We start from the raw sequence: 54,555 nt of genomic DNA on the forward strand, positions 1-54,555 counted from the left end.
GGCGACCGCCGTATGCCGCCCGATCTGGCCGCGCATGTGGACCTCAAGCTGGGCGGGGACTTTTTCAGTCGGCGTTGTGAAGACGTGCGGGAGGCCCGACGCAAGGGCCACGCCGAGTACTTCGCGCGGGTGCTGGAGGCGGAGAAGCAGGCGCTGACCATCGAGGAGTGGTCGCCCACCCTCGTTCCCGGGCTGCTCCAGACAGAGGCATACGCACGCACTGTGATCGGCGTCGAGCGGTTGCGGGAGCTCCCGGAGGCGACCAACGAGAAGGTCAGAGCGCGACTGGCGCGAGCGCAGCTCTTCGAGGACAACCCCCTCACCCCCGAGTACTGGGTGATCCTGCCCGAGTCCCTGCTATGGAACGCCATCCTGCCCCCGGAACAGATGGCCGAACAGCTCGACCACATTGCCGCTCTCACCAAGCGCGGCAGGATCTTTGCACAGATCGTCCCGTGGAAAACCGGAGCGCACCCGCTCATGCAGAGCGGCATCATGGTGCTCGACTTCGCTGATGCTCCGCCGCTCGTCTACATGGAAGGCCAGCACCACGGCCAGACCATCGACGATCCGGGCCTCGTGAAGCAGTACCGGAGATCGTACGATTTCCTGAGGGTCGCCGCCTCGCCGCTGGAGGCGTCCCTGGCCATGATCGAGGCTGCGGCAGAGGAACACCGAAATGGCGCGCAACCAACACGACTTGACCGCCGCAACCTGGCGTAGAAGCAGCTACAGCAACAGCAGCGGCGGCAACTGCCTCGAAGTGGCCGACGGGCACCCCGGTCTCGTCCCCGTCCGCGACTCCAAGCGTCCCCACGGCCCCGCGCTCGTCGTCACGGCGACCGCGTGGGCGCCGTTCATCGAGAGCGTCAAGGCGCGCTGACGCGCCCGGCGCGCGGCCGGGCACGGGTGACGGCCGTGAAGACCGCGACGGCGGCCGTCGTGGCGAGGGCGGTGACGAGGGCGTTGGCCACATACGGGTTGGCGGCGGCGCGGAAGGGGTCGAGGAGGAGCGCGAAGACGGCGCTGCCGGTGAGCGCGGCGACGGTGGCGGCGCGCCAGTAGCGGTGGTGGACGAAGAACCAGCGGGCCAGCCCCATGAGGATCAGGGGCGTCATGTGCAGGGTGGGCTGGTCGAGGGCGGCGAACACGGCGTAGCCGACGGCGCTGACCGCCCAGCAGAGGGCGATGGCGGCGGCTGCCTCGCTCCGGGCGACGGGGGTTCTCATGCTCGGCGTCCTCCGCACCGGGGCCGGGCGCTCGTGTGACGGGCGGAGCGGACGATGTCGCCGCACCGGCGGGCCCGCCGTCGGGAGACGCAGGCGCCGGTAGAAGCGGCGACGAACACCGCCCCGATCACGTCCAGGGTATCCATGCCCTCTCCCCCACCTCACGCGGACCTCGGCACCCAGGGCCGTCCGGTCGTCCGGATCCCATGATCGCCGGGGCGGGGCGGGGCCGTCACCGGGCGGGGGCGGCAGTCCGATGGGGGGATTCCTGCCGGAATCCGGCAAGGAGCGCGCGAAAGGGGCGCATCCGGACGGTTCCGGGTGCGCCCCTCGCGTTCCGACAGCCGCGCGTCAGCTGTTGAACTTGTCCTTCATGTCGTTCGCCGCGTTCTCGGCCTTGTCGCGGCCCTTGTCGGCCGCGTCGCGGGCGCGGTCGGACATGTCCTTGGACCGGTCCTTGCTGTCCTTGTCGCCGTCGCCGGCCTTCTGCTTGCCCTGGTTGGCGAGGTCCTTGGCCTTGTCCTTGAACTGGTCGGCGATGCCCATGCTGGTCACTCCTCGACATGTGGGGGGTCGGCCCGGGAGGGGCCTCGACCAGACTTTCACGGCGGGCGATTCATCGCATTTCGATCATTGACGCTGGGTGTCCGAGGCTCGGCGTGCTGCCCGTTCGTGCTGGTCGGCGGCGCCTCCGGCGCCCACGAGGCCGGAGCGCATGCCGTCCAGGCGGGGGGCGAACCGCTTCATCTCGCGCTGGCCGACGACGCCGATGAGGGAGGGGAGGTAGCCGCGGACGGACTGCATGCCGCGCAGCCACCACTGTGCGTACACGTGCGGCGAGCGCCGCTCGATGCCGGCGACGATGCGGTCGACGGCCGGGCCGAGGGGATAGGTGCGGTTGGTCGGCCAGGGAAGGCGCTGGCGCAGGTCGCGCATGACGTCGTCCTCGTCGGCGCCGCGGACCATGTCGGTGTCGGTCCAGGAGAGGTAGCCGACGCCGACCTTCACGCCCCGGTAGCCGACCTCGGCGCGCAGGCTGTGGGCGAATGCCTCCACTCCGGACTTGGAGGCGCAGTAGGCGCTCATCATCGGGGCGGGGGTCATCGCGGCGAGGGAGGCGATCTGGAGGAAGTAGCCCCGGCTCTCCATGAGGACGGGCAGGAAGGCCCGTCCGGTCACGGCGCCGCCGATGAGGTTGACCTCGATGACCCGGCGCCAGGCGAGGGGGTCGGAGTCGACGAGGGGGCCGCCGGTGGCGACGCCCGCGTTGGCGACGACGACGTCGACCTTGCCGAAGCGCTCCTTGACCTCGTCGGCGACCCGGGCCATCACCTCGTGGTCGGTGACGTCGGCGTGCCAGTGGTCGCTCTCCCCGTGCAGCCGCTCGGAGACCTTCTTCAGCTCGTCCGGCTCCAGGCCGACCAGCGCCAGCGTCGCACCGCGCGCCGAGAGCTTGCGGGCCAGCAGCTCGCCCACGCCACGCGCCGCTCCGGTGACGACGACGACCTGTCCCTCAAGACTCCGCCTGCCGCTCATGCGACTTCCTCCTCCTTCTTGTCCTCGGCAACGGCGGTGCCGCGTGCCGGGAGGTACGCGGTCACCAGTTCACGGATCTTCGCCGTGACGACCTCCGGCGCTTCGACCGGAGTCATGTGGCCCATGCCCGCCAGCTCGGTCAGCCCCAGGCAGTCGGGCAGCGCCGCCGCGATGGCGCGGGCGTGGACGGGCGGCGTCAGCCGGTCCTCCGTACCCGCGATGACCGCGGTGGGCACGCGGAGTTCCCGTACGCCCTCGTCGAGATCGAGATCGGCGAGGACGTGGCCCCAGGCGACCCGGGGGCGCCGGGGGCAGTCGTGGACGATACGGGCGCAGGTGTCCACCCGGTGGGGGGACGAACCCGCCCCCATCGTCCCGTACTTGAGTATGCGACGCGAAAGCGGGGTGACTGGTCCGAGGGGTGCGCGGGCGCCGAGTATCGCGCGGGTCATGCGGGTCCGCACGGCGCCGGGGCGCAGCGGGACGACCCGGGCCTCGGCCAGCAGCCGGGAGCTTCCGGTGCTGCACAGCAGGACGGCGGCGGCGTGCTCGCGCAGCCCGGCGCGGCGGGAGGCGGACATGAGGGTCATGCCGCCCATGGAGTGCCCGGCGAGGACGGCCTTCTCGCCGGGGGCGAGCGTGGCGGCGAGGACCGCTTCGAGGTCGTCGGCCAGGGCCCCGGTGCTGTAGCCGTCGCGGCCGGGGGCCGGTGAGGTGCCGTGGCCGCGCTGGTCGTAGGCGATGATCTTGTGGTCGGCGGCGAGGTCCCTGATCTGGGCGTCCCAGAAGTGGGTGTTGCAGGTCCAGCCGTGGGACAGCACGACGGCCGGGGCGTCGTCGCGGCCGTGCACCTCGACGTGGATGCGCGAGCCGTCGGCGGAGACGACCATGAGTTCGCGTGCGGGGACCGGGCGGTGGTGCGCGGTGCGCAGGGGCCGGCTCATCGGGTGGCCTCCTCGGTGACGGAGGTCCCCACGGCCGGCCGCTTGTGGGGCTGGCGCTGCTCGGGGACCGATCCGCCCTTGGCGGCCCGGACGACCTGGTACTCGGCGAGGTCGACGTTCTTGGTCACGCGGCGGAACTCGGAGGTGGTGCCGGGCCAGACGGTGGTGTTGCGCCCGTTGGCGTCGAGGTACCAGCTGTCGCAGCCCCCGGTGTTCCAGACGGTGCGCTTCATCCGGTCCTGGACGCGGCGGTTCCAGGCGCCGACGGCGGAGCGGCGCGCGTCCAGCGCGACCCGGCCGCCGAGCACGTCCAGCTGGCGCAGGTAGTCGGCCATGTAGTTCAGCTGGGCCTCGATCATGAGGATCATCGAGGAGTTCCCCAGCCCGGTGTTGGGGCCGATGATCGTCATCCAGTTGGGGAAGCCGTCCGCGCTGGCCCCGCGCAGCGCCTGGACGCCGTCCTTCCAGGACTCCGCGAGCGTGATGCCCTCGGCGCCGATCACCCGTTCCGCGATCGGCATGTCCGTGACGTGGAAGCCGGTGCCGAAGACGATGGCGTCGACCTCGGCCTCCGTACCGTCGGAGGCGACGACCGTGGAGCCACGCACCTCGGCCAGACCGGAGGCGACCACGTCCACGTTGGGCTGGGCGAGAGCCGGGTAGTAGGTGTTGGAGAGCAGGATGCGCTTGCAGCCGATGCGGTAGGAGGGGGTCAGCTTGGCCCGCAGCGCCGGATCCTTGATGGCGCGCGCCATGTTGGACTTCGCTATTCGCTCGACCAGGCCGAGCTGGTCGGGATGCTTGGTGAAGGCGCTGACCTGCAACTCCCGGATGCCCCACAGCAGTCCGCGGCGCAGGGTGCCGGTGAAGGGCAGGGCGCGGTGGAGTCCGCGCTCGGCTCCGCTGATCTTCCGGTCCATGCGCGGCATCACCCAGGGCGGGGTGCGCTGGAAGAGGGTGAGCTTGCCGACCTTCGGCTGGATCGCGGGCACGATCTGGATGGCGGAGGCGCCGGTGCCGACCATGGCCACGCGCTTGCCGGTGAGGTCGGTGTCGTGGTCCCAGCGGGCGGAGTGGAAGACCGTGCCGGGGAAGTCCGCGAGCCCGGGGATGTCGGGGGTCTTCGGGTCGGAGAGCGGTCCCGTGGCGGAGACGACGACATCGGCGTGGAACGTGGTGCCGTTGGCGCACTCGATCGCCCAGTACAGCTCGTCCTTGTCCCAGCGCATCACGGTGACTTCGTGGTTCAGCCGCAGATGCGGCCGGATTCCGAAGGTGTCCGCGACGTGCTCCAGATACGCCCGGATGTGCTCCTGGCCGGAGAAGGTACGCGGCCAGTCGGGGTTGGGGGCGAACGAAAAGGAGTAGAGGTGGGACGGGACGTCGCAGGCGCAGCCCGGATAGCTGTTGTCGCGCCAGGTGCCGCCGACCGCGCCGGCCCGTTCCAGGACCACGAAGTCGGTGATGCCTTCGCGGCGCAGCCGGACCGCGGCGCCGAGGCCCCCGAACCCTGATCCGATCACCGCCACGCGTACGTGTTCGTGCTGGGCCATGCTGCCGCCTCCCGCGGTACGTCACACGACTCTGCCAGCAATCACTGGCATAATTGGGAGAGTAGAGCAGCCGCGTACCAATGGGTAGGGGGCCGACGAGGGAAAGTTACCGGCGGTACAACATAGGGTGGCCGGTGTGGCTGAAGGACGCGAGCACCGCGAGTACCGCATGGAGGAGCTGGCCAAGGAGGCCGGCATCCCGGTCCGGACCGTGCGCTTCTACCGGGAACGGGGCCTGATCTCGCCGCCCCGCCGCGAGGGCCGGATCGCCTGGTACGACGACCACCACCTCGCCCGGCTGCGCACGATCGCGGGGCTGCTGGAACGCGGCCACACCCTGTCCGGCATCGCCGATCTGGCCCGTACGTTCGAGAGCGGACGGGATGTCGCGGAGGTCCTGGGGCTGGGCGAACCGACCGAGGAGGTCCCGGTCCGGCTCACCCCCGAGCAGCTCGCGGACTACTTCGAGGGCGAGTCCACCCCGGAGAACCTGGCCACGGCCATGGAGCTGGGCTACCTCGGCACCGACGGCGCCGAGGTCGTCCACATCAGCCGCCGCCTGCTGGAGGTCTCGGCCGAACTCGTCCGCGAGGGCGTCCCCCTCGCCACCGTCCTGGACTCCGGCCGCCAGGTCCGCGAGCACGCGGACGCCCTGGCCGACCTCTTCGTCTCGACCCTCCGCGCCCACAGCACGGAACACGAACCACCCCAACTGCGCCCCCTGGCCCGCGCGGTGGTCGACGCGGAACTCTCGATGGCCCTGGACCGGCGGCTGCGCCGGGACGAGGAGGCACGGCCGCCGACGCCGTAGCGGGGACGAGAAGGTGCGGCCGGCTACCGCGCCGAGGGAGCGCGCCGGGCCGTGAGGACGGGCTGGTAGTACCCGCTGGACGCCGGACTGTGCCAGACGATCCCGGTGAAGCCGGCCTCCGTCACGAACTCCGTCAGCTGCGGGGGCGTCAGCGCCCAGTAGGTGGTCCGGCGGACCCGGACCTGCCAGGTGGTGTCCGCGGGGACGAGCTGGAAGTGCTCCAGGTCGTAGCGTTCGCCGTCCTCGTGCCAGTGCCACAGCTGAAAGGTGATCGCCCGGCCGTCCTGCGTGGGCGAGACCTGGGGAGGGGTCGACGTGGGTCTGGTCCGGCGCACCTCGTCATAGGACCGGACGGTGATCATCAACAGTCCGTCGTCCCGGAGCACCCGCCTCATGCCCGAGAGAGCCGTCCGGAGATCCTGCTCGGAGAGCAGGTGCGTGAGCGAGTTGTCCGCGCAGAGCACGACATCGAACGACGCTTCCTTGAAAGGGAGGTGGCGCATGTCGGCCGCGACGGCCGGAAGCCGGCTGCCACGGGCCGCCGCCTCGGCGGCGGCACGCGAGGCGGCGACCGGGCTCAGGTCGCCGCCGACGACGTGGTGCCCGGCCCGTGCCAGCCCGATGGCCTGGGTGCCGATCCCGCACGAGCAGTCCAGGACGGTGTGCGGTCCCGCACCGAGAGACCGGCGGACGAGCGCGCCCAGTACCTCGGCCTGGTGAGCCATGCTCGCGTCCCAGTCCCGGAACATCAGGTGGTAGTCGTGGGCCAGATCGTCGTAGAAATCGCGCGCGGAGGGCTCGGACATGCGCCCCACCGTAGGGCGATGACCCCGGAGTGCGCAGCTCGGTTTTCGAGCGGCGGTCGCCTGACGCCGGCCGCCCCGGCGGCTGCCCTTCTCGCCGCGGACACGGGCGCGTTCGCGGCGTCGGGCGGCCGGGACATGCGGTCCGAGCGCCGCCCGGCCGGTGACCCGCGCGGGACCGCGCTACTTCTCGTACACCACCGTCACCGGCGCGTGGTCGCTCCACCGCTCCGGATGCGTGGCGGCCCGCTCGACCCATGCCTTCACGGCGGTCGCGGCGAGGCCGGGGGTGGCGACGTGGTAGTCGATGCGCCAGCCGGTGTCGTTGTCGAAGGCGCGGCCCCGGTAGGACCACCACGAGTAGGGGCCCTCGGTGTCCGGGTGCAGGGCGCGGACGACATCGACGTACGCGGCCTCGTCGAAGACCCGGGTCAGCCAGGCGCGCTCCTCTGGCAGGAAGCCGGAGGACGTGCGGTTGGCGCGCCAGTTCTTCAGGTCGGCCTCGCGGTGGGCGATGTTCCAGTCGCCGCAGACGACGACCTCGCGGCCCCCGGCTGCGGCGCGCGCCTTCAGGCCCACGAGATAGGGCAGGAAGGCGGCCATGAAGCGCTCCTTCTCCTCCTGCTTCTCGGTGCCGACCTCACCGGAGGGCAGGTAGAGGCTGGCGACGGTGACGCCGGGCAGGTCGATCTCGACGTACCGGCCGCTCGTGTCGAACTCCTCGGCCCCCTCGACGCCGAAGCCCCCGAAGCCGATCTGCACGCGCTCGGGCGCCCGGCGCGAGTAGACGGAGACCCCGGCCCGCCCCTTGGCGGCGGCGGGCGCGTGGACGGTGTGCCAGCCCTCCGGCTCACCCACCCCGTCCGGCAGCTGCGCCAACTCGGCGCGCACCTCCTGGAGGCAGATCACATCGGCGTCCGTCTGCGCCAGCCACTCCACGAAACCCTTCTTCGCGGCGGCCCGGAGACCGTTGACGTTCACGGAGGTCACAGTGAGCAAAGCACGCTCCTCAAGTTCACAGGCGTTCGGAGACCGCGAGGCACACTGTCACAGGTCGCAGTGAGCATTCCGGCACGATACCGACCACACCGACCGCATACATGTACCATTCTCCGTATGATTATCCGGCCGACTCCTTACGACCACCCCGATGCCGTCAAACTCAACGATCTCGTGCAGCTCGAATATGCCGAGCGCTACGGGGACGAGGGCGACGTCACACCGCTGGACGCCTCGATGTTCACGCCGCCGCACGGTCTGTACCTGCTCGCGTACGACGCGTGGGACCGCCCGGTGGCCACGGGCGGCTGGCGCGCACAGGAGCGGAACGCCGAGGGGTACGCGGACGGCGACGCCGAACTCAAGCGGATGTTCGTCATAACCGAGGGGCGCGGCCAGGGCCTGGCCCGCCGCATCCTGGCCGCCCTGGAGGACGACGCCCGCGCGGCGGGCCGCACCCGCATGGTGCTGGAGACCGGCGACCGCCAGCCCGAGGCGATCGCCCTGTACGTCTCCAGCGGCTACACCCCGTGCGAGAAGTTCGGCCACTACCGCACGTACGACAGCAGCCGCTGCTTCGCGAAGCCGCTCCAGGGCTGAGGGCGGCCCGTCAGCCCACCCGGGCGACCCCCGCGTAGAACCCGCTGCGCCCGGCGGCGGGGGCGGGCCCGTCCCTGTACCAGGCGTTCGTGGGGACGAGCCCCGGCTCCACCAGGTCCAGCCCCTCGAAGAACCGCAGGACCTCCGCGTGCGTCCGGATCCCCAGCGGGATGGCCCCCTCCCGGTACGCCGACTCCACCCTCTGCCGCAGCTCCGGGTGCTCGTCCATGGTGCCGTGCGAGAGGACCAGGAAGCTTCCCGGGGCCAGCGCGCCGACCAGGGTGCGGGTGAGCCCGTACGGATCCTCGCCGTCGGTGAGGAAGTGCAGCACCGCGTTGAGCGACAGGGCGACCGGCCGGTCGAAGTCCAGCAGCTCCCGGGCCCGTTCGAGGATCACCGCCGGCGCGCGCACATCGGCGTGGACGAAGCCCGTGGCGCCCTGGGGCGTCCCGCTCAGCAGCGCCTGCGCGTGCCGCAGGACGATCGGGTCGTGGTCCACGTACACGACCCGGGCCGACGGCACGATCGTCTGCACGATCCGGTGGAGATTGGGCTCCGTGGGGATACCGGCGCCGATGTCCAGGAACTGGTCGATCCCGCACCGCGCCAGCCAGGCGGAGGACCGGTGCACGAAGGCCCGGTTGCTCGCCGCGTTCGCGCGGGTCTCCTCGGGCAGCGTCCGCGCGAAGTCGCGGTCGGCCGGGTAGTTGTCCGTACCGCCCAGGAACCAGTCGTAGACCCGGGCGGGGTGGGGCCTGCTGGTGTCGATCGGGGGCTCGGGGGACCCGGGTCCGGGTACGCCTGTCGTCACGGGCCGCTCCTCGGTACGGGGAGTCGCAGGGATCGGTCCAACCCGCATCAGCGTAAGGGAGCCCTCCGTCGTTCCGTAGCCCCAAAGCACTTGCCTTGAAGCGCACTTCAACAAGAAGACTCTCCTCCGGATCCACGCCGCCGACGGCGGCGGCCACGACCCGAGGGGGACCCATGAAGTACCGCACCATCGGCACCGGCCCCGCCACCCGCCGCGAGGTGAGCGCGCTCGCCCTGGGGGCCATGCTGTTCGGCTCGGTGACCGACGAGAAGACCTCGTTCGCGATCCTGGACCACTACGTCGAGGCGGGCGGCACGTTCATCGACACCTCCGACAACTACGCGTACTGGGTCGACGGCGGCCTCGGCGGCCAGAGCGAACGGCTGCTGGGCAGGTGGCGGCGGAGCCGGGGCGTCGGGGACGAGATCGTCATCGCCACCAAGCTCGGGGCGGAACCGCTCGCCCCGGGCACCGGCTACGTCGACAACGCGGAGGGCCTGTCCGCGAAGGCCGTCCGCGAGGCCGTCGAGCGCAGCCGGGAGCGGCTCGGTGTGGAGCGGATCGACCTCCTGTACGCGCACATCGAGGACCGGACCGTCCCGCTGGAGGAGACCGTCGGCGCGTTCGGGGAACTGGTGGCCCAGGGCACGGTCGGTCTCCTGGGCGCGAGCAACCACGCGGTCTGGCGGGTCGAGCGCGCCCGCTCCCTGGCGGCCTCGGCCGGGCTGGCGGGCTACGAGGTGCTCCAGTACCAGCACAGCCTCCTGCGCCCCCGCTTCGACGTCCCCAGCCCCCTCTTCCAGGACGGCAGCCTCGGCCACGCCGGCCCCGAACTCCTCAGCTACCTCCGCGCCGAACCCGGCCTCGCGCTCGTCGCCTACTCCCCGCTCCTGGGCGGCGCCTACACCCGCCCCGACAAGCCCCTCCCCGCCGACTACGACCACCCCGGCACCCCGGCGCGCCTCGCCGTCCTCCACGCCGTCGCCCGCGAGACCGGCGCCACCCCCGCCCAGGTCGTCCTCGCCTGGCAACTCGCCCACCCCCTCCCCGTCCTGCCCCTCGTCGGCGCCTCCTCGGTCCCCCAGCTCACCGAGAGCCTGGCCGCCCTCGACCTGGAACTGACGGACGACCAGCGGGCCAGGCTGGACGGCGCGCACTGACGGGGCACGCTGACGGGGCGCGCTGACGGGAGGGGCTACGGGGGCGGAGGCGACGGGGGCTGAGGCGCGCACCGCGCATGGGCGGGTCGCCCCGGGAATCGGCCCTGTGCCGTGCCTACGGTGCTTGCCATGTCCTCCCTCGTCCTCGCGTTCCACGTGACCACCGAGCTGACCGCCGCGACGCGCTATCTCGACCTCGCGGGCGTGCTGGGGTGCGCCGTACTCGGCGGCGTCATCGCCCGGGAGGAGGGCCTCGACCTCTTCGGCTTCCTCGTCGTCGGAATCCTCTCGGGCCTCGGCGGCGGCCTGATGCGCGACGTGCTCCTCCAGCACGGCACCCCGGTGGCCCTGACGGACTACGCGTACCTCGCGGCCTGCTTCGCCGGCATCCTGGTGTCCTTCCTGATGAACATGGGCCAGGCCGTCTGGACGCGGGCCTTCACGGTCCTCGACGCCGCCGTCATCGGATTCTGGTCCGTCGCGGGCGTCAACAAGACCCTCCAGTCCGGGCTCGGCTGGCTCCCCGCGGTCCTCCTGGGCACCATGTCCGCCGTCGGCGGAGGCGCGCTGCGCGACATCGTCCTCGGACGCCGCCCGGCCGTGTTCGGCGGCAACGGCCTCTACGCCACGGTGGCCCTCGTCGTCTCCGGCGTCACGGTCGTCTGCTGGTACTCCGGCACCCCCCAGATCGGCACCGGCCTCGGCATCGCACTCGCCCTCCTCCTCCGCCTCCTCGCCGTCCACTACGACTGGTCCCTCCCCGGCGGCCGCGACTGGCACCCGGCGGCCCGTCTCGCCGAGGTCCCCTCCCGCCTCCGCCCGGAAGGCACGGCCGAAAACGGGGAAGAGGAAGCGGAAGGAGACGCGCGGGGCGGCGGGCCGGCACGGGGCGACGAAGGGCAGGCAGGACGGAACGCGGGGAACGAGGGGCCCACCCCTCGCCCGCCCATGTGACCCGCGTCACACTGGAACCGTGATGTCGAGGTCCCGGACCCGGGACCGCCCAGAGGTGTTCGACCATGACCAGCATCGACGGAACGGCCCTCGCCACCCTGCGCGACACCTTGCGGGGGCCTGTCGTGACTCCGGCGGACGAGGGGTACGACGAAGCCCGCAGCCTCTACAACGCCATGATCGACCGACGCCCCGCGGCCATCGCCGGCTGCGTGGACGCGGCGGACGTGCGCGCCACGCTCGCCTTCGCCCAGGAGTCGGGCATCGACCTCGCGGTCCGGGGCGGCGGCCACAGCGGCCCGGGGCTGTGCCTGATCGACGGCGGGCTGACGCTCGACCTCTCGCCGATGCGCTGGGTGCGCGTCGACCCGGGGGCCGGCACGGTCCAGGCGGGCGGCGGCGCGCAGTTGGGCGACGTGGACCACGCGACCCATACGTTCGGACGCGGCGTACCGGCCGGGATCATGTCGACGACCGGCGTGGGCGGCCTCACGCTCGGCGGCGGCCACGGCCATCTGACCCGGGCCTACGGCCTGACCATCGACAGTCTGCTCGCCGCCGACGTCGTCCTGGCCGACGGCACGTTCGTCACCGCCTCGGAGAAGGAGCACCCGGACCTCTTCTGGGCGCTGCGGGGCGGCGGCGGCAACTTCGGCGTCGTCACCTCCTTCACCTACCGGCTGCACCCGGTGGACACGGTGGGCGTCGCGGTGACCGTGTGGCCGGTCGAGCGCACGGCCGAGGTGCTCCGCTGGTACCGCGAGTTCCTGCCCGCCGCACCCGACGAACTCAACGGCTTCTTCGCCCTCCTGGCGGTCCCCCCGGGCCCGCCCTTCCCGGAGGAGATCCACGGCCGGAAGATGTGCGGCGTCGTCTGGTGCTACACCGGCGACCTCGCCGACGGCCGGCTGGAGGAGGCCCTGGCACCCGTCAACGACCCGGCGCCCCCCGCGTTCCACTTCACCAGCCCCATGCCCTACCCGGCCCTCCAGTCCATGTTCGACGACCTGATCCCCAAGGGGCTCCAGTGGTACTGGCGCGGCGACTTCTTCGACTCGATCTCCGACGAGGCGATCGACGTCTACGAGAGGTACGGACGCGCCCTGCCCACCGCCCTGTCGACCATGCACCTCTACCCCGTCGACGGAGCCGCCCACCGCGTCGGCCCCGCCGAAACCCCCTGGGCCTACCGCGACGCCATGTGGTCCGGCGTCGTCGCCGGCATCGACCCCGACCCGGCCAACGCCGACCGCGTCCGCCAGTGGTGCGTCGACTTCTGGACGGAGCTCCATCCCCACTCCATGGGCGGCGCCTACGTCAACTTCCTCGGCCAGGAAGAACCGACCGACCGCATCCGCTCCACCTACCGCGGCTCCTACGACCGCCTGTCCGAGATCAAGCAGACCTACGACCCGGACAACTTCTTCCACGCCAACCAGAACATCACCCCGGCCCCGGCATGACCCGAAGCGGCCGGGGCATCACCCGCCCGACAACGACGAAGATCCCGCCCGATCATGCGATCGGACGGGATCTCGTCTCGTTCCTGAGCAAACTCAAGAACATCTGTGCGTGGACCTGTGGGGATTTGAACCCCAGACCCCCTCGATGCGAACGAGGTGCGCTACCAGACTGCGCCACAGGCCCTTGCGACGAGTGAAACTCTAGCACCCTCCACGGGGTGGTCGGAAATCCGTTCCGCGCTGGTCAGCCGTGGCGGCGTCGCGGCGGCGGGGGCGGGGGTCACTCGTTGGCGGCGCGGGGGCGGTCGCCCTCTTCGTACTGGTCGAAGAGGGGGGTGCGGCCGCGCTCGCGGGAGCGGCGGGAGGGGGTGGAGCGCTGGCGGGGGGCCGGGTCCACGGGGGCGGCGGGAGGCTGGGGGGCGGGTTCGGCGGAGGAGGAGCGGGCGGCGCTCCAGGTCTCCGGGTTGCCGACCTCGACGCCGCCGGTGGCGCGGGGGGCGACGGGGGCGGTGACGTAGGTCGGGAGGGGGACGGGGACGGGCTCCCAGCTGTCGCCCTGGACCCGGCCGCGTTCGCGCTGCTGGTCGACCCACTCCGCGTGGTCCGTCTGCTCGACCAGGGCGCGACGGCCGGCCTCCTGGGGGGAGACCGAGGGGGTGGGCTCGGGGGCGGGGTGGCGCGTCTCGGCGTCCTCGTCGGTCTCGACGGGGGCCGCGGAGGCGGGCTGGTGGCGGCGGGGGCGGTTCTCGCGCAGCCGCTGGGCGGCGACCTCGGCGCGGCGGCGGTCCATGGTGAAGGCGAACCTGCGCCGTTCCTGGGCGCGCAGATGCACGATGTACGTGCTCAGCAGCACCGCGGGGACCGCGGGCGCCCAGAGGAAGCGCAGTCCGCCGACCGCCGCGACGATCGCGCCGAGCGTGAAGGCGAGGAAGAGGACCACGGTGGTGCGCCGGCGGCGCGCGAGGACCTGGAGGCGCTGGGCGCGACGGGCGCGTTCCGCGTCGATGCCGGCGGGGCGCCCCGGGCGTTTGCGTCCCGCGAGCCCCGAGGGAGCGCGCTCCGGCGTACGAGCCGGGTCGTGCACCCGTAGCTCGGTGTGCGCCGGGGGCGCGGAAAAGGCCCGGACGTCGACGGATTCCAGGGAGTCCGTGATCTCGTCCGGGTCGGCGTCGGGCGCCGCCTCCTCGTCGGTGCGCCCCCGCAGCTCCTTGGCGTAACGGCGCTCCATCGCCGCCCGGCCGGAGAGCAGCCGGATGGCGGTGCTGAAGCGTTCGGTCGGACGCGCCTCGTTCAGCTCGTCCTGCCTGCGGAGCCACATCGGCACCAAGTAGGCGGCCCAGGCCCCGACAATGACTGCGTAGATGAGGCCGCTGCTGCTCACATCTCACACCGTAGAGGGGTTTGAGTGGAGGCATCCGCCAATTGGCGCGGTGTGTCGCACGATCCGGCTGATATCACGGACTTTTTTTGTGATTGTTCGGATCAACAGTCGGCGTTTGCCTGCACGTTAGCGGGCATCACTCGATCAAATTCGAACACATATGTTATTCCGTGGCCTGTTCCGGCCGCTGCCGCCGCGACCTGTGCCATCGCCGCAGCAGCCCGTCCGGGGCCTCCTCCGCGGTGAGCGCGTAGATCAGATGGTCCCGCCACGCGCCGTCGATGTGGAGATAGCGGGGACGCAGCCCCTCCTCACGGAATCCGAGTTTCTCCACCACCCGGCGGCTCGGCCCGTTCTCCGGGCGAATGCACACCTCGATCCGGTGCAGTCCGACCACCTGGAAACAGTGGTCGACCGCCAGTGCCACCGCCGTCGGCATCACCCCGCGCCCGGCCACCGCCTGGTCCACCCAGTAGCCCACGTGCCCCGAGCACATCGAGCCCCAGGTGATCCCCGCGACGGTCAACTGCCCGACCAGCCGCCCCTGGTACTCGATCGCGAACGGCAGCATCCGGCCCGCGTTGGCCTCGGACCGCAGATGACGGACCATCTGCCGGTACGTGGGACGCTGGGCCACCGGACCGCCCGGGGCCGGCGGCGGCACGGTCGCCTCCCAGGGCCGCAGCCAGTCCCGGTTGCGCCGGTTGACCTCGCGCCACACGCGCTGGTCGCGCACCTTTATCGGCCGGAGGGCGACGTCGCCGTCCACCAGGATCACCGGCCAGGTCGGGACGTTCAGCTCGGGCTCCCCGGTCGAGGGTGGTCGCCGCCGCGCAGCTGGTCGACGGCGTGCACCAGCAGGCGTTCCAGCACCGCGAGGCCGTCGCGCACCCCGCCCGTGGAACCGGGCAGATTGACGACGAGGGTGCGCCCGGCGATTCCCGCCACGCCCCGGGACAGCGCCGCCGCCGGGACCTTGTCGCGGCCCTCGGCGCGGATCGCCTCCGGGATGCCCGGGACCTCGTAGTCCAGGACGGAGCGGGTCGCCTCCGGGGTGCGGTCGGTCGGCGAGACGCCCGTGCCGCCGGTGGTCACGACGACGTCGTACGCCTCGGCCACCCCGGCCCGCAGCGCCTCGGCCACCGGGTCCCCGTCCGGGACCACGCGCGGCCCCTCGACCGCGAAGCCCAGGGCCGTCAGCGCCTCGGCGATCAGCGGACCGCCCCGGTCGGCGTAGACCCCGGCCGCGGCGCGGTTCGAGGCGGTCACCACGAGGGCGCGGTAGTCGGCCGGGGCCGGTTCCGGGGCGCTCACGCGTCCGCTCCGCCGGAGGCGGGCCGCCGGTAGTCGCCGGACTTGCCGCCCGACTTCGCCTCGACCCGGACATCGGTGATGACGGCCGCCTTGTCCACGGCCTTGATCATGTCGACGACGGTCAGCCCGGCCACCGACACGGCCGTCAGGGCCTCCATCTCCACCCCGGTGCGGTCCGTGGTCTTCACGGTCGCCGTGATCTCCACGGCGTCGTCGGCCACGGACAGGTCGACCGTGACACCGGAGACGGCGAGGGGGTGGCAGAGGGGGATGAGGTCCGGGGTGCGCTTGGCCCCCATGATCCCGGCGATGCGCGCGGTGGCGAGGGCGTCGCCCTTGGGGACCCCCTCGCCCCGGAGCAGTTCGATGACGCGCGGCGAGACGAGGACCCGGCCGCTGGCGCGGGCGACGCGCGCGGTGACGTCCTTCGCCGAGACGTCGACCATGCGGGCGGCGCCCGCCTCGTCGATGTGCGTCAGCCTGTTCTGCGTACTCAAAACCAAGTCCGCCTAGCGGGTAGGGCGCCGGTGGCCCCGGGGCCGCACCGGGTGCGGTCCGGGGTCCGGGGGGTGTCCCCGGACGGCACAGCGGCAGACACCGTACCGCCACCGGGCGGCGGTCAGCGGAGCAGGATCACCTCCGTGTCCGTGCCGGGCTCGGCGGAGGTGAGGTCCTCGGGCAGCACGATCAGCGCGTCCGCCTGGGCCAGCGCGGCGATCAGATGCGATCCGGAACCGCCGACCGGAGCGACCGTGCCGGCCTCCGCGTCGTACGTCCCGCGCAGGAACTGCCGCTTGCCGGACGGCGAGGACAGCGCCTTCCCGGTGTCCAGGGCGGCCCGAACGGTGGGCCGGCCGACATCGGGCAGGCCCATCAGCGTGCGGATCGCGGGGCGGACGAACAGTTCGAACGAGACATAGCTGGAGACCGGATTGCCCGGCAGCGCCAGCAGCGGGGTGTGGTCGGGGCCGATGGCGCCGAATCCCTGCGGCTTGCCGGGCTGCATGGCCAGCTTGCGGAAGTCCACGCTGCCGCCCGGCCCGTCCTCCTCGCCCACCGAGGACAGCGCCTCCTTGACCACGTCGTACGCCCCGACGCTGACCCCGCCCGTGGTGACCACGAGGTCGGCGCGGATCAGCTGGTCCTCGATGGTGGCGCGCAGCTCGTCCGCGTCGTCGGTGACGGCGCCGACCCGGTACGCGATCGCCCCGGCGTCGCGCGCGGCGGCCGTCAGGGCGAAGCTGTTGGAGTCGTAGATCCGGCCGCCGGTCAGCTCCTCGCCCGGCTGCACCAGCTCGCTGCCGGTGGAGATCACCACGACGCGCGGCCGGGGCCGCACCTTCACCGTGGAGCGGCCGATCGCGGCGAGCAGCCCGATCTGCGGCGGCCCGATCACCGAACCGGCGCGCAGCGCCAGATCGCCGGGGCGCACATCGCTGCCCCGGTCCCTGACGTGGGCCCGCGCCTCCACGGGGCGGTGCACCCGCACCTCGCCGGCCGCGCCCTCCGGCGCGTCGCTGTGGGCGCGCATGGTGGCGGCCGGACCGCCGCCCGCGCCCCCGTCGGTCCACTCGACCGGGACCACGGCCTCGGCGCCTTCCGGCAGCGGGGCGCCCGTCATGATGCGGGCGGCCTCCCCGGGACCGACCCGCCGGCCGCCGTCCAGTCCGGCGTCGCCCGCCGCGACGTCCCCGACGACCGTGAGGACGGCGGGGAACTCCTCGCTCGCGCCCGCGACATCGGCGATCCGGACCGCGTACCCGTCCATCGAGCTGTTGTCGAAGGGCGGCAGGGCGATCTCCACCACGACGTCTTCGACCAGGACGCAGCCCTGGGCCTCGGGCAGTTGGAGCTCGATGGGTTCGAGCGGCCTCACCGCGGCGAGGATGTCGTCCAGGTGCTCGTCCACCGACCAGATCGTGCTGCTCAAGGTCCTACATCTCCTCCGTGACATAACTGCGCAGCCAGGTCCGGAAGTCCGGGCCCAGGTCCTCACGTTCGCACGCGAGTCTGACAATGGCACGGAGGTAGTCGCTCCGGTCACCGGTGTCATAGCGGCGGCCCTGGAAGACGACGCCGTGCACCGGTCCGCCGACCTTGTCGTCCGCCGCGAGGAGTTGCAGCGCGTCGGTCAGCTGGATCTCGTTGCCCCGGCCCGGTTCGGTCCTGCGCAGTATCCCGAAGACGGCGGGGTCCAGGACATAGCGCCCGATGATGGCCAGGTTGCTGGGCGCGTCGGCCGGGTCGGGCTTCTCGACCAGGCCGGTGATCCGCAGGACGTCGTCCTCGGCGGTCGGCTCCACGGCCGCGCAGCCGTACTGGTGGATCAGGGCGGGCGGCACCTCCATGAGGGCGATGACGCTGCCGCCCTCGCGCTCCTGGACCTCGGCCATCCGGGTCAGCAGCGGGTCGCGCGGGTCGATCAGGTCGTCACCGAGCAGCACCGCGAACGGCTGGTCGCCGACGTGCGGTTCCGCGCACAGGACCGCGTGCCCGAGGCCGCGCGGGTCGCCCTGGCGGACGTAGTGCATGGTCGCGAGGTCGCTCGACTCCTGGACCCTGCGCAGCCGTTCACCGTCCCCCTTGCGGGTGAGGGCCGACTCCAGCTCGTAATTGCGGTCGAAGTGGTCCTCCAGGGGCCGCTTGTTGCGACCGGTGATCATCAGGACGTCGGTCAGCCCGGCGGCGACCGCCTCCTCGACGACGTACTGGATGGCAGGCTTGTCGACGACAGGCAGCATCTCCTTGGGAGTGGCCTTGGTGGCCGGCAGGAAGCGGGTCCCGAGTCCCGCCGCCGGAATGACGGCCTTGCTGATCCTGGGGTTCGACTGGGTCATGCGCAGAACCCTATCCGGGGCACATGGGCGGAAGATGAGTCTCCGGTTAACTTTGTACTCATATATGACCGTACGTACCAACCGAAGGTGCCCCGTTGAACTCCGACATGTCCGCAAAGGCGCTCTTGCGGCGTGAACTGCTCGCCGCGCGCGGCCTCCTGACCCCGCAGGAGGTGGCGGATGCCGCCGCGGCCCTCGCCCGCCGCGCCCTGGAACTCCCCGAGCTGGCCGGTGCCCGCACCGTCGCCGCGTATGTCTCGGTGGGACGCGAGCCGGGCACCCGCGCCCTGCTGGACGCGCTGCGCGCCCGGGGCGTACGCGTCCTGCTCCCGGTGCTCCTGCCGGACAACGACCTGGACTGGGCGCCCTACGAGGGCACGGAAGGGCTGGAACGGGCGGGGCGCGGACTGCTGGAGCCCTCCGGACCCCGGCTCGGCGCCGATGCCGTGCTGGCCGCCGACGCCGTGCTGCTGCCGGGTCTCGCCGTGGACGAGCGCGGAATGCGGCTGGGCCGGGGCGGAGGCAGCTACGACCGCGTGCTCGCCCGGCTCGCCGCCGCCGGGGCCGACCCGGCGCTCGTCGTCCTGCTCTACGGCAACGAGGTGGTCGCGCGGGTTCCCGAGGAACCGCACGACCACCCCGTGGACGCCGTGGTGACACCGTCGGGCGCCCGGCGCTTCGCAGAGCGCTGACATCCGACGAGAGCGGCGCTCCGCTTCGGCATCAGCGGTCATAATGTGAGCAGTGCTCCGCTTTGGGATCAGTGCTCACAAAGTGAGCAGCGCTCCGATCGGCGATCGGCGCCCCGCTTCCGGAGCAACGCTCCGACCGAGAGCGCCGCTCCGGTCCATGGCTACGGCTTCAGCGTCAGCGTGTCCTTCGTCGAGCTCGCCACCGCGTTGGTGCCGAAGGACCAGTCGAGCAGTTCGCCGTTGACCCACTTGTCGGTCTGGTCGGTGTAGTGGGCGCTGAAGGCGTGGCCGGAGGCGCCGGTCAGGTTGATCCAGCGGGACTTGTCCCAGTCCCCCACGTTGACGACCATCCGCATCGACGGGACCCAGACCACCTCGTAGCCGCCCGCCGCGTTCCAGCCGGTGGCGTTCACCGCGGCCTCGCCGCCGCCGAGGTTCCAGGGGCCCCGGTTGAGGAGCCGCTGGAGCAGTCCGGGGCCCTCCTTGCCGAGGGTCTGGTTCTTCAGGGTCAGCTGGTGCAGCCGGCCCCAGCTCCAGGTGGTGATGTCCTTGCCGAGCTTGGCGGTCAGCTCCCAGCGGGCGTCCTCCATGGCGCGGGCGAACAGCTCGTCCCGGCTGTCGGTCGCCTTGTCCTTGCGGTTCGCCGGGGTCTTCCACCACGCGCTGTCCGGCTTGTCCATGAGGTCGGCCACGACCTGGTACCAGCGGTCGCCGCCGTCCGGCTGGGCCGAGTCGGGGGCGCGCCGGCCGCACTCGCGGACCAGCTTCTTCTGCTCGTCGACCGGTCCGGAGCTCTTGGCCGGGGGCACGTTCAGGCACTCGCCCTCGACGCGCAGCTCCTTGGGCAGCTTGTCGCCGAAGGCCAGCTTGAGGATGTTGCGCCAGACCCCGTTGAAGTAGGCGGCGGCCGCCGAGTCGGACTCCTGGGTGTAGTCCCAGCCCTCCAGCAGCTTCTGCGCCTCGCGGACGTGTTTGTCCGAGATGTTGATCTTCAGCAGTTCGGGCACCAGGAGCGCGGCGATCTCGCTGGTGTTGTCCATCTGCATCTTCTGCATGTCTTCGGTCGAGATCTTGCCGCCGCCCTTGATCTTCGACTCGATGAGGTCGTTGATCCGCTGGCTGCGGCTGCCGTAGCCCCAGTCCTGGGTGAGCAAGTAGGGGTAGGTGTCCTTGTCGATGACCGCCTGGTTGGCCGTGACGATGTAGCCGCGCTCGGGGTCGTACTCGTAGGGCAGCTCGTCGAAGGGGATCGGGTCCTTCTTCCAGCCGTACGAGGAGCTCCAGCCGGGGCTCGGCATCGAGCCGTCGCCGGACTTGCGGACCGGGATCCTGCCGGGTGCCTGGTAGCCGATGTGGCCCTTGGTGTCGGCGTAGATCAGGTTCTGCGAGGGCACCTCGAAGTGCTTCGCCGCGGCCCGGAAGCTCGCGAAGTCCTTGGCGCGGTTGAGCTCGAAGACGGCGTCCATGGAGTGGCCGGGGTCGAGCGCGGTCCAGCGCAGCGCGACTCCGTAGCCGTCCGCGCGGTCGGGTGCCGCGTTGGTGACGGGCGCCTTCTGGCCTACCTTCTCCAGTTCGGAGCTGCGGTCGGAGACCAGGGGGCCGTTGTTCGTCTCGCGGACGGTGATGTGCCGGTCCTTGCCGCCGGCGACCTTGATGGTCTCCTCGCGAGTGGTGAACGGCTTGGTCTTCCCGTCGTACAGGTAGCCGTCCTCGGAGACCTTCTCCAGGAAGAGGTCGGTCACGTCGGCACCGAGGTTGGTGAAGCCCCAGGCGATGTCCTGGTTGTGGCCGATGATCACGCCGGGCATGCCGGAGAAGGTGTAGCCGGCGGTGTCGTATTTGCAGGTCTCCGAGACGGCGCGGCAGTGCAGCCCCATCTGGGACCAGAGCGAGGGCAGCTGCGGGGCCAGGTGCGGGTCATTGGCGAGAAGCGGCTTGTCGGTCGTCGTGTACTTGCCGGAGACGACCCAGGAGTTGGAGCCGATGCCCGTGCCGTTCGGGCCGAGCAGCGCGGGGATCTGGTCCAGGGTGTCGGAGAGCGAGCCGAGCTGCGAGGTCAGCCCTTCGACGGCACCCTGCGCGGTGGCCGCGCCCGTGCCGGAGGACGGCTTCGCCTCGGGGTCGAACTTCCCGGTGACCGGCGAGATCGCGCCCTGGTCGACGATCGGGCGGTGCTTCTCGTACGGGTAGGGCGGGTACAGGTCCTCGATCTGCTTGGCGTCGAGCCGGCTCGTCATCAGCGAACGGTCGATCTCGTCCTGCATGTTGCCGCGCAGGTCCCAGGCCATGGCCTTCAGCCAGGCGACCGAGTCGACCGGGGTCCACTCGGTGGGCTTGTAGTCGTTGGTGAGGCCGAGGGCGGCGTACTCCACGGAGATGTCCGCGCCGTCGCGCCCCTTGAGGTAGGCGTTCACGCCGTCCGCGTACGCCTGGAGGTTCTTCTTGGTCTCGTCGGACAGGACGGTGTCGTACTCCTCCTGCGCGACCTTGCGCCACCCCAGGGTGCGCAGGAACGAGTCCGTTTCGACCTGACCGGAGCCGAACATCTCGGAGAGGCGGCCCGCGGTCAGATGGCGGCGGACGTCCATCTCCCAGAAGCGGTCCTGCGCGTGGACGAAGCCCTGGGCGCGGAAGAGGTCGGCGTCGGAGTCCGCGTAGATCTGCGGAATGCCGTAACCGTCGCGCTTCACCTCGACGTTGGCGTCGAGGCCGGGCAGCTTCAGCGTTCCGTTGGTCTGCGGGTACGAGGCGCGCACGGTGGACACCGACCAGTACGTCCCGTAACCGAGGCCCGCGACGAGCGCCAGCACCAGCACGATCACGATCAGACGGGCGCGTCGCCCTTTCTTCTTGCCGGTCCTACCGCCGGCGGTACCGGTGGTGCCGGAAGAGGCGATTGTGTTGGCGGGCATCGCTGTCCTTCGAGGGGCAGGGTCCTGGGAGTGCAGGAGCAACCATAGGCGCAGCGTCGAGGCCGGTCCGACGCGGTATCGGGATGGTTCGAATTGCGTAGCGATCGTACGAATACTCGAACGCATCAAGAAAGCGTTAAAGATTAGGTAAGGTAACGAAGTACTGGCCGCCGGAAGTCGATCCGGCAGGCGTACGCGGGAAAGGACCGGCCACTGACTGTCCACACGCTCAACGAACTCCTGCTCGTCTGCTCGCTCGTCCTGCTCGTCGCGGTGGCCGCGGTGCGCATCTCGTCGCGCAGCGGGCTCCCCAGCCTGCTCCTGTACCTCGGCATCGGCGTCGCCATGGGCCAGGACGGGTTCTTCGACGTCAAGTTCGACAACGCGGAACTGACGCAGGTGATCGGCTACGCGGCCCTGGTCGTGATCCTCGCCGAGGGTGGTCTCGGCACGAAGTGGAAGGAGATCAGACCGGCCCTGCCCGCCGCCGCCGTGCTCTCCCTCGTCGGCGTCGGGGTGAGCGTGGGCGTGACCGCGGCCGGGGCGCACTATCTGGTGGGTCTGGAGTGGCGGCAGGCACTGATCATCGGTGCGGTCGTCTCCTCCACGGACGCCGCGGCCGTCTTCTCCGTGCTGCGCAAGGTGCCGCTGCCCTCCCGGGTGACCGGCGTCCTGGAGGCAGAGTCCGGGTTCAACGACGCCCCCGTGGTGATCCTCGTCGTGGCCTTCTCCACCCGGGGTCCGGTCGACAGCTGGTACGTACTGATCGGCGAGATAGCCCTGGAGCTGGCGATCGGCGCGGCCGTGGGCATCGCCGTCGGCTGGCTCGGCTCGTACGGACTGCGCCATGTGGCGCTGCCCGCCTCCGGCCTCTACCCGATCGCCGTGATGGCCATCGCGGTGTCGGCGTACGCGGCCGGCGCGATGCTCCACGGAAGCGGGTTCCTCGCCGTCTACCTGGCCGCGATGATCCTCGGGAACGCCAAGCTGCCGCACTGGCCGGCGACGCGCGGTTTCGCGGACGGGCTCGGCTGGCTGGCCCAGATCGGCATGTTCGTCCTGCTCGGACTGCTGGTCACCCCGCACGACCTGGTCGACGACTTCTGGCCCGCGATCATCGTGGGTCTGGTGCTGACCGTGGTGGCCCGGCCGCTGGAGGTCTTCGTCTCGCTGGCGCCGTTCCGGCTGCCGTGGCAGGAGAAGGCCCTGATGTCCTGGGCCGGGCTGCGCGGCGCGGTCCCCATCATCCTGGCGACCATCCCCATGGTGTCCGGGATCGAGGGCTCCACCCGCGTCTTCAACATCGTCTTCGTCCTCGTCGTCGTCTACACCCTCATCCAGGGGCCGACGCTGCCCTGGCTGGCCAAGTCGCTGCGGATCGCCGAGGACCCGTCGGAGGCGGCCGACCTGGGCATCGAATCGGCGCCCCTGGAGCGGCTGCGCGGCCATCTGCTGTCCGTCGCCATCCCGGCGAAGTCGAAGATGCACGGCGTCGAGGTGGGCGAGCTGCGGCTGCCCTCGGGGGCGGCGGTGACGCTGGTCGTCCGCGACGGCAAGAGCTTCGTGCCCGCGCCGGCCACCGTGCTGCGCCGCGGTGACGAGCTGCTCGTCGTGACCACCGACCCGGTCCGCGACGCCACCGAGGCGCGGCTGCGCGCGATCGGCGAGGGCGGCAAGCTGGCCGGCTGGCTGGGAACCGGAACGGGCGGGGCGGGCCCCGAAGCGCTCACCGGCCCGCAGGCGGCGGGCGCGCTCAAGGCCGTCAAGAAGCTGGGCCGGAGCGACGAGGCCAGGAAACCGGAATCCGGACGGCGCGAGTCCGGGTCCCGGAAACCGGCCCCTCGCCGCTCCGAGCCGCACGAGGAGAAGGCGCACCACTGAGGCCGGCGCACCACCGGCTCAGGGCCGCACCCCTGGGTCACGGTGCGCGCGGGCAGCGGCCGGAGGGACGCCGGATCCGCTGTCTGTGGCCGGAGGGACGCCGGATCCGCTGTCTGTGGCCGGAAGGGCGCCGGATCCGGTGCCTGTAGCATGAAGAAACGTAATCAGGTCCGCCGGAACCACCCGTTCCGTGCGGACCGCCGCATGAACCACCAACTCTGCCTGACGCAGAGCTGGCGCGACCGTATGGCGGTCGTGGCGTCCTCCGCCTCTGTTGCGAGCGCCCGGCATCTACCGCAGTTCCGCGCGAAGAGGACAGCTCTCGGCAGCTCCTGACCGGGCCCGCACCCCCGTGCCGGCCCGCCCCGCGGGAGCACGGCCACCAGGCGGCGGAAAGGCATGGACCGTGGCGTCCACGGTCTCCGAGCGCCCCGGATACGGGCAGCTGCTGCGCACCCCGGGTGCGTGGACCTTCCTCCTGCCGGGCTTCGCCGCACGGCAGCCCTTCGCGATGCTGACCATCGGCATCGTCCTGCTCGTCGAGCACACCACCGGCTCCTACGGCAGCGCGGGCGCCGTCGCCGCCGTGACCGGTATCTCCATGGCTCTGTTCGCCCCGCAGACCGGCAAGCTCGCCGACCGCTTCGGCCAGCGCGCCGTGCTGGTGCCGGGCGTGCTCGTGCACGCCGCCTCGGTCTCCGGACTGACCGCGCTGGCGCTGGCGGACGCCCCGATGTGGGCGCTGTTCGCCGCGGCCGTCCCGACCGGTGCCTCGGTCCCGCAGATCGGGCCGATGGTCCGGGCCCGCTGGGCGGCCGTGCTCGGCGCCGGGCCGGACCGGGAGACCTCGCCGCTGCTGGCGACGGCGGCGGCCTTCGAATCGGTGACGGACGAGTTCACCTTCGTCATCGGCCCCGTGCTCGCCACCGCGCTGTGCACCGGCGTGCACCCGGCGGCCGGGCTGATCGCCGAGGCCGCCCTCACCCTGGCGGGCGGGCTGCTCTTCGCTGCCCGGCGCGCCACCCAGCCGCCGGTCCGCCCCGCCCGGGACGCCGGATCGCCGCGCCACGCCTCGGCGCTCTCCGTACCGGGCGTACGGGTGCTCGCCGTCGCCTTCCTCGGGATCGGCGCGGTCTTCGGCGGGATGCAGGTCTCGCTGACCGCCTTCGCCGAGGAGATCGGCAGCCCCGGTGCGAACGGCCTGCTGTACGGGATCTTCGCGGCCGGCAACATGCTGGCCGGGATCGCCTGCGGCGCGATCGCCTGGAAGAGCGGGCCGCGACGCCGGCTGATCGCCGGGTACACGGCGCTGACGCTCACCGCGTCGGGCCTGTGGGCCGTGCACTCGGTACCGCTGCTGGCCGGGCTCGGACTGCTGGTCGGCCTCTCCATCGCCCCCGCCCTGATCAGCGGCTACACGCTGGTCGAGGCGCTGGTCCCGGGGACCGCGCGGACCGAGGCGTTCACCTGGCTGACCGGCTCGGTCGCGCTCGGCCAGGCGGCGGCCGTGACGGTGGCCGGACGGCTCGCCGACGCCCATGGCGCGAGCACCGGATTCCTGGTGCCGCTGGCGGGTACGGCCCTGGCCCTGGTGACCCTGCTGGCGCTGCGGTCCCGGCTGCTGCCGAGGGAGCGGGGCCGGACCGTGGCACGTGGGATCGGTCACCGCGGGCCGGTCACGGTGGACTGATCCCGCGGAATACGTCACTATGGAGCGTCGTTAGCACTCATCGAGTAAGAGTGCCAGGAGGAACAAGTGCCGACCTACCAGTACCAGTGCACCGAGTGTGGCGAGGGCCTCGAAGCGGTGCAGAAGTTCACCGATGACGCTCTCACGGTGTGCCCGAACTGCGACGGACGCCTGAAGAAGGTGTTCTCCGCGGTCGGCATCGTCTTCAAGGGCTCCGGTTTCTACCGGAACGACAGCCGCGGCTCCTCGTCGAGCAGCACGCCCGCCTCGACCGCCGCGAAGAGTTCCGGTTCCTCGGGCTCCGGTACGGACGCGAAGCCGTCGGCCACCGCGTCGGCCTCGTCCTCCGGATCGTCCGGCTCCTCGGCCTCGACCTCGTCGTCCTCCGCTTCGTCGAGCGGTTCGTCGGCCGCCTGAGCAGCGCGCACCCCGCTTCACCAGGGACCCCTCCGAACGATTCGGTGGGGTCCCTGGTATTCCCGGCCGGGGCGGCCGCCCGCCCGGATCACCGCCTACTGTGGCCCGCATGGCGACGACGAATGCAGAGATCGGCGTGATCGGCGGCTCGGGGCTGTACTCCTTCCTGGAGGACGTCACCGAGGTTCGCGTGGACACCCCCTACGGAGCGCCCAGCGACTCCGTCTTCCTCGGCGAGATCGGCGGCCGGCAGGTCGCGTTCCTGCCCCGGCACGGCCGCGGCCACCATGTGCCGCCCCACCGCATCAACTACCGGGCCAATCTGTGGGCGCTGCGTTCGGTCGGCGTCCGCCAGGTGCTCGGCCCGTGCGCGGTGGGCGGTCTGCGGCCGGAGTACGGCCCGGGGACGCTGCTGGTGCCGGACCAGCTGGTGGACCGTACGAAGTCGCGCGTCCAGACCTATTACGACGGCGAGCCCTGGGCGGACGGCACGGTGCCGAACGTGGTGCACCTCGGCTTCGCGGACCCGTACTGCGCCGAGGGCCGCAAGGCCGCGCTGGCGGCGGCGCGCGGCCGGGACTGGGAGGCCGTGGACGGCGGGACGCTGGTGGTCGTCGAGGGACCGCGCTTCTCGACCCGCGCCGAATCGCGCTGGCACGCCGCGATGGGCTGGTCGGTGGTCGGCATGACGGGGCACCCGGAGGCCGTGCTCGCCCGTGAACTGGGGCTGTGCTACACGACGATGACCCTGGTCACGGACCTGGACGCGGGTGCGGAGGCCGGCGAGGGCGTCTCCCACGAGGAGGTCCTGAAGGCGTTCGCCGCCAATGTCGACCGGCTGCGCGCGGTCCTCTTCGACACGGTGACCGGGCTCCCGAAGGAGCGCGTCTGCGCGTGCGCGCACGCGCTGGACGGGATCGACACGGGGATCGAGCTGCCGTAGCGCCACGCGCGACGGGTGTCCCTCCCGCAGTTGAGGGAGTTCTGGACATCGAGGGAGGAGCACCGCCCCCGACACCGTCCCTCCTGCGGGTGAGGAAGTTTTCCCCAAGCTGTGGACCGTCCACAGGGCTCGGCGGGAATCGTGCGGATGCCGGATCGTGGGAGCCGTGCGCCGGAGAACCGGTGGCCGGGCCCCACGGTCCGGTTTCCGTTGTCCGGCCCGTTCCGGGCGCCGGTCTCCGGCCGTCCGGCCTCCGGTCCCAGTCGCTCCCACTCCGGGCGGTGTTCGCCATGTCCGCGTACGAATCCCCTTCCACGCCCCGTCCTCTCTCCACGACTCGTTCCGTCTCCCTCCCCGCATCCCCCTCCGCTCCTTCACCTCCGCCTCCGCCCGCCGCCGCTCCCCCGCCGTGCGGGGTGCCGTCGTTTGCGCCGCTCCGGGTGCGCGGGGGCTTCGCGTACCGGTTGCGGCGGGCCGCGTGGCGGCAGCGGCGGACGATGGCGGCCGGGCTGGCGCTGACGGCGGCGGCGCTGGCCGCCTCCGGGGCGTTCGGGGGCGAGCGGGGGGATCCGGGCGGCGGACCGAGGGCCGTGGCGGCCGGTACGGCGCCGGAGCGCGCCGCGCCCCCGGTGGCCCTGGTGTCGGCGCCGGTCCGGATCGCCGACGCGGCTGCCGTACGGCTGCTGCGGCCGGGAGACCGGGTGGACGTCGTCGCCCCCGGTGCGGACGGGGCCGGGGGCCGGGTGCTCGCCGAGGCGGCCCGGGTGGACCGGGTGCCGTCACCGTCCGGTGAGATGTCCGAGGGCGGCGGGGCGCTGGTCGTGCTGTCCGTGCCGAGGACGACGGCCACCCGGCTCGCGGGCGCCAGAATGACGGCCGGACTGGCGGTGGTCCTGTGCTGATTCGCACTGACGAACCACCATGTCACCTGGCATCAGCCGCGAATGGGGTGGTTTCACCTCCTACTGCCGTAAGTTTCGGAACAGTTGGCTCCACTTATGGCACGGACGAAGGACGGCTCACCCGTGAGCGAGAAGAAGAAAGTCAGTGTGCTGCAGGGCTTCAAGGCCTTCCTGCTGCGCGGCAATGTGATCGACCTCGCGGTCGCGGTCGTCATCGGCGCGGCGTTCACGAACATCGTGAACGCGGTCGTCAGGGGCGTCATCAATCCGCTGGTCGGCGCTTTCGGCACCAAGGACCTGGAGAGCTACAGCTCCTGCCTCAAGGGCCCCTGTGTGACGGACCCGAAGACGGGCGAGGCGACCGAGGGAATCCGGATCCTGTGGGGTTCGGTGCTCAGCGCCACCCTGAGCTTCCTGATCACCGCCGCCGTCGTCTACTTCCTCCTGGTCCTGCCGATGGCGAAGTACCTGGCCCGCCGCGCGGACCAGGAGGCCGCGAAGGAGGGCGTGCAGGAGACCCTGGAGGTCACCGAACTGGAGGTCCTCAAGGAGATCCGCGACACGCTGGTCGCCCAGCGCGCCGGAGGCAATGGGCCGACTGGGGCCGATGGGCCGACCGGGGGCGGCACGCGGGAGTAGCGCGACGGCGGCCGGCGCGGTGCGGCGGCCACCGTTCCGGGGGATCAGATGTGGTGCGGCGGCTTCTCGTCGAGGAAGCGCGCGAGATCGGCCGCGCTGCCGGCCGAGGGGGCCCGCTCGCCCCAGCCCCGGTCCGTATCGTCCGAGGACTGCTGGTCCAGCGGATCGTCGAAGACCAGGGCCGGCCGGGGCTTCGGCCGGGGCCCGGCCGGTTCGTCCGGCTTCGCGTCGCGCGGGCCGGGGGTGGGGGCGGTACTCATACCTCCAGGGTACGACCGCCGCGCGCACGGCCGCCCGCAGCGCTCGGGGGGCACGACGGACGGCCGGGTCCGCGGACCGCCGGGGCCCCGGAACCGGGAGCCTCCCGGCCACCGGGCCACCGGGCCCCCGGGTCAGCGGTCCTTCGGGTCGAGCCACCACAGGCCGAGGACGACGAGGAACGACAGGCAGAGAAATCCGGCCCCCCACCAGGCGGTGCCGGTGTGGCCCTCCATCCATTCGTCGACGATGACCGTCAGCCCCCAGAGCTGGCCGATGACGACGGTCATCGCCAGGGCGAGCCGGGCGGTCAGCTTCGAGGACCGCTCGGGCTCCTGGTCGGTGCCCGCGCCCGGCCCGGGGCCGGTGTGGCGGACGCGGGGGTCGCCGTAGCCGCTGGTGGGGCGGATCTGCGGATAGCGCTCGTGGACCGGCCGGTTGAGTTCGGGGCGGGCGCTGCCGGGGTGGTATTCGGGATAGCCCGGGGTGCCGGGTCGCTGGGCGTCGCTCATGACGGCCTGCCCGGGGTCTCGGGCGCGGTGGCCCCGGTGCCGGCGGTGCCCGGGGCGTCGGGGGCCTCGGCGCCGTCGCGGACCCCGGGGCAGCCGATCCGGGAGGCGAGGTCGGGGCGGTCGCCGCCGAGCTGGCGGCAGAGCCCGTGCTCGATGCTCTCGCCGGAGCGGGTGGTGCCGATGGCCCAGACACTGCCGTCGGTCTGCTCGGTGAGGACGACCTTGGGCAGTCCGCGCGGCGGGGGCCCGGCGGTGACCTCGCCGGTGCGGGCGTCGAAGACGCCCTCGTGGCACGGGCAGTACAGCTCGCCCTCGGTCCCCCGGTCCTTGCGCCACAGGACGGCGCAGGCGAGGTGGGTGCAGATGGCGGAGTAGCCGACGAGCGTGCCGTCGTCGAGGCGGACGGCGACCGCGCGGTCCTCCTCCTCGGGGTAGTGGAAGGAGACGGACTCCCCGGGCAGCAGTTGGGCGGCGATCCGCTTGGGCGCGGGCGCCTTGCCGTCCTCGGGGTCGCCGTGGCGGGGCAGCATGCCGGCGGCCACGCCGAGTCCGCCGACGGCGAGGCCGCCGGAGACGGTGGCGACGATCCGCAGGTAGTCGCGGCGGGTGGTGAGCGAATCGGCGGCGATCCGGTCGTGCAGGGCCTCGCGGGGGTCCCCGGAGGGCTGCTGTTCGGTGACGCTCATCGGCGGACGTCCTTCCCGTTGATCTCCACGACGGGCAGGCCGCCCGGTACCGGCCACTGGACGCGTTCGGCGGGGACCACCATGGCCACGCCCGTGCGCACCTCGCTCTCGCCGAAGACGAAGCTGTCGGCGACCTGGACGCCGGGGCGCTCGGCCTGGAGCTCCTCGACCGTTCCGTAGAAGAGGGCGCCGGTGGGGCAGACGGTGGCGCACATGGGGGCGAGGCCGTAGGCGGTGCGGTCGTAGCAGAGGTTGCACTTCATCTGGAGCTTCGCCCGGAGGTCGATCTTGGGAACGCCGAAGGGACAGGCGTTGACGCAGTTGGCGCAGCCGATGCAGCGGGTGGTGTCGGCCTGCTGGACCACGCCGTCCGCGGTCACCAGGATCGCGTCGGCGGGGCAGACCTCGGCGCACGGGGCGACGGGGTCCTCGCAGTGCATGCAGACCGTGGGAAGGGAGGCGACGGAATGGCCCTCGTCGGTGTAGTCGAGGTGGATCATCGACTTGCCCCGGTGCGAGTCGCATTCGCGGCAGGCGGAGACGCATGCCTGGCAGCCGATGCAGCGCCCCGGGTCGATGAAGATCGTTCTGCCCATCATGGGGTCATCAGCTCCTCTCCGACGTGCCGCGGCCCTGCGGGGAGGTGGGCGGCAGCGGGTCCGTGCGGGAGACCTGGGCCGCGGCGTAGGCGACGTGGCCGGGCGGGACGGGGGGCGCGGGGACCTCGTCGATCTTCTCGGCGTGCTCGATGCGGCAGGCGCACACCTTGTACTCGGGGATCTTGGAACGGGGGTCCAGCGCGTCGATGGTCAGCGCGTTCGCCGCCGTGGGGACGGGCCAGTGGTACGGGACGAAGACGGTGTCCGGGCGGATCGCCTCGGTGACCAGGGCGGGGAAGACCTCGCTGCCGCGCCGGGTGACGACGCGGACGGGTTCGCCGTTGCGGAAGCCGTGCGAGGGGTGGACCTCGACCCAGGGGCGCGGGGTCTGCTCGACGAGGCCGCCGAGGCGGCGGGTCTGGTTGCCGGAGAGGAAGTGGGCGACGGTGCGCCCGGTGGTGAGGGACATGGGGTGTTCGTCGTCGTACGGGTCCATGGGGAGGTGCCATTCGACGACCTGCATATGGATCTTGCCGTCGGGGTGGTAGGTCCGGCCGTCCTCGAAGAGGCGGGGGGTGCCGGGGTGGTCGGTGGAGGGGCAGGGCCAGGCGATGCCGCCGGTCTCCTCCAGCCGTTCGTAGGTGATGCCGTAGTAGTCGTTGACCGTTCCGGAGGAGGCGATCCGCAGTTCGTCGAAGACGGCCCGGGAGTCGTCGAAGGCGAATTTGTCACCGGCGCCGAGGCGCCGGGCAAGTTCGCACATCACCCAGGTGTCGGTGCGCACGCCCGGCGGCGGTTCCTGGGCCTTGTTGTGCTTGACCACCCGGGCCTCGGCGTTGGCCATGACGCCGTCGTCCTCGGCCCAGGTGGTGACGGGGAAGACGACGTGGGCGTTGGCCGCGGTCTCGGAGAGGAAGAAGTCGCATTGGGCGTGGAACTCGGCGGTGTCGTACCCGTCCTTGACCACCTGGTAGTTGGGCAGCGAGACGAAGGGGTTGTTGCAGATGCCGATCAGACCGCGGATCTCGCGACGCCGCATCTGCCAGACCATCTCCATCATGGAGGTGCCGGCGGGCGGGAGTTCGGACTCCTCGATGCCCCAGATCTCGCAGATCTGGCGGCGGTGCTCGGGGTTGGTGATGGATCGGCCGCCCGGCAGCAGATCGGATTTCTGACCGTGTTCGCGTCCGCCCTGGCCGTTGCCCTGGCCGGTGAGGGTGCCGTAGCCGGCGCCGGGCTTGCCGATGTGCCCGGTGGCGGTGCAGAGGTTGATCACGGTGAGGCAGTTCTCGACGCCCTGGGAGTGGTGCTCGATGCCCCGGGCGTGCCAGGCCATGGCCTTGGGGGCGCGGGCGAAGGTGCGGGCGACCTGGACGATCTGTTCGGCGGGGATGCCGCAGATCTCGGCGGCGCGGGCCGGGGGGTACTCGGCGACCTTGGCCTTCACCTCCTCCCAGCCGGTGGCGTGGGCGGCGAGATAGTCCTCGTCGGTGAGGCCCTCCTCGACGATGACCTGGAGCACGGAGTTGAAGAACGCGGAGTCGGTGCCGGGCTTGAGGGCCACGTGGATGTCGGCGGTGCGGGCGATGGCGGTCTCGCGCGGGTCGACGACGATGAGGCTGGCGCCCCGGTCCCGGGCGCCCCAGACGTACTGGGTCATCACGGGGAAGCACTCGCCGACGTTGGACCCCGCGATCAGCAGGCAGTCGGTGAGGAGGATGTCGGAGAAGGGGTTGCCGGCCCGGTCGATGCCGAAGGCGAGCTTGTTGGCGCCCGCCGCGCTGACCATGCAGAGCCGGCCGTTGTAGTCCACGTGCCGGGTCTTCAGCGCGACGCGGGCGAACTTGCCGACCAGATACGTCTTCTCGGAGAAGAGGCTGGCGCCGCCGAGCAGTCCGAAGGCGTCGTTGCCGTGGGCCTGCTGGATGCGCTTGATCTCGGAGACGGTGAAGTCGAGGGCCTCGTCCCAGGAGACCTCGCGGAACTCCTCGTCGCGGGAGCGGCGCATGAGCGGGGCGGTGAGCCGGTCGGGGTGGTTGATCTGCTGGTAGGCGTTGATGCCCTTGGGGCAGAGCCGCATCCGGTTGATGTCGTGGTTGCGGGGTTCGACGCCGAAGACCTTGCCGGCGCGGTCGACGCGCAGATACATGCCGCACTGGACGCCGCAGAAGCAGCAGTGGGTGGGGACGAGAGTCTCCCCGTTCTGGTCGGCGTGCCACTGGTCGGCGGGGATGCCGCCGGCGTCGCGGAAGGCGCGGGTTCCGGGCGGGGCGAGGGAGGGGTCGAGGGGGACGGTCGCCGAGGCGCCGGCGTGCGGGTCCGCGGTCACTTGAAGCCCTTCTTCACCTGGGAGAGGTAGGCGCTGCCGCGCAGCACCCGCTTGCAGCGCGGGCAGTACTCGGCCCACTCGTCGAAGCCGAGGCTGAGGTCGCGCATGGTGCCGCGGAGGTTCTCGACGTAGGGGGCGGTGTCGATGGGCTCCTCGCAGCGGCGGCAGCCGAAGACCTGGTCGTCCTGCCGGCCGGTGTACTTGAACAGCTGCATGCCGACGGCGGCCGGGCGCTGGACGATGTGGAAGAACTTCCCGAAGGGGATGTAGATGAGGGTGAAGACCACCGACACCATGTGCAGGATCGCGAGGAACTCGTATCCGCCGCCGTGCAGGAAGATCGAGGAGAAGGTGAGGAGCAGTCCGGTCACCGAGATGACGATCAGAGCGATCAGCGGCACCAGGTCGTAGGCGAACCGCTGACCGGTGACGGCCCCGCGGTCCTTCATCCGGCGCCACAGGAAGTAGGAGGCGCCGGGGATGACGAGGACGGCGGCGATGTCCAGGCCGTGGAACATCAGCCAGCCGAGGAAGTCCAGCGAGTCGAATCCGATGATCTTGAAGCCCCAGATCCGCATCTCGTAGCCGGGGCCCGAGCCGGTGCCCGAGGTGAAGGTGAACCAGCCCCAGGTGAGCGGGAAGGTGATCAGCGCGGCCAGGACGCAGCCCCAGAAGATCAGCTGGTGGGCGGCCCAGCGGGCGTGCGACCGGGCCCCCAGGAACTTCTGGAAGCCGAGGTAGGTGGCGATCATCTTCGGCAGCGCGGTGGGGGCCCGGCGGAAGTTCTCGGTGGAGAAGAGGCTCCCCCAGCCCTTCTTGAACAGTCGTCGGGCGCCCGGGGCGGAGACCCAGACCGTGTAGCGGTAGGCGACGCCGAAGGCGAGGAAGACCGTGGCCACGGCGTACGGCAGGAGCGCGGAGTCGAAGTTCTCCAGGAGCCGGCTGCCGAGCACGATGGCCAGGACCAGCAGGAGGGAGACGATCACACCGGCGGCGGTGGCCCGGCCGGTGACGGACTTCGGTACGGCGCCGGCGAGGCGCGAGGGGCCGCTCGGGGGTGGCGGTGCGGTGGCCGCACCGGCGGACCCGGTGCCGGCACCGGGCGGGCGCTGCGCGGCCGCGTCGGAGGCTTCTGGTGGCTCGGTCACCCCGTCACCGTAGGTCCGTACGGGGTGATTGACCCTGTTTTGTGCAGCTACGGGGTGAGCGCGTCGCGGGGTCTCGGCGGCGGCCTGCGCACGGTCGGGCGTCTCGTGGGTACGTTCACCGTGCACCGGCACCCGCACGCCCGCCACGCACCCCGAGGAGCCCCGGATGACCGCCCCCACCACCCCGCCCGAGGCGCCCGCCCGCAGGGACGCGCTGACCGATGTCGCGGGGGTGCGCGTCGGCCACGCCCGGGTCGAGGGGGAGGGCGCGCTCAGCGGAACCACCGTGGTCCTGGCGCCCGAGGGCGGCGCGGTGGCCGCCGTGGACGTGCGCGGCGGCGGCCCGGGGACCCGTGAGACGGACGCGCTGGACCCGCGCAACCTGGTGCAGCGCATCGACGCGGTGGTCCTCACCGGCGGCAGCGCGTACGGACTGGACGCGGCGTCGGGGGTGATGGCCTGGCTGGAGGAGCGGGCGCGCGGGGTGCGCGTCGGCCCCGATCCGGCGCAGGTCGTCCCGGTCGTGCCGGCGGCGTGCGTCTTCGACCTGGGGCGCGGCGGGGACTGGCGGGCCCGGCCGGACGCCGCGACCGGGCGGGCGGCGGTGGAGGCGGCCGCGGCGTCGGAGCCGGGTGCGGCGGTCGCGCAGGGCTGCGTCGGGGCGGGGACGGGGGCGGTGGCCGGGCGGCTGAAGGGCGGGGTCGGCACGGCGAGCGTGCTGCTGCCTTCCGGGATCACGGTGGCGGCGCTGGTGGTGGTGAACGCGGCGGGTTCGGTGCTCGATCCGCACACGGGGGTGCTGTACGGGGAGTACGGCGGGGCGGAACCGGCCGTGGCGCCCGCGCCGGAGGTCCACCGGGCGGCGCGAAGGCGCCTGGAGGAGGCGCACGACGCCTCCGCGCGCCCCCCGCTCAACACCACGCTCGCCGTCGTCGCGACGGACGCCGACCTGGGCCGCGCGCAGGCCCAGAAGCTCGCGGGGACCGCGCACGACGGGCTGGCCCGCGCCATCCGGCCGGTGCACCTGCTGACCGACGGGGACACCGTCTTCGCGCTCGCCACCGGCGCCCGGCAGCTCGCCCCGGCGGACCCGGTCGCCCTCAACGGCCTGCTGGCGGCCGGTGCGGACGCCGTGACGCGCGCGATCGTGAAGGCCGTCCGGGCGGCCACGGGTGTCGAGCGCGCCGGGCGCGGCGGCGGCACCTTCCCGTCGTACGGCGATCTCTACGGCGTGCGGTCGGGGCGGAACGCGCCCCCGGCCGACGAAAGCGGACGATCCGACTCCCCGTCCGCGTAAGGAAGTTCGGCCGACCCGGGAACCTTCTGCGTGTGCCGTACGTTTTTCTCAACCCCGGTCACGATGTCGGACCCAGGGACTACGTTGAGCACGCACCACGTAACACGCGGCGACGGCCTGGAGACAGCACCTTGAGCGATCCGTACGAGACTACCGAGCAGCACCTCGACCGACTCCTGCGACGGGCTCTCAACTCGTTCGACCTGCCCGACGGCACGGTCGACCGGCTCGGCACCGCGCTCGCCCACAGCAGCGCGCTGCACTCCTCGCACCACAGCGCGGCCCTGCACCGCGAGACCTACCGGCACACGTATCTGCTCGCCGACGGCTCCGCGATGACGCTGTGGGAGCTGGTGCACCAAGGTCCGCGCGCTCCCGGTCCGCGCTGCTGCGAGGGCCCGGACGACCGCCAGTACGAACTGTACGACGAGGAGGCCGACGTCCACGTCGCCGCGTCCCGGCTGGCCGGCGGCTTCAGCGAGGCCCCGCTCTTCGGGGACGACGGGCCGCAGGCCGATCTGGAGATCCTCACCGCCCTGATGGCGGCTCCCCCGGCCCCGCTGCCCCGGATGTACGCGCCGGACAACTCCGCCGACCACGCCCGGCGGGTGCTGCGCCGCGCGGAGAACCGCGACGTGCCGGGCGAGGAGACGGCCCGGCTGCTGCGGGCGGCCTTCGCGCACCACATCACGCAGATCTTCGGCCGGCAGTGCCGGGTCGACGGCCGGGACGCCGGCTTCACCCTGTACGAGCACGCCTTCCTGCTGCTCGACGGCAGCGAGACCAGCCTCTGGGAGGTCGAGCACACGGCGACACCCGACGGCCGCCACATGTGCGAGGTGTACGGCGACGAGGAGGCGGCCCGCTGCGCGATGGAGAGCCGTACGCGCATCTGCTGACGCCGCGCCTCGGAGCCGTACGCCCGCCGTCGGACACGGCGGTGCCCGCTCCCCCTGCGGGGTGCGGGCACCGTGGTCTCTTCCGTCCCGTTCCGCGCGGGTCAGTGGGTGAGCACCGGCTCCGCGGCGGGTGTCTCGGTCTCGTCGGCGGCCCCGGCGGCGTCGTCGCCGCCCTCCACGTGCTGCTTCGGCCGGGCCGGCAGCGCGAACATCAGCAGGAAGATCACGGCGAGCACACCGGCCACCCACCCGAGCGAGTGCTCGAAGGCGTCGGCGAACGCGGGGCCGATCTGCGGCGGCGCCAGCCGGTCACCGATCGACCCGAAGAAGACCACCGAGACGAGCGCGAGCCCGAGGGCGTTGCCCATCTGCTGCACGGTGTTGAACAGCCCGGACGCCGAACCGGAGTGCTCCTTCGGCACCTCGGAGAGCACCGCGTCGGCCAGCGGGGCGACGATCAGCCCCATGCCGACGCCCATCACGACCAGGGGCAGCGCCATCTGCCAGGACGTGATGCCCATCCCGTAGCGGTCGGACTCCCAGATGTAGATCAGCAGTCCGGCGATCATGAGGAGCGCTCCGGCCTGGAGGACCTTGCGGCCGTAGCGCGGCACGAGCTTCTGGACGGAGATGCCGGCGGCGGCGGAGACGGAGATGGAGAACGGGATGCCGGTGGTGCCGGCCCGCAGTGCGCTCCAGCCCAGCCCCTGCTGCATGTACAGCGTCCAGACCAGGAAGAAGATGCCGAGGCCGACGCCGAAGGTCAGCTGCACGGCGATGCCCGCGGCGAAGCTCTTGACCCGGAACAGCGACAGCTCGATCAGCGGCGACCCGGTCCGCGCGGCCCTGGCCCGCTCGAACACCACCAGGACGAGCAGGACCAGGACGCTGCCGCCCATCGACAGATAGCCCCACATCGGCCAGCCCAGCTCCTCGCCCCGGGTCAGCGGGTAGATCAGCATGAGCATCCCGAGCGTCACCAGCACCACACCGGTCAGGTCGAGGCGGAGCGCCCGGGGCGCCTTGGACTCGGTGATGAACAGCCGGCCCAGCACCAGTCCGGCGATGCCGACGGGCAGGTTGATCAGGAAGATCGGGCGCCATTCGAGGCCGGCGATGTTCCACTCGGTGAGCAGCGCGCCCAGCAGCGGGCCGGAGACCGCGCCGAGGCCGACAATCGCGCCGAAGAGGCCGAAGACCTTGCCGCGCTCGTGCGCGGGGAAGGTGGCGTGCACGATCGACAGCACCTGCGGGACCATCAGGGCGGCGGTGCCGCCCTGGAGGATGCGGGAGGCGACGAGCATCTCGGGGTTGGCGGCGAATCCGCAGAGGGCGGAGGCGAGCGTGAAGCCGGCGATGCCGATGAGGAAGATCCGCTTGCGGCCGTAGATGTCGCCGAGCCGGCCGCCGGTGATCAGCCCCGCGGCGAAGGCCAGGGCGTATCCGGCGGTGATCCACTGGATCGAGCTGAACGTGGCGCCGGTGTCCCGCTGGATGCTCGGGATGGCGATGTTGACGATCGTGACGTCGACCAGGTCCATGAAGGCGGCGGTCATGACGATGGCCAGGGCGAACCACCGGCGGCGGTCCGACGGGGCCGGGGACACCGTTCGGGCGTCCGCCGACGGCAGGGATGCGGAAGAAGTCATATGAGAAAGGTAAACAGGCAATAGGTCAGGTCGTGTCCCAATGGACGGGCATCCTGGGTGACATGACCGACACTCCGGCACGACTGCTGAATCTGCTGTCCCTGCTCCAGACGCCGCGCGAGTGGCCGGGCAGCGAACTCGCCGAGCGCCTCGACGTCAGCCCCCGCACCATCCGGCGCGACATCGACCGCCTGCGCGATCTGGGCTATCCCGTCGAGGCCTCGCGGGGCTCGGTCGGCGGCTACCGGCTGGTGGCCGGGGCGGCGATGCCCCCGCTGCTCCTGGACGACGAGGAGGCGGTGGCGATCGCGGTGGGCCTGCGGGCCGGGGCCGGGCACGCCATCGAGGGCGTCGACGAGGCGTCCGTACGGGCCCTGGCCAAACTGGAGCAGGTGCTGCCCTCGCGGCTGCGGCACCGGGTCTCCGTCCTGCAGAACGCGACGATGCCGCTGACCCGCGGCGACGGCTCGACGATCGACACGGCGACGCTGACCGTGATCGCCTCGGCGGTGACGGGGCGGGAGCGGCTGCGGTTCGCCTACCGCGCGGGCGACGGCGCCGAGACGCGGCGCCAGGTCGAGCCGTATCGGCTGGTGAGCACCGGATGGCGCTGGTATCTGGTGGCGTACGACCTGGAGCGCGCCGACTGGCGCACCTTCCGGGTCGACCGGGTGAGCGACCCGTTCGCCACGGGGGCGCGGTTCGCTCCCCGGGAGCTGCCGACCGGTGACGCGGCGAAGTACCTCAGCGCGTCGATGGCGCGGATGCAGCCGGAGCTGGCGATCGAGGTGAGCTTCGCGGCCCCGGCGGAGTTCGTCGCCTCGCGGCTGCCGCGGTCGATGGGGACGGTGGAACCGGAGGGCGAGCACGGCTGCCGGTTGCGGGCCACCGTCACGGACTCGCTGGAGTGGGTGGCGGTGCGGCTGGCGCTGGTGGACTGCGAATTCACCGCACACGCGCCGCCACAGCTGGTGACGTACCTCGAAGACCTGGGCGCCCGGCTCAGCCGCGCGGCGATTCCGACGCCCTGACCGGAGAGCCGGGCCGGAGAGCCGAGGCGGAGAGCCGAGGCGGAGAGCCGAGGCGGAGAGCCGGGGCGGAATAGGACCGGCCGTCCGATCCGAGATCCGGCCGGACATCGGGCCGGGAAGACGCTCGGCCGGGAAAGGGATGAGCCCCGGCGCCAGGGGGGGGGTGGGCGCCGGGACTCAGCTCAGGGGGGCCACGGTGGTGAAGCGGCCCAATTCGGAGGTTACTGGACGCGAGCTCACGCCGCAGCGTCAAAGCCCGTGTCGTGAGCCATTCGCTTCAGTTCGAGCAGGGCGTGCTTCTCTATCTGGCGGATCCGCTCGCGGGTGAGGCCGTGCTGCTTGCCCACCTCGGTCAGGGTCCGCTCGCGGCCGTCCTCGATCCCGTACCGCATGCGGATGATCGACGCGGTGCGCTGGTCGAGCTTGCCGATCAGCTCCTCCAGCTCCTCGCTGCGCAGCAGCGTCATCACGGACTGCTCGGGCGAGATCGCGGAGGTGTCCTCCAGGAGGTCGCCGAACTGCGTGTCGCCGTCGTCGTCCACGGACATGTTGAGGCTTACCGGGTCGCGGGCCCAGTCCAGGACGTCACCGACGCGCTCCGGGGTGGAGCCCAGCTCGGCGGCTATCTCCGCGTGCTCCGGGTCGCGCCCGTGCTCGCGGTTGAACTCGCGCGTCACCCGGCGGATCCGGCCGAGCTCCTCCACCAGGTGGACGGGGAGCCGGATGGTGCGGGACTGGTCGGCTATGGAACGGGTGATGGCCTGGCGGATCCACCACGTCGCGTACGTGGAGAACTTGAAGCCCTTCGCGTAGTCGAACTTCTCGACCGCGCGGACCAGGCCGGCGTTGCCCTCCTGGATCAGGTCGAGCAGGGGCAGCCCGGCCCTGGGGTAGCGGCGGGCGACGGCAACGACGAGCCGGAGGTTGGAACGGATGAAGATGTCCTTGGCGCGCTCGCCCTCGGCGACCAGCGCCTCCAGCTCCTCGCGCGAGGCACCGCCCGCGTCGCTCTCCACCTCCTTGTCGAGGATCTGCCGGGCGTAGACGCCCGCCTCGACGGCCTGCGAGAGCTCGACCTCTTTCGCTGCGTCGAGCAGGGGCGTCCGCGCGATCTCGTCCAGGTACATGCCGACCAGGTCGCGATCGGCGATCTCCCCGCCTGTGGCGCGAACACTGCTTGCCCGGTCGGTCCCGCCGGTGGCGGACGAACGTCGGGCGACGGCACGGGTTGCCATGCGTGCTCCCTTGCTGAGTAGGTCGCGACACCCTTTCGGGTGCCCTGCATCCGATGGAAACAACGACTGGAATCCGGACAGAATTCCCATGACCGGCATGGAATTTCGCGATCATGCAGTACCCTGTCCCGCCGACCAGGAGGACACATGGCGATATCGGACGCGGATCCGCAGGTCAGACCGGTCGTGGAGAGCGATCTGCCGGCGCTGACGGACATCTACAACCACTACGTCAGTGAGACGGCCGTCACCTTCGACACCGTCCCCTTCACCCCCGAGCAACGGCTGTCCTGGCTGCGCTCGCGCGCCGGGGACGGACCGCACCGCCTCCTGGTCGCCCTGGAGGCCGGGGGTACGGAGGAAACGAGCGGGGCGGGCCCCCGGTTCCTGGGGTACGCCACCAGCAGCCCGTTCCGCGCCAAGCCCGCCTACTCCACCTCCGTGGAGGTGAGCGTCTACTGCGCGCCCGACGCCGTGGGCCGGGGCGTCGGCTCGCTCCTCTACACGGCGCTCTTCGAGGCCCTGGCCGGGCAGGACCTGCATCGCGCGTACGCCGGGATCGCCCTGCCCAACGCGGCCTCGGTCGGGCTGCACGAGCGCTTCGGCTTCCGCCACGTCGGCACGTACGAGGAGGTCGGCCGGAAGTTCGGCCGGTACTGGGACGTCGCCTGGTACGAGAAGCGCCTGCGACCGGGGACCTAGTCCCCCGAGCCCGCCCGGCCGGGACCACGGTCCGTTCCGGGACCCCGGTCCGGTGCCTAGCGTGGGGTGACATGAACCTCACACAGAGCAGCACGCCGACCGACGCCTCCGGAACCCTGGACGAGGCGCTGGAGCGCCTTCACTCCTTCGGCCCCGAGCGGGACGGCTGGCTGAGCAACCACGCCCCGATGGCGGTGGAGGCACTGGTGCGCCACGGCCGGGCGCCGGGGGTGCACCGCTGGATCGACCACTACCGGGACCGGCTGGAGGACATGCCCGAGCGGTTCGCCGAGGTGACCCCCGAGAACTGGGCGGAGGCGATGGGCGACCCCCGGCGCATCGCCGACTGGACGCGGTTCTTCGTCCGCGAGACGGCGGAGCGCCCCTGGCGGGCGGTCCTCGCGGAATGGTGGCCCCGGCTGCTGCCGGGCATCGCGGCCGGGGCCACCCATCCGGTGATCCGGGTCGGCCACGCCGTACGCACCCTGCTGGACACCGAGGAGAACGCGCCGCGCGTCGCCGAACTGGCCCACGGCCTCGGCTACTGGGCGGCCCGCCACCAGCCGCTGCCCGACCTGTCCGCGCAGGCTCCGGCGGCCGACGCCGCCGCCGCGCTGGACGCCGTGGAGCGGGTCCCCGACCAGAGCGGCGGCATCCGGGCCCGGCTGGGGCAGCTCACCGCGTTCCCGGTCTGGCCCGACCGGGCGGTGACCGGGCCCGACGCCGCCCGGGGGCGGCTGGAGGAGCTGGTGCGCGCCGCGACGCACCGCTACGAGACGTACGGCTACGGGGAGCCGACCATGCTGGTGCACGCCGCGACGGCACCCAACGCGGTGCTGCGCACCCTGCCCGCCCTCCCCGGCGAGCTGTGGGCGCCCAGCCTGGAGGCGGCCTGGGCGGCGAGCGCGGCGGTGACGGCCGCCTATGCGCCGCGGCGGCCCCAGGAGCCGGTCGCCGCGGGGGCGGTGCCGACGGCCGAGGAAGTGTTCGCCCGAGCGGCCGCCCACGGCGACGACCACACGATCAAGTTCACCGACACGGCGCTGGACGTCGGTGACCCGCGCGCCCTGGCCGCCGCGCTCCGCTCGGTGGAGATGAACACGCCGACCCTGTGACCTCGACGGGACGCCCGCCCCCGCTGCCCGCTCCCCGCCCCCGCGTCCGGTTCGCCCGGCCGGGGGCGGGGGCGGAGGCAGGGGCGGTTGCGCGGCGCGCGTGTCAGCCGTACTGCAGCGAGCGCTTGGCCAGGCCCATCCAGAAGCCGTCGATCATGCTGCGCCCCTGGTCCAGTTCCTGTTCGGCGGCGCCGAGGGTGACGAAGAGCGGGGCGAAATGCTCGGTACGCGGGTGGGCGAGCCGGCCCGCCGGGGACTTGTTCTCGAAGTCCAGCAGGGCATCGATGTCCTGCTCCTGGAGCGCCCGGTGGCCCCAGTCGTCGAACTCCGCCGACCAGCCGGGGGTGCCGCCGCCGGTGTGCCGCAGCGCGGCGAGGTTGTGGGTGAAGAAGCCGCTGCCGACGATCAGGACGCCTTCGTCGCGCAGGGGGGCGAGCTTGCGCCCGATGTCCATCAGCTTCTGCGGGTCCAGCGTCGGCATGGAGATCTGGAGGACCGGGATGTCGGCCTCGGGGAACATCTCGACGAGCGGGACATACGCCCCGTGGTCCAGGCCCCGGTCCGGGATGTCCTGCACCGGCGTACCGGCGCCGCGCAGCAGCTTGCGGACGCTCTCGGCGAGGGCGGGGGCGCCCGGGGCGGCGTACCGCACCCGGTAGTAGTGCTCGGGGAAGCCCCAGAAGTCGTAGACCAGCGGGACGGTCTCGGTGGCGCCCAGGGCCAGCGGGGCCTCCTCCCAGTGGGCGGAGACCATGAGGATCGCGGTGGGGCGCGGCAGTCCGGCCGACCAGGCGGCCAGCTCACCCGGCCAGACCGGGTCGTCGGCCAGCGGCGGGGCGCCGTGCGAGAGATAGAGGGCGGGCATGCGCTCCGCGGTGACTGTCATGACACTCCCCATCCGCTGCTACTCAAGGTAAGTCTTCTTCTGGGCGTCGAGGTTCAGAAGGAAGCCTTCGGAAGGAACTGTTCTTTAATCTTCAAGTTCCTACCTTCGGAGACCTTAGCTCTATCTAGTTCAACTTTCAAGAAAAGGTCGTACAGTGGAGCACATGACCACGGCAACCACGGCATCCACCGGTGAGCAGCCGCGCTGGCTCACCGATGAAGAGCAGGGCGTCTGGAGCGCGTACCTCCATGCCACCACGCTGCTGGAGGACCACCTCGACCGCCAGTTGCAGCGCGATGCCGGCATGCCGCACATCTACTACGGGCTGCTGGTCCAGCTCTCCCGGGCGCCGCGCCACCAGAAGCGGATGACCGAGCTGGCCAAGGACGCCAAGATCACCCGCTCCCGGCTCTCGCACGCCGTCGCCCGGCTGGAGAAGAGCGGCTGGGTCCGCCGCGAGAACTGTCCGTCCGACAAGCGCGGCCAGAACGCCGTCCTCACCCAGGAGGGTTACGAGATGCTGCGCCGCTCGGCCCCGGGACACGTCGGCGCCGTCCGCCAGGCCCTGTTCGACCGGCTCACCCCCGAGCAGATGCGTTCGCTCGGCGAGATCATGCGGGCCGTGGCCTCCGGACTGGAACCGGAGGGCACGGACGCCGACCTGCCCTGGCTGCGCTGACTCCGTACGGCCTGCGGAGTCCGTGCGTCTTTCTTCCGCCGTCCGCCGTCTGCGGGCAGACCTCCGCCCCGGTCCCGTGGGTACGGAACCGGGGCGGAGTCACGTCCGGGCGGGGCCGGGTCAGTGGGCGACGACCGGGACCCTGACCTCGTCCTCGGCGCCCTCGGCGCTGCCGGAACCGGCGGGGGTGACCGTCGCATCCGGGCGGCCGGCGTTGACGAAGGTCACGGCGATGGCGGCGGAGACCACCAGGATGCCGACGGCCCACCAGATGGCTCCGGTGAAGCCGTGCACCATCGACTGGAGCTTCAGCAGCTCCGGGTCGGTGGCTCCGAGGGTGGCGTGCGAGGTGGCGTACGCCGTGGCGGCGGAGGCGGCGATGGTGTTCAGCAGCGCCGTACCGATGGCGCCGCCGATCTGCTGCGAGGTGTTGATCATCGCGGAGGCCACACCGGCGTCCCGCGCCTGGACCCCGTGGGTGGCCAGCGACATGGCCGGCATGAACGCCGTACCCATGCCCAGACCCATCAGCAGCTGGCCCGGCAGGATGACCGCCGCGTACGAGGAGTCGACCTGGAGCTGGGTGAGGACCAGCATGCCGACGGCGGCGGTGAGGAAGCCGGGGCCCATCAGCAGCCGGGCCGGGACCCGGGTCATCAGCCGGGCGCCGATCTGCGTCGAACCGGTGATCATGCCGACGATCATCGGCATGAAGGCGAAGCCGGTCCTGATCGGGGAGTAGCCCTTGACGACCTGGAGGTAGTACGTGAGGAACAGGAACAGGCCGAACATCGCGATCACGGCCAGGCCGAGCGAGAGGTAGACCCCGCCCCGGTTGCGGTCCATGACCACGCGCAGCGGCAGCAGCGGCGACTTCACCCGGGACTCGGTGAGGACGAAGGCGAGCAGCAGCACGGCGGAGGCGACGAACATGCCGATCGTCACCGCGTCCGACCAGCCGCTGGACTCGGCGCGGGTGAACCCGTACACCAGCGAGACCAGACCCAGCGCCGAGAGGACGACGCCCGGGATGTCGAGCGAGGAGCGGTTGCGGCTGCCGGCCGGCTCACGGATCACGAAGTACGCGCCGAGGGCGGCGACGATCGCGAACGGGATGTTGACGAAGAACGTCCAGCGCCAGTTCAGCGCCTGGGTGAGGAAGCCGCCCAGGATGAGACCGACGGCGCCGCCGCCACCGGCGATCGCGCCGTAGATGCCGAACGCCTTGGCACGCTCCTTGGCATCGGTGAACATCACGGCCAGCAGGGAGAGCGCGGCCGGGGCCAGCAGGGCGCCGAACACGCCCTGGAGGGCGCGGGAGCCGAAGAGCATGGCCTGGTTCTGCGCGGCGCCGCCGAGCGCGGAGGCCAGCGCGAAGCCGATCAGTCCGACGACGAAGGTGCGCTTGCGGCCCCAGAGGTCGGCGATGCGGCCGCCGAAGAGCAGCAGCCCGCCGAACGCGAGGGCGTAGGCCGTGATGACCCACTGCTTGTTGGCGTCGGTGATGCCGAGGTCCGTCTGGGCGTGCGGCAGCGCGATGTTCACGATGGTGGCGTCGAGCACGACCATCAACTGGGCGAGGGCGATGAACGCCAGCGCCTTCCAGCGACTGGGGTCCGGGAGTCGGGTATCAGCTGTTTTTGACATGGGAGTAGCCACCTAAGGACGCGCGGAGGCGCGCGGGATCGTGAACCGTGGTCCGGTGCGGACGTGAGGGGCCCGGGGCATGGCCGGGTGAGGGCTCGGGGCGGACGCCCGTCGGAGAACGGGCGCGAGAACGCAATGAGGGAGGGTGTAAGGGCGGGCGGGTCGGGAAGGGAGCGCAGGTGATCGAGGCGGGGCGGGGGCGCGGCCGGGTCCCGTCGGGGGCCCGGCGCGGGCGTCAGGTCCGTCGCCTCAGGTCCTCCAAGGTCGCCGCCGTTCCGGGCAGTTCGGACCGGGCCGGAGCCTCCAGTCCGTCCAGGAACAGCTGGATGTGGCGGTGGGTGAACCGGTCGATGTTCGGGCAGGCGATGCCCGGCAGCGGCCGGGTGAGCTGGGAAAGGACGACCAGGACGTCACCGACGGCGATGTCGGCACGCAGGCGTCCCGCGGACTGGGCGCGCTCGACGAGTCCTTCGACGGCCTCTTCGAGGCGCCGGCGCTCGGCGAGCAGTTCGGGGTGGTCCTTGTCGAAGCCGCCGGACAGCATGGGGCACAGCGCCCCGATGCGTTCGTCGGCCGCTTCGTGCACGAAGCGGCTGAGCGCGGCGAAGGGGTCCCGCTCCTGACGCGCGGCCTCGTCGGCGCGGTCGGTGGTGCGTGAGGTGACCGCGAGGACGACCTCGTGCGTCAGAGCGGCCCGGTCGGGGAAGTTCCGGTAGAGCGTCGCGTTGCCGACACCCGCACGGCGGGCGACCTCGTCGAGCGGCACGTCCGGCCCGAACTCGACGAACATCTCCCGCGCGGCCGTCACGATCCGCTCCCGGTTGCGCAGCGCGTCGGCCCTCGGTCGGGGCGTACGCGGCCGCGCGCTCCCGGACGCGGTAGGTGCGACGGTCTCCACGGCGATGCTCCCTCTTCTTCCCGTTCTCCGGACCGGGCCGGAACCCCGGCCTCGGCTTCGGCTTCGGACCTCGTGGCCGGATGGACCACGGCGGTCATGTGGACGGTCCGTCCGGATAACCGGGGACCGCCTCCCCGTTTCGCGGGGACACCGATGCAAACGGGGAAAGGATCCCCGGTTATTTCACCCCGTGATGTGACCTGTGCCACACCCCATGGCCGCTTCCGCACGCCACGCCCCACCCCGCGAAAAACCCACCGAACGGCGCACCCAACGCGCGCCGCCGCACCACCCGCCCGAGGCTGATCGACAGAGCGCAGTCAGGGGTCGGCCGGCTGCCGCGGACCCGAAGGCGCCTCTATGCAGCAGCCCCGCCACCGGATACGCAGACACCGCCACCCCCTTGCTCTCGGGGCGGCAACAGCCCTGGTCATCGCCACACTGGCCTCGGCCAGCAGCACCCTTCCGCTGCCCAGTCACGCTTCGGCGGGCCCCCTGACGAGCGCCCAGGCCGCAGGGCTCGGACCGTGCCGGATATCGGCGGCGACGGGGGTCCAGATGTCGGAGGGCATGCCCACCCAGCCGGGCTACGCCCGCTCCACCGGCCGCATCCACGCCCTGAACCTGATGATCGACTTCCCGGACGCCCCGGGAGCGGAACCGGCCCTGGACCGGCTCGCCGAGTTCTTCCCCCAGACCACCGACTGGTTCCGGACCAGCTCCTACGGGCGGCTCACCTACGTACCCGAAGCGCCGGTGAAGAGCTGGCTGCGGATGCCGCTGCCGTTCGCCGACTACGGCATCGAGCGGGGTTCACCGTACGAGCCGGGCTACCGCCATCTCGTCCAGGACATCGTCGCCGCCGCCGATCCGAAGGTGGACTTCCGCGCCTACGACCTGGTCAACATCCTGGTCACCCCGAACGCCGGCCCCTCCGCGCTGGACACCGTCCTGTCGGTGACGTTCTCCGGCAACGACGACGCCCCCTACGCCGACGGCGTCCCGCTCTCCAACACGTCCTTCGTCTACAGCCGCCAGGACGACGGCTCGGGCTCCTTCCCCCAGACCGGCTTCCGCGTCCTGCCGCACGAGAACGGCCATGTCTTCGGTCTTCCCGACCTCTACACCATGGAGGGCGGCGGCTCGGTCGGGCACTGGGACATCATGTCCGAGGACTGGGGCGCCAACAACGACCTCCTGGGCTGGCACAAGTGGAAGCTGGGCTGGCTCGACAACGACCAGATCAGCTGCTCGGCCCGGCCCGGCACCAGCGAACACGTCCTGGAGCCGCTGGCCACGCGCGGCGGCACGAAGCTCGCCTTCGTCCCGCTGACCGCCGAGTCCGGGTACGCGGTCGAGGTGCGCACCCAGGCCGGGAACGACCAGGAGGTCTGCCGGCCCGGTGTGCTGATCTACAAGGTCAACTCGGACGTCGACACCGGCCAGGGCCCCGTCTCCGTCGCGGACAGCACCGAGGACAGCGGCGGCTGCACCCGGCTGCCCAACGTCCACGCCGAACTGTCCGACGCCCCGTTCCAGCCCGGCCAGACCTTCACCGACCGGGCCAACGGCATCCGGATCTCGGTGGTCGACAAGGACGGCGAGGGCGACTACCGGGTGCGGGTCACGCGGTCCTGACCGCGGAGGCGGTTCCCGGAGTCCGCCTTTCGGGGCCCCCGGGGGCCGCCCCTGAGGCCGCCCCTCGGGACCGGGCCCGGCCTGCGGGCCGGGCTTGGGGGCCGGGCCTGGGGGCCGGGTCCGGGGGCCGGGCCCGGACCTTCTCTCGAACACCGCCTCCGAGGCCGTCTCCCGGGCCCCGCCGCCCTGCCGCTACACGCGGTCTACGCCGGGCACCGCCTTCATCGTGTCGACGACGGACCGCTCGGTGATCGCCGTGCGCGCGGTGACCGTACCGGCGGCTATGCCGTTTGCCGCACGCACCTGGACGGTGCGCTCACCGAGGTAGGTGAAGGACGCGCTGTCGAAGATCCACTCCGTGCGTTCCCCACTGCTCTCGTCGACGCGCGCGATCGCCACGCCGTTCCTTCCCACCGCGTCCTTGGCCTCGTCGACCAGAACCACACCGGGGATCTTCGCGGCGGCCCGGTAGAGCGCCGAGGCCAGCTCGGGCGTCATCAACTGCTCGCGCACCAGGTCGCCTATGGTCGTGAACGCCTCCTGATACTTCCCGTTGCCCTGGCCTCGCGTCTCGGCGTAGATCTTCCTCAGCAGCGCGTCCGGGTCGGCCGGCAGGCTCTTCAGGTAGTCGTAGCTCGGCGCGGCCAGATGCGGGGGCGTATCGCTGTCGAGGTCCATGCCCGCCTCGGACGTCGTCCCGTTGCCCGGCTCGATCAGCCAGCCCCTGTGGCCGTCCGGCGAAAGCCACACCTCGCGCGGATGCAGCTTCTGCACCCAGGTGCGGGTCTTCTTCGTCCTCATATCGGTCTCCATGGAGAGCCACGAGACCTGGCTGCGGATGTAGATGAACTGGTCCGCAGCCGGCACCGGCTGCTTCTCCTTGCCGGCGGCAGCCGAGATCCGGTCCACCGCGCTGCCCAGGCCCCGGGTCGTCCCGGGCACCACCCGCACCACGGGCGCGGGCACCATCGCCCGCAGCGTGGTGTCGGCCTCCGCCGGCCCCTGGCCGAGATGCCCGAGGCCCACCACTCCGGCGATCACCGTCATCGTGGCCGCGGCGGCCACACCGACCAGCAGGGCCCTGCGGCGCGGCCGGCGCGCGGGGCGCGGCTCCCCGGCCATGTCCCCCGCCCAGTCCCGGGACTCCCGCAGCCGGTGCTGCTGGATCTCGTTCATCATGTGCTCCTCCAGGGCCGTCATACGGCCGCGAGGAAGCACGGGGTCTCCCGGACCCGGCAGCAGTCCGGACAGCTCCACATGGTCGATCGGCTCCTGCCGCCGCCAGGGGGTGCGCATCATCGGCCACTCTCCTCGTTCGACCGGACCGCGGCGATGCGGTCACCCTGTACTTGTCCGGGCACCACAGCCGGTTCCCACCTTTTTCGCGCGCTCCGCAGCTCCCCGTCCGTGAGCGCGCGCAGCCGCTTCCGCGCCCGCGACAGCCGCGAGCGCACCGTCCCCACGGGCACGCCCAGCGCCTCGGCCGCCTCCGCGTACCCCAGGCCCGACCAGACGCAGAGCGTGAACACCTCGCGCTCGGAGCGGCGCAGGGCGCCCAGCGCCTTCTTCGCGGCGGCCAGTTCCTCCGCGTCCGCCATCCGCCCGACCAACTCGTCGGCGAAATCGGGCAGCACGTCCCCGCGCGGTATCCCGGCCAGCGCCCGGTCGTGCCGCCGGGCCGCACGGCCGGTGTTGCGCAGCACGTTGACCGCGATGCCCATGAGCCACGGTCTGGGCGTCTCGCCCTCGTCCCGCAGCTTCTCCCGCAGCCGCCACGCCTCCAGGAAGGTCAGCGACACGACGTCCTCCGCCATGGCCCAGTCCCCCGAACTCCGCACGGCATGCCGGTAGACGAGCTGCGCGTAGTCACGGAAGAGCTCCCTGAAGGCTTCCGGATCCCCCGCGCGAATGCGGGCATGCATCGAGTAGTTCACATCCTGACTTGTCCGCGCGACCGGCCCGGTTCCCGTGACCCACGTCACATCACTCCGGCGGTGCGGGCCGGTCCCTCCCCCTCCGGCACCGCGCGGGCACCCTTCCGCAAGCGGTCAGGAATCGAGAAGCCCCGGTGGCCGCCGCCTCATTAGCGTGAAGCACATGACCTCCATCGCAGCTCTCGTCCTTGAGGTGGCCGACACCGCCGCCGCCCATCGCTTCTACACCGCCCTCGGTCTCGCCGACCGTGTCCGGCTCCGCGAATCCACCGAACCCACCAGCGGATTCCGCGGGTTCTCGCTCTCCCTCACGGTGCCCTCCCCGGCCGACGTCCGGCACTTCGTGGACGCAGCGGTCGACGCCGGAGCCACCACGCTGAAGCCCGCGACCAAGTCCTTCTGGGGCTACGGCGGGGTGGTCCGGGCCCCCGACGGCACCATCTGGAAGATCGCCACGTCCAACAAGAAGGACACCGTCCCCGCCACCGGAGAGATCGAGCAGATGGTGCTCCTGCTGGGCGCCTCCAACGTGACCGCGACGAAGAAGTTCTACCTCGCGCACGGTCTGACCGTCGCCAAGAGCTTCGGCAGCAAGTACGTCGAGTTCGACACCCAGGACGGCCCCGTCAAGCTCGCGCTGTACGGACGCCGCGCCCTGGCCAAGGACGTCGGCGTCCCCGTCGACGGCAGCGGTTCCCACCGCATCGCCCTCGCCTCCGACGCGGGCCCGTTCACCGACCCGGACGGATTCGGCTGGGAGGCCGCACCCGTGACGGCGGCCTCCTGAGCCCGCTGCCCGTCAGCCCCGTGAAGACCGCCTCCCCGCCACCTCCGGGCCGAGCCCGCGCGCGATCCCGAAGAGCAGCGGGATGCGGTCGCCTCCCCGGTACATCCGGCAGGACACGGTCCGCGGCCCGGGGGACAGCGGTGCCGCCCGTGTGCGGGCCCCGGACCCCCGCACGCCGAGGTCGAGCGGCCGATCACCGACGGAAGGCTCGTTTCGGCCGTCCGACCGGGCGGCCGGCTCTCGGACGGCTTCGCCGTCACACTCAAGCGCCGAGCTCCCGTCGGCGGTGAACTCGGGCCCTCCGTAGGACGGTCGGTAGCATCAGCGGCATGGCGCTGCGACCCGCTCACCTGATCATCAAGGCACGTGACCCCGCCGCGCTCGGCGAATTCTGGGCGGAGGCGCTCGGCTGGGAGGCCCACCACCCCGGCGTGACCACCTACGTCGGTCCGCCCGGCGGTCTGGTCTGGCCGCACCCGGTGGCCGTCGGCCTCGACGCCGTTCCGGTTCCGGAGGCCAAAACGGCCGTGAAGAACCGTACGCACCTCGATCTCGCCACCGAATCCGCGGCCCATCAGGCGGAACTGGTCGCACGGTTGAGGGCGCTCGGCGCGACACCCGCCGACGTGGGTCAGGGCGAGGTGCCGTGGACCGTGCTCGCGGACCCGGAGGGCAACGAGTTCTGTGTGCGCGAGCCCCGCGAGACCCACCGGGACACCGGTCCGGTCGCCTCGGTGGTGGTCGACTGCCTGGATCCCCGGGCCATGGCCCGGTTCTGGGGCGAGGCGACGAACTGGACCCCGCACGAGGTGACCGACGAGCACGCGCTGCTGCGCTCCGCACGCGGTGTCGGCCCGTACTTCACCTTCCTGCGCACGCCCGGCGCGAAGACCGTGCCGGACCGCCTCCACCTCGACGTGCTTCCGCACCCGGGGGACGACAGGGAACGGGAGGTGGCCCGGGTGCGGGCCCTCGGCGCCCGCGATCTCGATGTCGGCCAGGGAGACGTCCCGTGGACCTGCCTGACGGACCCCGAGGGCCATGAGTTCTGCGTTCTCGCCCTGCCCTGAGGCCGTTGCCGCCGTAGGAGCGGCGGACGGCCCCGACCGGGCACGGCTCGCCCCGCCCGTTCGTGCCCACGACGACCACCACGTCCGCCGCCCGGGGCACCCGTGACACCACCGAAGAACGCCGCTCCCGTCAACCTCGTCGGCCACGGCGCTCGGCACCACCTACTATCCAAGACCTGACACGGACGCCCATCCGCTACCCTGTTCCCTGGTCGGCCATTGGCGTGGCCCTTGTCGGGCAGCGATGCCGCTCATCAGGGTCCACACGGCGCCCGACCAGCGGGCTTGGCTTCCTTGCCGAAGATCCACTTGCTGGGTCGTCTCCAAGGTTCTCTCCAAGCCTCCGCCTCCGTAGCTCAGGGGATAGAGCACCGCTCTCCTAAAGCGGGTGTCGCAGGTTCGAATCCTGCCGGGGGCACAGAGAAACACCAGTTCAGAGGCCCTTTCGTCGTCGGACGGGAGGGCCTTCGTACGCGTGGTGCCCGAAGGGTGGGCCAAGACCTCACGATCCCCGACGACGACAGCGGCCCGGCGGAGCCGACGAGGATGACGGCGGAGTCGGCTCACACCGTCGCCTCCGGATCGGCCGGGGCGATTTCGGCGATCAGGGACTCCACCAGGGCCTTGATCTCGTCGCGGATCGGGCGGACCGCTTCGACGCCCTGGCCGGCCGGGTCGTCGAGCTTCCAGTCCAGGTAGCGCTTGCCGGGGAAAACGGGGCAGGTGTCGCCGCAGCCCATGGTGACGCATACGTCGGATTGCTCCACCGCGCCCACGGTGAGGATCTTCGGGACCTCGGCGGAGATGTCGATTCCGACCTCGGCCATCGCGGCGACGGCGGCCGGGTTGACCTGATCACCGGGCTCGGAGCCGGCGGAGCGAACCTCGACGCGGTCTCCGGCCAAGTGGGTCAGCCAGGCAGAGGCCATCTGGGAGCGGCCCGCGTTGTGGACGCATACGAACAGGACGGACGGCTTCGCGCCGACGCTCTCGGGCATGACGGGCTCTTTCGTCTCGCGGTGGCCGGGCGTGACCCATGACATCAGCATCCACTGGCGTCAGTGAACGATGATGTGAAAGTATCAGCAGATGCTGACTTCAGTCGATCCTGATGTGATCCGGGCGCTGGGCGATCCGCTCCGGCTGCGGATCGTGACCCTGCTGGCACGCGAGACGCTGTGCACCACGCACCTGGTGGAGGAGACCGGGGCCAAGCAGACCAACCTGTCCAACCACATGAAGGTGCTGCGCGAGGCCGGGCTGGTGGAGACCGAGCCGTGCGGCCGCTTCACCTACTACAAGCTCAAGCCCGAAGTCCTGGCCGGGCTGTCCGGGCAGTTCGCCGAGCTCGCCAAATCCGCCGGCACCGCCGCCGAGAACAAGAGGGCATGCCCGTGACCTCCACCGAGCCCACCACCGCCCGCGCCCACAGCGCCGAGGCGACCGGGGACGACTCGATCGTCAAGAAGCTCTCCACCCTCGACCGCTACCTCGCGGTGTGGATCCTGCTCGCCATGGCCGTCGGCCTCGGGCTCGGCCGACTCGTCCCAGGGCTGGATGGCGCGCTCGCGAAGGTGGAGATCGGCGGGATTTCCCTGCCGATCGCGCTCGGTCTGCTGATCATGATGTATCCCGTTCTGGCGAAGGTCCGCTATGACCGGCTCGACACCGTCACCGGCGACCGCAAGCTGATGGTCTCCTCGCTGGTCATCAACTGGTTCCTGGGACCCGCGGTGATGTTCGCGCTGGCCTGGATCTTTCTGCCGGACCTGCCCGAGTACCGCACCGGTCTGATCATCGTCGGCCTGGCCCGCTGCATCGCCATGGTCATCATCTGGAACGACCTCGCCTGCGGCGACCGCGAAGCCGCTGCCGTCCTGGTCGCCCTCAACTCCGTCTTCCAGGTCCTCGCGTTCGGCCTGCTCGGCTGGTTCTACCTCGACCTGCTGCCCGGCTGGCTCGGGCTGGGCGACGGCGAGCACCTCGACATCTCGATGGGGAAGATCGCTCTGAATGTGCTCATCTTCCTGGGCATCCCGCTTGCCGCCGGGTTCCTCACCCGCCGCCTGGGCGAGAAGAAGATGGGCCGGGCCGACTACGAGCGGCGGTTCCTGCCGAAGATCGGTCCATGGGCCCTGTACGGGCTGCTGTTCACGATCGTCATCCTCTTCGCCCTCCAGGGGAAGACCATCACGTCGCGGCCACTGGACGTCGCCCGGATCGCGCTGCCGCTGCTGGTCTACTTCGCCGTCATGTTCTTCGGCACGTTCCTGCTCGGCAAGGGCCTGGGCCTGGCCTACGACCGCACCGCGACCCTCGCCTTCACCGCGGCGGGCAACAACTTCGAGCTGGCCATCGCGGTCGCCATCGCCACCTTCGGCGTCACGTCCGGCCAGGCCCTGTCCGGCGTTGTCGGCCCGCTCATCGAAGTCCCGGTGCTGATCGGCCTGGTCTACGTCGCGCTCGCCTGGCGCAGGAAGTTCACCACCGACGCGGTGACGACGGCGTCGTGACACAGCGGACGGACGTCGTGGTGGTCGGCAGCGGCCAGGCAGGGCTCGCCGCCGGCTACCACCTTCGCCGGCGCGGCCTGGACTTCGTGATCCTGGACGCCGGTGCGGCGCCGGGCGGGTCCTGGCGTCACATGTGGAACTCCCTCCACCTGTTCTCCCCGGCCGAGCACTCCTCCCTGCCTGGCCGCTTCATGCCCGCCCAGCCCGGTGAGACGTGCCCAGGCGCCGCGCACGTGGTGGACTACCTCGCCGACTACGAGAAGCGTTACGACCTGCCCGTCCAGCACGGCACCCGCGTGGACGCCGTACACCGTGACGGCGACGGGCTCCTGGCCGAGGCGTATACCGGCACCTGGCGGGCCCGGGCAGTCATCAGCGCGACCGGCACGTGGTCGCGGCCCTTCCTCCCCGCCGTCCCGGGCCGGTCCGGCTTCACCGGGCGGCAGCTGCACACCGTGAACTACCGCTCGCCGGCCGACTTCGCCGGCCAGCGTGTCGTCGTGGTCGGCGGCGGCAACTCCGGCGCCCAGATCGCCGCCGATCTCGCCCTGGACGGCGATGTCGAGGTGACG

55 protein-coding genes and 2 tRNA genes (2 of these 57 running past the window's edge) are annotated in these 54,555 nt (G+C 71.7%); 27 read left to right on the top strand and 30 right to left on the bottom strand.

Annotation, left to right across the window (positions count from 1 at the left end):
- Nucleotides 1–723 carry the 3' portion of a Scr1 family TA system antitoxin-like transcriptional regulator gene (locus ACWCXC_RS07300; RefSeq protein WP_450887161.1) on the top strand. Its footprint begins 168 nt before the window's first position, so the window shows 723 of its 891 coding nt (coding positions 169–891); the start codon falls outside the window, past its left edge; it ends in the stop codon at nt 721–723.
- Nucleotides 680–883 carry a DUF397 domain-containing protein gene (locus tag ACWCXC_RS07305; RefSeq protein ID WP_450887163.1) on the top strand — a complete coding sequence of 68 codons (204 nt, stop codon included), beginning with the start codon at nt 680–682 and terminating at the stop codon, nt 881–883. The genes ACWCXC_RS07300 and ACWCXC_RS07305 overlap by 44 nt, the downstream gene beginning before the upstream one ends.
- Here the strand turns inward: ACWCXC_RS07305 and ACWCXC_RS07310 are convergent.
- The 5 genes from ACWCXC_RS07310 to ACWCXC_RS07330 form a co-directional block, all read right to left on the bottom strand.
- Nucleotides 870–1,229 (bottom strand): hypothetical protein, encoded by a 360-nt coding sequence (locus ACWCXC_RS07310; protein WP_450887165.1) that lies wholly within the window; start codon nt 1,227–1,229, stop codon nt 870–872. The genes ACWCXC_RS07305 and ACWCXC_RS07310 overlap by 14 nt on opposite strands.
- A gap of 351 nt (nt 1,230–1,580) precedes the next feature.
- A complete protein-coding gene (locus ACWCXC_RS07315) occupies nt 1,581–1,775 on the bottom strand; it encodes a hypothetical protein (RefSeq protein ID WP_450683230.1) in 195 nt (64 codons plus the stop codon).
- A gap of 84 nt (nt 1,776–1,859) precedes the next feature.
- Nucleotides 1,860–2,765 carry an SDR family oxidoreductase gene (locus tag ACWCXC_RS07320; protein WP_450887168.1) on the bottom strand — a complete coding sequence of 302 codons (906 nt, stop codon included), beginning with the start codon at nt 2,763–2,765 and terminating at the stop codon, nt 1,860–1,862.
- Nucleotides 2,762–3,709: an alpha/beta fold hydrolase gene (locus tag ACWCXC_RS07325; protein WP_450683228.1), complete on the bottom strand. Its 948-nt coding sequence runs from the start codon at nt 3,707–3,709 to the stop codon at nt 2,762–2,764. Before ACWCXC_RS07325 ends, ACWCXC_RS07320 begins: the two co-directional genes overlap by 4 nt.
- Nucleotides 3,706–5,262, bottom strand: coding sequence for a flavin-containing monooxygenase (locus tag ACWCXC_RS07330; RefSeq protein WP_450887170.1), 1,557 nt, complete (start codon nt 5,260–5,262; stop codon nt 3,706–3,708). The genes ACWCXC_RS07325 and ACWCXC_RS07330 overlap by 4 nt, the downstream gene beginning before the upstream one ends.
- Nucleotides 5,263–5,431: 169 nt before the next feature.
- On the opposite strand from ACWCXC_RS07330, the gene ACWCXC_RS07335 reads away from it, so the two are divergent.
- Entirely contained in the window at nt 5,432–6,073 is a 642-nt protein-coding gene (locus tag ACWCXC_RS07335; protein WP_450681717.1) for a MerR family transcriptional regulator, read from the top strand.
- 23 nt (nt 6,074–6,096) lie between these two features.
- Here the strand turns inward: ACWCXC_RS07335 and ACWCXC_RS07340 are convergent, their stop codons facing one another.
- A complete protein-coding gene (locus ACWCXC_RS07340; protein ID WP_450887172.1) occupies nt 6,097–6,879 on the bottom strand; it encodes a class I SAM-dependent methyltransferase in 783 nt (260 codons plus the stop codon).
- Between the two features lie 180 nt (nt 6,880–7,059).
- Nucleotides 7,060–7,875, bottom strand: coding sequence for an exodeoxyribonuclease III (locus tag ACWCXC_RS07345; RefSeq protein ID WP_450681710.1), 816 nt, complete (start codon nt 7,873–7,875; stop codon nt 7,060–7,062).
- A gap of 117 nt (nt 7,876–7,992) precedes the next feature.
- Here ACWCXC_RS07345 and ACWCXC_RS07350 point away from each other — a divergent pair, with 117 nt between their 5' ends.
- Nucleotides 7,993–8,475 (top strand): GNAT family N-acetyltransferase, encoded by a 483-nt coding sequence (locus ACWCXC_RS07350; protein ID WP_450681709.1) that lies wholly within the window; start codon nt 7,993–7,995, stop codon nt 8,473–8,475.
- A gap of 10 nt (nt 8,476–8,485) precedes the next feature.
- Here ACWCXC_RS07350 and ACWCXC_RS07355 read toward each other — a convergent pair whose 3' ends face one another.
- Nucleotides 8,486–9,286 carry an SAM-dependent methyltransferase gene (locus ACWCXC_RS07355; protein WP_450887175.1) on the bottom strand — a complete coding sequence of 267 codons (801 nt, stop codon included), beginning with the start codon at nt 9,284–9,286 and terminating at the stop codon, nt 8,486–8,488.
- Nucleotides 9,287–9,459: 173 nt separating this feature from the next.
- On the opposite strand from ACWCXC_RS07355, the gene ACWCXC_RS07360 reads away from it, so the two are divergent.
- The 3 genes from ACWCXC_RS07360 to ACWCXC_RS07370 all read left to right on the top strand — a co-directional run bounded on the left by ACWCXC_RS07360 (nt 9,460) and on the right by ACWCXC_RS07370 (nt 12,863).
- Entirely contained in the window at nt 9,460–10,446 is a 987-nt protein-coding gene (locus ACWCXC_RS07360; protein ID WP_450681707.1) for an aldo/keto reductase, read from the top strand.
- 129 nt (nt 10,447–10,575) lie between these two features.
- Nucleotides 10,576–11,400, top strand: a complete 825-nt coding sequence (locus ACWCXC_RS07365) for a trimeric intracellular cation channel family protein (RefSeq protein ID WP_450681706.1) — start codon at nt 10,576–10,578, stop codon at nt 11,398–11,400.
- 65 nt (nt 11,401–11,465) lie between these two features.
- Entirely contained in the window at nt 11,466–12,863 is a 1,398-nt protein-coding gene (locus tag ACWCXC_RS07370) for an FAD-binding oxidoreductase (protein ID WP_450887177.1), read from the top strand.
- A gap of 110 nt (nt 12,864–12,973) precedes the next feature.
- Here ACWCXC_RS07370 and ACWCXC_RS07375 read toward each other — a convergent pair.
- From ACWCXC_RS07375 to galU, 7 genes are all read right to left on the bottom strand, one after another.
- Nucleotides 12,974–13,047: transfer RNA gene (locus ACWCXC_RS07375), tRNA-Ala, on the bottom strand.
- A 96-nt stretch (nt 13,048–13,143) separates the two neighbouring features.
- Complete coding sequence (sepX, locus tag ACWCXC_RS07380; RefSeq protein WP_450887179.1) at nt 13,144–14,244, bottom strand: divisome protein SepX/GlpR; 1,101 nt, start codon at nt 14,242–14,244, stop codon at nt 13,144–13,146.
- A gap of 163 nt (nt 14,245–14,407) precedes the next feature.
- Nucleotides 14,408–15,022, bottom strand: coding sequence for a GNAT family N-acetyltransferase (locus tag ACWCXC_RS07385; RefSeq protein WP_450681703.1), 615 nt, complete (start codon nt 15,020–15,022; stop codon nt 14,408–14,410).
- Between the two features lie 17 nt (nt 15,023–15,039).
- Complete coding sequence (locus ACWCXC_RS07390; RefSeq protein ID WP_450887182.1) at nt 15,040–15,558, bottom strand: MogA/MoaB family molybdenum cofactor biosynthesis protein; 519 nt, start codon at nt 15,556–15,558, stop codon at nt 15,040–15,042.
- The gene (moaC, locus tag ACWCXC_RS07395; protein ID WP_450681701.1) at nt 15,555–16,055 is read right to left on the bottom strand and encodes a cyclic pyranopterin monophosphate synthase MoaC; all 501 of its coding nucleotides are present in this window, start codon (nt 16,053–16,055) and stop codon (nt 15,555–15,557) included. The genes ACWCXC_RS07390 and moaC overlap by 4 nt, the downstream gene beginning before the upstream one ends.
- 122 nt (nt 16,056–16,177) lie before the next feature.
- Nucleotides 16,178–17,488, bottom strand: a complete 1,311-nt coding sequence (gene glp, locus ACWCXC_RS07400) for a molybdotransferase-like divisome protein Glp (protein ID WP_450681700.1) — start codon at nt 17,486–17,488, stop codon at nt 16,178–16,180.
- Between the two features lie 4 nt (nt 17,489–17,492).
- Nucleotides 17,493–18,395, bottom strand: a complete 903-nt coding sequence (galU, locus tag ACWCXC_RS07405; RefSeq protein WP_450887185.1) for a UTP--glucose-1-phosphate uridylyltransferase GalU — start codon at nt 18,393–18,395, stop codon at nt 17,493–17,495.
- A gap of 107 nt (nt 18,396–18,502) precedes the next feature.
- On the opposite strand from galU, the gene ACWCXC_RS07410 reads away from it, so the two are divergent.
- Nucleotides 18,503–19,087 carry a 5-formyltetrahydrofolate cyclo-ligase gene (locus ACWCXC_RS07410; protein WP_450887187.1) on the top strand — a complete coding sequence of 195 codons (585 nt, stop codon included), beginning with the start codon at nt 18,503–18,505 and terminating at the stop codon, nt 19,085–19,087.
- A gap of 161 nt (nt 19,088–19,248) precedes the next feature.
- On the opposite strand, the gene ACWCXC_RS07415 is transcribed toward ACWCXC_RS07410, so the two are convergent.
- On the bottom strand, nt 19,249–21,999 hold the full coding sequence (locus tag ACWCXC_RS07415) for a penicillin acylase family protein (RefSeq protein ID WP_450681698.1): 2,751 nt from the start codon (nt 21,997–21,999) through the stop codon (nt 19,249–19,251).
- A 273-nt stretch (nt 22,000–22,272) separates the two neighbouring features.
- Here ACWCXC_RS07415 and ACWCXC_RS07420 point away from each other — a divergent pair, with 273 nt between their 5' ends.
- The 6 genes from ACWCXC_RS07420 (at nt 22,273) to ACWCXC_RS07445 (ending at nt 28,471) form a co-directional block, all read left to right on the top strand.
- Nucleotides 22,273–23,880 carry a potassium/proton antiporter gene (locus tag ACWCXC_RS07420; RefSeq protein WP_450681697.1) on the top strand — a complete coding sequence of 536 codons (1,608 nt, stop codon included), beginning with the start codon at nt 22,273–22,275 and terminating at the stop codon, nt 23,878–23,880.
- A 406-nt stretch (nt 23,881–24,286) separates the two neighbouring features.
- Complete coding sequence (locus ACWCXC_RS07425; protein ID WP_450887190.1) at nt 24,287–25,570, top strand: MFS transporter; 1,284 nt, start codon at nt 24,287–24,289, stop codon at nt 25,568–25,570.
- Nucleotides 25,571–25,636: 66 nt separating this feature from the next.
- Entirely contained in the window at nt 25,637–25,987 is a 351-nt protein-coding gene (locus ACWCXC_RS07430; protein WP_450887192.1) for an FmdB family zinc ribbon protein, read from the top strand.
- 109 nt (nt 25,988–26,096) lie between these two features.
- Nucleotides 26,097–26,930, top strand: coding sequence for an S-methyl-5'-thioadenosine phosphorylase (locus ACWCXC_RS07435; RefSeq protein WP_450681694.1), 834 nt, complete (start codon nt 26,097–26,099; stop codon nt 26,928–26,930).
- 416 nt (nt 26,931–27,346) lie between these two features.
- Nucleotides 27,347–27,832 carry a hypothetical protein gene (locus ACWCXC_RS07440; RefSeq protein WP_450887194.1) on the top strand — a complete coding sequence of 162 codons (486 nt, stop codon included), beginning with the start codon at nt 27,347–27,349 and terminating at the stop codon, nt 27,830–27,832.
- Between the two features lie 96 nt (nt 27,833–27,928).
- Complete coding sequence (locus ACWCXC_RS07445) at nt 27,929–28,471, top strand: MscL family protein (protein ID WP_450681692.1); 543 nt, start codon at nt 27,929–27,931, stop codon at nt 28,469–28,471.
- Nucleotides 28,472–28,515: 44 nt separating this feature from the next.
- On the opposite strand, the gene ACWCXC_RS07450 is transcribed toward ACWCXC_RS07445, so the two are convergent.
- From ACWCXC_RS07450 to ACWCXC_RS07475, 6 genes are all read right to left on the bottom strand, one after another.
- A complete protein-coding gene (locus tag ACWCXC_RS07450; protein ID WP_450887197.1) occupies nt 28,516–28,731 on the bottom strand; it encodes a hypothetical protein in 216 nt (71 codons plus the stop codon).
- Nucleotides 28,732–28,863: 132 nt separating this feature from the next.
- The gene (locus ACWCXC_RS07455) at nt 28,864–29,241 is read right to left on the bottom strand and encodes a hypothetical protein (RefSeq protein ID WP_450681690.1); all 378 of its coding nucleotides are present in this window, start codon (nt 29,239–29,241) and stop codon (nt 28,864–28,866) included.
- On the bottom strand, nt 29,238–29,927 hold the full coding sequence (locus ACWCXC_RS07460) for a QcrA and Rieske domain-containing protein (protein WP_450887199.1): 690 nt from the start codon (nt 29,925–29,927) through the stop codon (nt 29,238–29,240). The genes ACWCXC_RS07455 and ACWCXC_RS07460 overlap by 4 nt, the downstream gene beginning before the upstream one ends.
- Nucleotides 29,924–30,526: a 4Fe-4S dicluster domain-containing protein gene (locus tag ACWCXC_RS07465; protein WP_450681688.1), complete on the bottom strand. Its 603-nt coding sequence runs from the start codon at nt 30,524–30,526 to the stop codon at nt 29,924–29,926. Before ACWCXC_RS07465 ends, ACWCXC_RS07460 begins: the two co-directional genes overlap by 4 nt.
- 7 nt (nt 30,527–30,533) lie before the next feature.
- A complete protein-coding gene (locus tag ACWCXC_RS07470) occupies nt 30,534–32,855 on the bottom strand; it encodes a molybdopterin oxidoreductase family protein (protein WP_450887202.1) in 2,322 nt (773 codons plus the stop codon).
- Entirely contained in the window at nt 32,852–34,003 is a 1,152-nt protein-coding gene (locus ACWCXC_RS07475) for an MFS transporter (RefSeq protein WP_450681686.1), read from the bottom strand. Before ACWCXC_RS07475 ends, ACWCXC_RS07470 begins: the two co-directional genes overlap by 4 nt.
- 166 nt (nt 34,004–34,169) lie before the next feature.
- Here ACWCXC_RS07475 and ACWCXC_RS07480 point away from each other — a divergent pair, with 166 nt between their 5' ends.
- The gene (locus tag ACWCXC_RS07480; RefSeq protein ID WP_450887204.1) at nt 34,170–35,300 is read left to right on the top strand and encodes a P1 family peptidase; all 1,131 of its coding nucleotides are present in this window, start codon (nt 34,170–34,172) and stop codon (nt 35,298–35,300) included.
- 131 nt (nt 35,301–35,431) lie between these two features.
- Complete coding sequence (locus tag ACWCXC_RS07485; protein ID WP_450681684.1) at nt 35,432–36,199, top strand: DUF6227 family protein; 768 nt, start codon at nt 35,432–35,434, stop codon at nt 36,197–36,199.
- Between the two features lie 101 nt (nt 36,200–36,300).
- On the opposite strand, the gene ACWCXC_RS07490 is transcribed toward ACWCXC_RS07485, so the two are convergent.
- Nucleotides 36,301–37,848: an MFS transporter gene (locus tag ACWCXC_RS07490; RefSeq protein WP_450887207.1), complete on the bottom strand. Its 1,548-nt coding sequence runs from the start codon at nt 37,846–37,848 to the stop codon at nt 36,301–36,303.
- A 62-nt stretch (nt 37,849–37,910) separates the two neighbouring features.
- Between ACWCXC_RS07490 and ACWCXC_RS07495 the strand changes: the two genes are divergently transcribed.
- Nucleotides 37,911–38,879 (top strand): helix-turn-helix transcriptional regulator, encoded by a 969-nt coding sequence (locus ACWCXC_RS07495; RefSeq protein ID WP_450887209.1) that lies wholly within the window; start codon nt 37,911–37,913, stop codon nt 38,877–38,879.
- A gap of 236 nt (nt 38,880–39,115) precedes the next feature.
- Here ACWCXC_RS07495 and ACWCXC_RS07500 read toward each other — a convergent pair whose 3' ends face one another.
- Nucleotides 39,116–40,114 (bottom strand): sigma-70 family RNA polymerase sigma factor, encoded by a 999-nt coding sequence (locus tag ACWCXC_RS07500; protein WP_450681681.1) that lies wholly within the window; start codon nt 40,112–40,114, stop codon nt 39,116–39,118.
- Nucleotides 40,115–40,261: 147 nt separating this feature from the next.
- Between ACWCXC_RS07500 and ACWCXC_RS07505 the strand changes: the two genes are divergently transcribed.
- Together ACWCXC_RS07505 and ACWCXC_RS07510 are read left to right on the top strand one after the other, a co-directional pair.
- Nucleotides 40,262–40,816, top strand: a complete 555-nt coding sequence (locus tag ACWCXC_RS07505) for an N-acetyltransferase family protein (protein ID WP_450681680.1) — start codon at nt 40,262–40,264, stop codon at nt 40,814–40,816.
- Between the two features lie 71 nt (nt 40,817–40,887).
- A complete protein-coding gene (locus ACWCXC_RS07510; protein WP_450887212.1) occupies nt 40,888–41,931 on the top strand; it encodes a questin oxidase family protein in 1,044 nt (347 codons plus the stop codon).
- A 103-nt stretch (nt 41,932–42,034) separates the two neighbouring features.
- Here the strand turns inward: ACWCXC_RS07510 and ACWCXC_RS07515 are convergent, their stop codons facing one another.
- Nucleotides 42,035–42,817, bottom strand: a complete 783-nt coding sequence (locus ACWCXC_RS07515) for a dioxygenase family protein (RefSeq protein WP_450681678.1) — start codon at nt 42,815–42,817, stop codon at nt 42,035–42,037.
- Between the two features lie 154 nt (nt 42,818–42,971).
- On the opposite strand from ACWCXC_RS07515, the gene ACWCXC_RS07520 reads away from it, so the two are divergent.
- Nucleotides 42,972–43,496: a MarR family winged helix-turn-helix transcriptional regulator gene (locus ACWCXC_RS07520; RefSeq protein WP_450887214.1), complete on the top strand. Its 525-nt coding sequence runs from the start codon at nt 42,972–42,974 to the stop codon at nt 43,494–43,496.
- A gap of 120 nt (nt 43,497–43,616) precedes the next feature.
- Here the strand turns inward: ACWCXC_RS07520 and ACWCXC_RS07525 are convergent, their stop codons facing one another.
- The gene (locus tag ACWCXC_RS07525) at nt 43,617–45,143 is read right to left on the bottom strand and encodes an MFS transporter (RefSeq protein WP_450887216.1); all 1,527 of its coding nucleotides are present in this window, start codon (nt 45,141–45,143) and stop codon (nt 43,617–43,619) included.
- Between the two features lie 235 nt (nt 45,144–45,378).
- Nucleotides 45,379–46,041, bottom strand: coding sequence for a TetR/AcrR family transcriptional regulator (locus ACWCXC_RS07530; protein ID WP_450681675.1), 663 nt, complete (start codon nt 46,039–46,041; stop codon nt 45,379–45,381).
- Between the two features lie 360 nt (nt 46,042–46,401).
- On the opposite strand from ACWCXC_RS07530, the gene ACWCXC_RS07535 reads away from it, so the two are divergent.
- Entirely contained in the window at nt 46,402–47,679 is a 1,278-nt protein-coding gene (locus tag ACWCXC_RS07535; protein WP_450681674.1) for a M6 family metalloprotease domain-containing protein, read from the top strand.
- A 192-nt stretch (nt 47,680–47,871) separates the two neighbouring features.
- Here the strand turns inward: ACWCXC_RS07535 and ACWCXC_RS07540 are convergent, their stop codons facing one another.
- Nucleotides 47,872–48,978 (bottom strand): CU044_5270 family protein, encoded by a 1,107-nt coding sequence (locus ACWCXC_RS07540; RefSeq protein WP_450887219.1) that lies wholly within the window; start codon nt 48,976–48,978, stop codon nt 47,872–47,874.
- The gene (locus ACWCXC_RS07545) at nt 48,975–49,601 is read right to left on the bottom strand and encodes an RNA polymerase sigma factor (RefSeq protein ID WP_450681672.1); all 627 of its coding nucleotides are present in this window, start codon (nt 49,599–49,601) and stop codon (nt 48,975–48,977) included. Before ACWCXC_RS07545 ends, ACWCXC_RS07540 begins: the two co-directional genes overlap by 4 nt.
- A 175-nt stretch (nt 49,602–49,776) precedes the next feature.
- Here ACWCXC_RS07545 and ACWCXC_RS07550 point away from each other — a divergent pair, with 175 nt between their 5' ends.
- The 3 genes from ACWCXC_RS07550 (at nt 49,777) to ACWCXC_RS07560 (ending at nt 51,888) form a co-directional block, all read left to right on the top strand.
- Nucleotides 49,777–50,400, top strand: coding sequence for a glyoxalase (locus ACWCXC_RS07550; RefSeq protein WP_450887221.1), 624 nt, complete (start codon nt 49,777–49,779; stop codon nt 50,398–50,400).
- A 329-nt stretch (nt 50,401–50,729) separates the two neighbouring features.
- The gene (locus ACWCXC_RS07555) at nt 50,730–51,470 is read left to right on the top strand and encodes a VOC family protein (protein ID WP_450887223.1); all 741 of its coding nucleotides are present in this window, start codon (nt 50,730–50,732) and stop codon (nt 51,468–51,470) included.
- Between the two features lie 345 nt (nt 51,471–51,815).
- Nucleotides 51,816–51,888: transfer RNA gene (locus ACWCXC_RS07560), tRNA-Arg, on the top strand.
- A gap of 145 nt (nt 51,889–52,033) precedes the next feature.
- Here the strand turns inward: ACWCXC_RS07560 and ACWCXC_RS07565 are convergent.
- Nucleotides 52,034–52,468: an arsenate reductase ArsC gene (locus ACWCXC_RS07565; RefSeq protein ID WP_450681669.1), complete on the bottom strand. Its 435-nt coding sequence runs from the start codon at nt 52,466–52,468 to the stop codon at nt 52,034–52,036.
- 91 nt (nt 52,469–52,559) lie between these two features.
- Between ACWCXC_RS07565 and ACWCXC_RS07570 the strand changes: the two genes are divergently transcribed.
- The 3 genes in view from ACWCXC_RS07570 to ACWCXC_RS07580 are tightly spaced (each overlapping or abutting the next) and all read left to right on the top strand, a layout consistent with a single transcriptional unit that may run on beyond the window.
- Complete coding sequence (locus tag ACWCXC_RS07570) at nt 52,560–52,868, top strand: ArsR/SmtB family transcription factor (RefSeq protein WP_450681668.1); 309 nt, start codon at nt 52,560–52,562, stop codon at nt 52,866–52,868.
- Nucleotides 52,865–53,983, top strand: coding sequence for an ACR3 family arsenite efflux transporter (arsB, locus tag ACWCXC_RS07575; protein WP_450887226.1), 1,119 nt, complete (start codon nt 52,865–52,867; stop codon nt 53,981–53,983). Before ACWCXC_RS07570 ends, arsB begins: the two co-directional genes overlap by 4 nt.
- On the top strand, nt 53,980–54,555 hold the 5' portion of the coding sequence (locus tag ACWCXC_RS07580) for an ArsO family NAD(P)H-dependent flavin-containing monooxygenase (protein ID WP_450887228.1). The gene runs 483 nt beyond the window's last position; 576 of the gene's 1,059 nt are visible here — the first part of the coding sequence; the start codon lies at nt 53,980–53,982; the stop codon falls past the right edge of the window. The genes arsB and ACWCXC_RS07580 overlap by 4 nt, the downstream gene beginning before the upstream one ends.

Source organism: Streptomyces sp. NPDC001515, from assembly GCF_053597115.1.

What these genes read in the sequence shown, in the direction of transcription:
- ACWCXC_RS07305 (WP_450887163.1), top strand. Translation starts at nt 680, where the DNA reads ATGGCGCGCAACCAACACGACTTGACCGCCGCAACCTGGCGTAGAAGC.
- ACWCXC_RS07310 (WP_450887165.1), bottom strand. Translation starts at nt 1,229, where the DNA reads ATGAGAACCCCCGTCGCCCGGAGCGAGGCAGCCGCCGCCATCGCCCTC.
- ACWCXC_RS07315 (WP_450683230.1), bottom strand. Translation starts at nt 1,775, where the DNA reads ATGGGCATCGCCGACCAGTTCAAGGACAAGGCCAAGGACCTCGCCAAC.
- ACWCXC_RS07320 (WP_450887168.1), bottom strand. Translation starts at nt 2,765, where the DNA reads ATGAGCGGCAGGCGGAGTCTTGAGGGACAGGTCGTCGTCGTCACCGGA.
- ACWCXC_RS07325 (WP_450683228.1), bottom strand. Translation starts at nt 3,709, where the DNA reads ATGAGCCGGCCCCTGCGCACCGCGCACCACCGCCCGGTCCCCGCACGC.
- ACWCXC_RS07330 (WP_450887170.1), bottom strand. Translation starts at nt 5,262, where the DNA reads ATGGCCCAGCACGAACACGTACGCGTGGCGGTGATCGGATCAGGGTTC.
- ACWCXC_RS07335 (WP_450681717.1), top strand. Translation starts at nt 5,432, where the DNA reads ATGGAGGAGCTGGCCAAGGAGGCCGGCATCCCGGTCCGGACCGTGCGC.
- ACWCXC_RS07340 (WP_450887172.1), bottom strand. Translation starts at nt 6,879, where the DNA reads ATGTCCGAGCCCTCCGCGCGCGATTTCTACGACGATCTGGCCCACGAC.
- ACWCXC_RS07350 (WP_450681709.1), top strand. Translation starts at nt 7,993, where the DNA reads ATGATTATCCGGCCGACTCCTTACGACCACCCCGATGCCGTCAAACTC.
- ACWCXC_RS07360 (WP_450681707.1), top strand. Translation starts at nt 9,460, where the DNA reads ATGAAGTACCGCACCATCGGCACCGGCCCCGCCACCCGCCGCGAGGTG.
- ACWCXC_RS07365 (WP_450681706.1), top strand. Translation starts at nt 10,576, where the DNA reads ATGTCCTCCCTCGTCCTCGCGTTCCACGTGACCACCGAGCTGACCGCC.
- ACWCXC_RS07370 (WP_450887177.1), top strand. Translation starts at nt 11,466, where the DNA reads ATGACCAGCATCGACGGAACGGCCCTCGCCACCCTGCGCGACACCTTG.
- galU (WP_450887185.1), bottom strand. Translation starts at nt 18,395, where the DNA reads ATGACCCAGTCGAACCCCAGGATCAGCAAGGCCGTCATTCCGGCGGCG.
- ACWCXC_RS07410 (WP_450887187.1), top strand. Translation starts at nt 18,503, where the DNA reads ATGTCCGCAAAGGCGCTCTTGCGGCGTGAACTGCTCGCCGCGCGCGGC.
- ACWCXC_RS07415 (WP_450681698.1), bottom strand. Translation starts at nt 21,999, where the DNA reads ATGCCCGCCAACACAATCGCCTCTTCCGGCACCACCGGTACCGCCGGC.
- ACWCXC_RS07435 (WP_450681694.1), top strand. Translation starts at nt 26,097, where the DNA reads ATGGCGACGACGAATGCAGAGATCGGCGTGATCGGCGGCTCGGGGCTG.
- ACWCXC_RS07445 (WP_450681692.1), top strand. Translation starts at nt 27,929, where the DNA reads ATGGCACGGACGAAGGACGGCTCACCCGTGAGCGAGAAGAAGAAAGTC.
- ACWCXC_RS07450 (WP_450887197.1), bottom strand. Translation starts at nt 28,731, where the DNA reads ATGAGTACCGCCCCCACCCCCGGCCCGCGCGACGCGAAGCCGGACGAA.
- ACWCXC_RS07455 (WP_450681690.1), bottom strand. Translation starts at nt 29,241, where the DNA reads ATGAGCGACGCCCAGCGACCCGGCACCCCGGGCTATCCCGAATACCAC.
- ACWCXC_RS07460 (WP_450887199.1), bottom strand. Translation starts at nt 29,927, where the DNA reads ATGAGCGTCACCGAACAGCAGCCCTCCGGGGACCCCCGCGAGGCCCTG.
- ACWCXC_RS07465 (WP_450681688.1), bottom strand. Translation starts at nt 30,526, where the DNA reads ATGATGGGCAGAACGATCTTCATCGACCCGGGGCGCTGCATCGGCTGC.
- ACWCXC_RS07480 (WP_450887204.1), top strand. Translation starts at nt 34,170, where the DNA reads ATGACCGCCCCCACCACCCCGCCCGAGGCGCCCGCCCGCAGGGACGCG.
- ACWCXC_RS07490 (WP_450887207.1), bottom strand. Translation starts at nt 37,848, where the DNA reads ATGACTTCTTCCGCATCCCTGCCGTCGGCGGACGCCCGAACGGTGTCC.
- ACWCXC_RS07495 (WP_450887209.1), top strand. Translation starts at nt 37,911, where the DNA reads ATGACCGACACTCCGGCACGACTGCTGAATCTGCTGTCCCTGCTCCAG.
- ACWCXC_RS07500 (WP_450681681.1), bottom strand. Translation starts at nt 40,114, where the DNA reads ATGGCAACCCGTGCCGTCGCCCGACGTTCGTCCGCCACCGGCGGGACC.
- ACWCXC_RS07505 (WP_450681680.1), top strand. Translation starts at nt 40,262, where the DNA reads ATGGCGATATCGGACGCGGATCCGCAGGTCAGACCGGTCGTGGAGAGC.
- ACWCXC_RS07510 (WP_450887212.1), top strand. Translation starts at nt 40,888, where the DNA reads ATGAACCTCACACAGAGCAGCACGCCGACCGACGCCTCCGGAACCCTG.
- ACWCXC_RS07515 (WP_450681678.1), bottom strand. Translation starts at nt 42,817, where the DNA reads ATGACAGTCACCGCGGAGCGCATGCCCGCCCTCTATCTCTCGCACGGC.
- ACWCXC_RS07525 (WP_450887216.1), bottom strand. Translation starts at nt 45,143, where the DNA reads ATGTCAAAAACAGCTGATACCCGACTCCCGGACCCCAGTCGCTGGAAG.
- ACWCXC_RS07535 (WP_450681674.1), top strand. Translation starts at nt 46,402, where the DNA reads ATGCAGCAGCCCCGCCACCGGATACGCAGACACCGCCACCCCCTTGCT.
- ACWCXC_RS07540 (WP_450887219.1), bottom strand. Translation starts at nt 48,978, where the DNA reads ATGATGCGCACCCCCTGGCGGCGGCAGGAGCCGATCGACCATGTGGAG.
- ACWCXC_RS07545 (WP_450681672.1), bottom strand. Translation starts at nt 49,601, where the DNA reads ATGCATGCCCGCATTCGCGCGGGGGATCCGGAAGCCTTCAGGGAGCTC.
- ACWCXC_RS07550 (WP_450887221.1), top strand. Translation starts at nt 49,777, where the DNA reads ATGACCTCCATCGCAGCTCTCGTCCTTGAGGTGGCCGACACCGCCGCC.
- ACWCXC_RS07555 (WP_450887223.1), top strand. Translation starts at nt 50,730, where the DNA reads ATGGCGCTGCGACCCGCTCACCTGATCATCAAGGCACGTGACCCCGCC.
- ACWCXC_RS07565 (WP_450681669.1), bottom strand. Translation starts at nt 52,468, where the DNA reads ATGCCCGAGAGCGTCGGCGCGAAGCCGTCCGTCCTGTTCGTATGCGTC.
- ACWCXC_RS07570 (WP_450681668.1), top strand. Translation starts at nt 52,560, where the DNA reads ATGCTGACTTCAGTCGATCCTGATGTGATCCGGGCGCTGGGCGATCCG.